The 56,902-nt window shown below is 51.1% G+C and carries 59 protein-coding genes and 1 riboswitch (2 of these 60 cut by a window edge); of the genes, 38 read left to right on the top strand and 21 right to left on the bottom strand.

Going from position 1 to position 56,902, the window contains the following annotated elements; genetic code table 11:
- The 3 genes from DX130_RS05120 to DX130_RS05130 all read left to right on the top strand — a co-directional run.
- Window positions 1–663, top strand: the 3' portion of a protein-coding gene (locus DX130_RS05120) for a hypothetical protein (RefSeq protein WP_116043359.1). Its footprint begins 162 nt before the window's first position; only the last 663 of its 825 coding nucleotides appear in the window; its start codon lies beyond the left edge, outside the window; its stop codon occupies window positions 661–663.
- Between the two features lie 221 nt (window positions 664–884).
- A complete protein-coding gene (locus DX130_RS05125) occupies window positions 885–1,511 on the top strand; it encodes a TetR/AcrR family transcriptional regulator (RefSeq protein ID WP_116043360.1) in 627 nt (208 codons plus the stop codon).
- Window positions 1,512–1,584: 73 nt separating this feature from the next.
- Window positions 1,585–2,928 carry an alpha/beta hydrolase family protein gene (locus DX130_RS05130; RefSeq protein WP_165861168.1) on the top strand — a complete coding sequence of 448 codons (1,344 nt, stop codon included), beginning with the start codon at window positions 1,585–1,587 and terminating at the stop codon, window positions 2,926–2,928.
- 83 nt (window positions 2,929–3,011) lie between these two features.
- Here DX130_RS05130 and DX130_RS05135 read toward each other — a convergent pair whose 3' ends face one another.
- The 6 genes from DX130_RS05135 to DX130_RS05160 form a co-directional block, all read right to left on the bottom strand.
- Entirely contained in the window at window positions 3,012–4,460 is a 1,449-nt protein-coding gene (locus DX130_RS05135) for an epoxide hydrolase family protein (RefSeq protein WP_206098762.1), read from the bottom strand.
- Window positions 4,461–4,623: 163 nt separating this feature from the next.
- Window positions 4,624–5,739 carry a GerAB/ArcD/ProY family transporter gene (locus DX130_RS05140; RefSeq protein ID WP_116043364.1) on the bottom strand — a complete coding sequence of 372 codons (1,116 nt, stop codon included), beginning with the start codon at window positions 5,737–5,739 and terminating at the stop codon, window positions 4,624–4,626.
- A gap of 16 nt (window positions 5,740–5,755) precedes the next feature.
- Complete coding sequence (locus DX130_RS05145; protein WP_116043365.1) at window positions 5,756–5,998, bottom strand: hypothetical protein; 243 nt, start codon at window positions 5,996–5,998, stop codon at window positions 5,756–5,758.
- Between the two features lie 2 nt (window positions 5,999–6,000).
- A complete protein-coding gene (locus DX130_RS05150) occupies window positions 6,001–7,170 on the bottom strand; it encodes a Ger(x)C family spore germination protein (RefSeq protein WP_116043367.1) in 1,170 nt (389 codons plus the stop codon).
- Window positions 7,167–8,735, bottom strand: a complete 1,569-nt coding sequence (locus DX130_RS05155) for a spore germination protein (RefSeq protein WP_116043369.1) — start codon at window positions 8,733–8,735, stop codon at window positions 7,167–7,169. Before DX130_RS05155 ends, DX130_RS05150 begins: the two co-directional genes overlap by 4 nt.
- Window positions 8,736–8,849: 114 nt before the next feature.
- Complete coding sequence (locus tag DX130_RS05160) at window positions 8,850–9,545, bottom strand: SOS response-associated peptidase (protein ID WP_116043370.1); 696 nt, start codon at window positions 9,543–9,545, stop codon at window positions 8,850–8,852.
- A gap of 180 nt (window positions 9,546–9,725) precedes the next feature.
- Here DX130_RS05160 and DX130_RS05165 point away from each other — a divergent pair, with 180 nt between their 5' ends.
- The gene (locus DX130_RS05165) at window positions 9,726–11,105 is read left to right on the top strand and encodes a DUF2515 domain-containing protein (RefSeq protein WP_116043372.1); all 1,380 of its coding nucleotides are present in this window, start codon (window positions 9,726–9,728) and stop codon (window positions 11,103–11,105) included.
- A gap of 151 nt (window positions 11,106–11,256) precedes the next feature.
- Here the strand turns inward: DX130_RS05165 and DX130_RS05170 are convergent, their stop codons facing one another.
- The 3 genes from DX130_RS05170 to DX130_RS05180 all read right to left on the bottom strand — a co-directional run bounded on the left by DX130_RS05170 (window position 11,257) and on the right by DX130_RS05180 (window position 13,674).
- A complete protein-coding gene (locus DX130_RS05170) occupies window positions 11,257–11,703 on the bottom strand; it encodes a hypothetical protein (RefSeq protein WP_116043373.1) in 447 nt (148 codons plus the stop codon).
- A gap of 379 nt (window positions 11,704–12,082) precedes the next feature.
- A complete protein-coding gene (locus DX130_RS05175; RefSeq protein ID WP_116043375.1) occupies window positions 12,083–12,412 on the bottom strand; it encodes a YolD-like family protein in 330 nt (109 codons plus the stop codon).
- Window positions 12,409–13,674, bottom strand: a complete 1,266-nt coding sequence (locus tag DX130_RS05180; RefSeq protein ID WP_116043377.1) for a DNA polymerase IV — start codon at window positions 13,672–13,674, stop codon at window positions 12,409–12,411. Before DX130_RS05180 ends, DX130_RS05175 begins: the two co-directional genes overlap by 4 nt.
- Before the next feature lie 257 nt (window positions 13,675–13,931).
- Here DX130_RS05180 and DX130_RS05185 point away from each other — a divergent pair, with 257 nt between their 5' ends.
- Window positions 13,932–14,405 carry a hypothetical protein gene (locus DX130_RS05185; RefSeq protein ID WP_116043378.1) on the top strand — a complete coding sequence of 158 codons (474 nt, stop codon included), beginning with the start codon at window positions 13,932–13,934 and terminating at the stop codon, window positions 14,403–14,405.
- A gap of 70 nt (window positions 14,406–14,475) precedes the next feature.
- Here the strand turns inward: DX130_RS05185 and DX130_RS05190 are convergent, their stop codons facing one another.
- Window positions 14,476–15,546, bottom strand: a complete 1,071-nt coding sequence (locus DX130_RS05190) for a tetratricopeptide repeat-containing glycosyltransferase family 2 protein (protein ID WP_206098763.1) — start codon at window positions 15,544–15,546, stop codon at window positions 14,476–14,478.
- 135 nt (window positions 15,547–15,681) lie between these two features.
- On the opposite strand from DX130_RS05190, the gene DX130_RS05195 reads away from it, so the two are divergent.
- From DX130_RS05195 to DX130_RS05260, 13 genes are all read left to right on the top strand, one after another.
- Window positions 15,682–17,217, top strand: a complete 1,536-nt coding sequence (locus DX130_RS05195; RefSeq protein WP_116043380.1) for a spore germination protein — start codon at window positions 15,682–15,684, stop codon at window positions 17,215–17,217.
- Window positions 17,218–17,245: 28 nt separating this feature from the next.
- Window positions 17,246–18,454: a Ger(x)C family spore germination protein gene (locus DX130_RS05200; RefSeq protein ID WP_116043382.1), complete on the top strand. Its 1,209-nt coding sequence runs from the start codon at window positions 17,246–17,248 to the stop codon at window positions 18,452–18,454.
- A gap of 38 nt (window positions 18,455–18,492) precedes the next feature.
- A complete protein-coding gene (locus tag DX130_RS05205) occupies window positions 18,493–19,599 on the top strand; it encodes a GerAB/ArcD/ProY family transporter (RefSeq protein ID WP_116043383.1) in 1,107 nt (368 codons plus the stop codon).
- Window positions 19,600–19,660: 61 nt separating this feature from the next.
- A riboswitch (TPP riboswitch) is annotated at window positions 19,661–19,768 on the top strand.
- A 186-nt stretch (window positions 19,769–19,954) separates the two neighbouring features.
- Window positions 19,955–20,992, top strand: a complete 1,038-nt coding sequence (locus tag DX130_RS05210; protein ID WP_116043385.1) for an ABC transporter substrate-binding protein — start codon at window positions 19,955–19,957, stop codon at window positions 20,990–20,992.
- A gap of 120 nt (window positions 20,993–21,112) precedes the next feature.
- A complete protein-coding gene (locus DX130_RS05215; protein ID WP_116043386.1) occupies window positions 21,113–21,415 on the top strand; it encodes a thiamine-binding protein in 303 nt (100 codons plus the stop codon).
- A complete protein-coding gene (locus DX130_RS05220) occupies window positions 21,405–22,202 on the top strand; it encodes an ABC transporter permease (protein WP_116043388.1) in 798 nt (265 codons plus the stop codon). The genes DX130_RS05215 and DX130_RS05220 overlap by 11 nt, the downstream gene beginning before the upstream one ends.
- Entirely contained in the window at window positions 22,189–22,965 is a 777-nt protein-coding gene (locus DX130_RS05225) for an ABC transporter ATP-binding protein (protein WP_116043389.1), read from the top strand. Before DX130_RS05220 ends, DX130_RS05225 begins: the two co-directional genes overlap by 14 nt.
- Window positions 22,955–23,785, top strand: coding sequence for a TatD family hydrolase (locus tag DX130_RS05230; RefSeq protein WP_116043391.1), 831 nt, complete (start codon window positions 22,955–22,957; stop codon window positions 23,783–23,785). Before DX130_RS05225 ends, DX130_RS05230 begins: the two co-directional genes overlap by 11 nt.
- Window positions 23,786–23,904: 119 nt before the next feature.
- Window positions 23,905–24,675, top strand: a complete 771-nt coding sequence (locus tag DX130_RS05235) for a glucosaminidase domain-containing protein (protein ID WP_116043393.1) — start codon at window positions 23,905–23,907, stop codon at window positions 24,673–24,675.
- A gap of 63 nt (window positions 24,676–24,738) precedes the next feature.
- Window positions 24,739–25,404, top strand: a complete 666-nt coding sequence (locus DX130_RS05240; RefSeq protein WP_116043394.1) for a peptidoglycan recognition protein family protein — start codon at window positions 24,739–24,741, stop codon at window positions 25,402–25,404.
- 303 nt (window positions 25,405–25,707) lie between these two features.
- Complete coding sequence (locus tag DX130_RS27405) at window positions 25,708–26,100, top strand: zinc ribbon domain-containing protein (protein WP_116043396.1); 393 nt, start codon at window positions 25,708–25,710, stop codon at window positions 26,098–26,100.
- A gap of 824 nt (window positions 26,101–26,924) precedes the next feature.
- Window positions 26,925–27,395, top strand: a complete 471-nt coding sequence (locus tag DX130_RS05255; RefSeq protein WP_116043400.1) for a P-loop nucleotide/nucleoside kinase family protein — start codon at window positions 26,925–26,927, stop codon at window positions 27,393–27,395.
- A 51-nt stretch (window positions 27,396–27,446) separates the two neighbouring features.
- Window positions 27,447–27,788, top strand: coding sequence for a hypothetical protein (locus DX130_RS05260; RefSeq protein WP_240644316.1), 342 nt, complete (start codon window positions 27,447–27,449; stop codon window positions 27,786–27,788).
- Window positions 27,789–27,985: 197 nt separating this feature from the next.
- Here the strand turns inward: DX130_RS05260 and DX130_RS05265 are convergent, their stop codons facing one another.
- The 3 genes from DX130_RS05265 to DX130_RS05275 all read right to left on the bottom strand — a co-directional run bounded on the left by DX130_RS05265 (window position 27,986) and on the right by DX130_RS05275 (window position 29,116).
- Entirely contained in the window at window positions 27,986–28,555 is a 570-nt protein-coding gene (locus tag DX130_RS05265; protein WP_116043403.1) for a manganese catalase family protein, read from the bottom strand.
- A 67-nt stretch (window positions 28,556–28,622) separates the two neighbouring features.
- Window positions 28,623–28,886, bottom strand: a complete 264-nt coding sequence (locus tag DX130_RS05270) for a spore coat protein CotJB (RefSeq protein ID WP_116043405.1) — start codon at window positions 28,884–28,886, stop codon at window positions 28,623–28,625.
- On the bottom strand, window positions 28,886–29,116 hold the full coding sequence (locus DX130_RS05275) for a spore coat associated protein CotJA (RefSeq protein ID WP_116043406.1): 231 nt from the start codon (window positions 29,114–29,116) through the stop codon (window positions 28,886–28,888). The genes DX130_RS05270 and DX130_RS05275 overlap by 1 nt, the downstream gene beginning before the upstream one ends.
- 181 nt (window positions 29,117–29,297) lie before the next feature.
- On the opposite strand from DX130_RS05275, the gene DX130_RS05280 reads away from it, so the two are divergent.
- The 3 genes from DX130_RS05280 to DX130_RS05290 all read left to right on the top strand — a co-directional run bounded on the left by DX130_RS05280 (window position 29,298) and on the right by DX130_RS05290 (window position 33,276).
- Window positions 29,298–30,587, top strand: a complete 1,290-nt coding sequence (locus DX130_RS05280) for an amidohydrolase (RefSeq protein WP_116043408.1) — start codon at window positions 29,298–29,300, stop codon at window positions 30,585–30,587.
- 138 nt (window positions 30,588–30,725) lie between these two features.
- Window positions 30,726–32,459, top strand: coding sequence for a MutS-related protein (locus DX130_RS05285; RefSeq protein WP_165861169.1), 1,734 nt, complete (start codon window positions 30,726–30,728; stop codon window positions 32,457–32,459).
- An 82-nt stretch (window positions 32,460–32,541) separates the two neighbouring features.
- A complete protein-coding gene (locus DX130_RS05290; protein ID WP_116043411.1) occupies window positions 32,542–33,276 on the top strand; it encodes a suppressor of fused domain protein in 735 nt (244 codons plus the stop codon).
- Window positions 33,277–33,326: 50 nt separating this feature from the next.
- On the opposite strand, the gene DX130_RS05295 is transcribed toward DX130_RS05290, so the two are convergent.
- The 5 genes from DX130_RS05295 to DX130_RS05310 form a co-directional block, all read right to left on the bottom strand.
- Window positions 33,327–33,848: a hypothetical protein gene (locus DX130_RS05295; protein ID WP_116043412.1), complete on the bottom strand. Its 522-nt coding sequence runs from the start codon at window positions 33,846–33,848 to the stop codon at window positions 33,327–33,329.
- Window positions 33,849–33,890: 42 nt separating this feature from the next.
- Entirely contained in the window at window positions 33,891–34,796 is a 906-nt protein-coding gene (locus DX130_RS05300; protein WP_116043414.1) for an ATP-dependent DNA ligase, read from the bottom strand.
- The gene (gene ku / locus DX130_RS05305; protein ID WP_116043416.1) at window positions 34,793–35,662 is read right to left on the bottom strand and encodes a non-homologous end joining protein Ku; all 870 of its coding nucleotides are present in this window, start codon (window positions 35,660–35,662) and stop codon (window positions 34,793–34,795) included. Before ku ends, DX130_RS05300 begins: the two co-directional genes overlap by 4 nt.
- Window positions 35,663–35,759: 97 nt before the next feature.
- Window positions 35,760–35,906, bottom strand: a complete 147-nt coding sequence (locus DX130_RS26360; RefSeq protein WP_165861170.1) for a hypothetical protein — start codon at window positions 35,904–35,906, stop codon at window positions 35,760–35,762.
- Between the two features lie 1,068 nt (window positions 35,907–36,974).
- The gene (locus DX130_RS05310; protein ID WP_116043417.1) at window positions 36,975–37,223 is read right to left on the bottom strand and encodes a DUF3951 domain-containing protein; all 249 of its coding nucleotides are present in this window, start codon (window positions 37,221–37,223) and stop codon (window positions 36,975–36,977) included.
- Between the two features lie 55 nt (window positions 37,224–37,278).
- On the opposite strand from DX130_RS05310, the gene DX130_RS26835 reads away from it, so the two are divergent.
- Window positions 37,279–37,380: a group II intron maturase-specific domain-containing protein gene (locus DX130_RS26835; RefSeq protein ID WP_240644317.1), complete on the top strand. Its 102-nt coding sequence runs from the start codon at window positions 37,279–37,281 to the stop codon at window positions 37,378–37,380.
- Window positions 37,381–37,820: 440 nt separating this feature from the next.
- On the top strand, window positions 37,821–38,714 hold the full coding sequence (locus DX130_RS05320) for a hypothetical protein (protein ID WP_116043419.1): 894 nt from the start codon (window positions 37,821–37,823) through the stop codon (window positions 38,712–38,714).
- Between the two features lie 75 nt (window positions 38,715–38,789).
- On the opposite strand, the gene DX130_RS05325 is transcribed toward DX130_RS05320, so the two are convergent.
- Window positions 38,790–39,128, bottom strand: a complete 339-nt coding sequence (locus DX130_RS05325; protein WP_116043421.1) for a L,D-transpeptidase — start codon at window positions 39,126–39,128, stop codon at window positions 38,790–38,792.
- A gap of 163 nt (window positions 39,129–39,291) precedes the next feature.
- Between DX130_RS05325 and rsmD the strand changes: the two genes are divergently transcribed.
- Together rsmD and coaD are read left to right on the top strand one after the other, a co-directional pair.
- Window positions 39,292–39,894 carry a 16S rRNA (guanine(966)-N(2))-methyltransferase RsmD gene (rsmD, locus tag DX130_RS05330; protein WP_116043422.1) on the top strand — a complete coding sequence of 201 codons (603 nt, stop codon included), beginning with the start codon at window positions 39,292–39,294 and terminating at the stop codon, window positions 39,892–39,894.
- Window positions 39,881–40,411, top strand: coding sequence for a pantetheine-phosphate adenylyltransferase (gene coaD, locus DX130_RS05335; RefSeq protein ID WP_116043424.1), 531 nt, complete (start codon window positions 39,881–39,883; stop codon window positions 40,409–40,411). The genes rsmD and coaD overlap by 14 nt, the downstream gene beginning before the upstream one ends.
- Before the next feature lie 43 nt (window positions 40,412–40,454).
- Here the strand turns inward: coaD and DX130_RS05340 are convergent, their stop codons facing one another.
- Complete coding sequence (locus DX130_RS05340) at window positions 40,455–41,678, bottom strand: nucleoside recognition domain-containing protein (RefSeq protein WP_165861171.1); 1,224 nt, start codon at window positions 41,676–41,678, stop codon at window positions 40,455–40,457.
- Window positions 41,679–41,781: 103 nt separating this feature from the next.
- Between DX130_RS05340 and DX130_RS05345 the strand changes: the two genes are divergently transcribed.
- A complete protein-coding gene (locus tag DX130_RS05345) occupies window positions 41,782–42,861 on the top strand; it encodes a S16 family serine protease (RefSeq protein ID WP_165861172.1) in 1,080 nt (359 codons plus the stop codon).
- Between the two features lie 671 nt (window positions 42,862–43,532).
- On the opposite strand, the gene DX130_RS05355 is transcribed toward DX130_RS05345, so the two are convergent.
- Window positions 43,533–44,777 (bottom strand): nucleotidyltransferase, encoded by a 1,245-nt coding sequence (locus tag DX130_RS05355; protein WP_116043430.1) that lies wholly within the window; start codon window positions 44,775–44,777, stop codon window positions 43,533–43,535.
- A gap of 166 nt (window positions 44,778–44,943) precedes the next feature.
- On the opposite strand from DX130_RS05355, the gene DX130_RS05360 reads away from it, so the two are divergent.
- From DX130_RS05360 to smc, 12 genes are all read left to right on the top strand, one after another.
- Window positions 44,944–45,459, top strand: coding sequence for a YceD family protein (locus DX130_RS05360; protein ID WP_116043431.1), 516 nt, complete (start codon window positions 44,944–44,946; stop codon window positions 45,457–45,459).
- A 34-nt stretch (window positions 45,460–45,493) separates the two neighbouring features.
- Window positions 45,494–45,667, top strand: coding sequence for a 50S ribosomal protein L32 (gene rpmF / locus DX130_RS05365; RefSeq protein WP_116043433.1), 174 nt, complete (start codon window positions 45,494–45,496; stop codon window positions 45,665–45,667).
- A 225-nt stretch (window positions 45,668–45,892) separates the two neighbouring features.
- Window positions 45,893–46,489, top strand: coding sequence for a transcription factor FapR (gene fapR / locus DX130_RS05370; RefSeq protein WP_116045756.1), 597 nt, complete (start codon window positions 45,893–45,895; stop codon window positions 46,487–46,489).
- The gene (gene plsX, locus DX130_RS05375) at window positions 46,473–47,462 is read left to right on the top strand and encodes a phosphate acyltransferase PlsX (protein ID WP_116043434.1); all 990 of its coding nucleotides are present in this window, start codon (window positions 46,473–46,475) and stop codon (window positions 47,460–47,462) included. Before fapR ends, plsX begins: the two co-directional genes overlap by 17 nt.
- Before the next feature lie 9 nt (window positions 47,463–47,471).
- Window positions 47,472–48,458, top strand: a complete 987-nt coding sequence (locus tag DX130_RS05380; protein ID WP_116043436.1) for a beta-ketoacyl-ACP synthase III — start codon at window positions 47,472–47,474, stop codon at window positions 48,456–48,458.
- A 72-nt stretch (window positions 48,459–48,530) separates the two neighbouring features.
- Window positions 48,531–49,460 (top strand): ACP S-malonyltransferase, encoded by a 930-nt coding sequence (gene fabD, locus DX130_RS05385; protein WP_116043437.1) that lies wholly within the window; start codon window positions 48,531–48,533, stop codon window positions 49,458–49,460.
- A gap of 22 nt (window positions 49,461–49,482) precedes the next feature.
- On the top strand, window positions 49,483–50,232 hold the full coding sequence (gene fabG, locus DX130_RS05390; protein ID WP_116043439.1) for a 3-oxoacyl-[acyl-carrier-protein] reductase: 750 nt from the start codon (window positions 49,483–49,485) through the stop codon (window positions 50,230–50,232).
- Between the two features lie 94 nt (window positions 50,233–50,326).
- Window positions 50,327–50,560 carry an acyl carrier protein gene (acpP, locus tag DX130_RS05395; protein WP_087572610.1) on the top strand — a complete coding sequence of 78 codons (234 nt, stop codon included), beginning with the start codon at window positions 50,327–50,329 and terminating at the stop codon, window positions 50,558–50,560.
- 161 nt (window positions 50,561–50,721) lie between these two features.
- Window positions 50,722–51,963 (top strand): beta-ketoacyl-ACP synthase II, encoded by a 1,242-nt coding sequence (gene fabF, locus DX130_RS05400; protein WP_116043440.1) that lies wholly within the window; start codon window positions 50,722–50,724, stop codon window positions 51,961–51,963.
- The gene (gene rnc / locus DX130_RS05405) at window positions 51,953–52,657 is read left to right on the top strand and encodes a ribonuclease III (RefSeq protein WP_116043442.1); all 705 of its coding nucleotides are present in this window, start codon (window positions 51,953–51,955) and stop codon (window positions 52,655–52,657) included. The genes fabF and rnc overlap by 11 nt, the downstream gene beginning before the upstream one ends.
- Before the next feature lie 189 nt (window positions 52,658–52,846).
- Entirely contained in the window at window positions 52,847–53,218 is a 372-nt protein-coding gene (locus DX130_RS26675) for a hypothetical protein (RefSeq protein WP_206098764.1), read from the top strand.
- A 177-nt stretch (window positions 53,219–53,395) separates the two neighbouring features.
- On the top strand, window positions 53,396–56,902 hold the 5' portion of the coding sequence (smc, locus tag DX130_RS05415) for a chromosome segregation protein SMC (RefSeq protein ID WP_116043443.1). The gene runs 72 nt beyond the window's last position; 3,507 of the gene's 3,579 nt are visible here — the first part of the coding sequence; the start codon lies at window positions 53,396–53,398; its stop codon lies beyond the right edge, outside the window.

The raw sequence follows: 56,902 nt of genomic DNA on the forward strand, positions 1-56,902 counted from the left end.
GACAGTTCAGCAGAGTTCACGACTTATTTTGCCCAATTGCAGAAAGCGGTTAAGGATAATAAGCCGCAACAAGTAGCAGACCTGATTTCCTATCCGATGAACCTAAACAAAGATGGAAAAAGAACGGTGATTGCCAATAAGGATGAGTTTATTAAAAATTACGATCATATCTTCACTTCTCGTGTACAAGAACAGCTATTGGCTCAAAAAGCAGATAAGGTGTTTGTGAACTGGAAAGGCATAATGGTGGGAGAAGGAGACTTGTGGATCGGTAAGCTGAACGATAAACTTGGAGTTATTGCGGTCAATATCATCAACAATCCATATGAAATCGCAGGGGTCAAACATGCAGCGGAATTTGAGCATTTCCTGACCAAGCTACAAAATGACGTTCGCAAAGGCAATAAAGCCGAAGTGGCGAATAGCATGACATATCCGTTGAAAGTGAACAGCAAGGGAAGTACTGTACAAATCAAATCTCAAAAAGATTTTATTGCCAAGTACGATAAAATCATGACCGCTGACGTTAAGAAGAAGTTGTTAGCCCAGAAAGTCGAAGCTGATCAACTCCTCGTCAATTGGAAAGGCGTCATGGTTGGTGACGGAGCGCTGTGGATTGGACAGACTGGAGAGAAAATCGGGGTAATAGCTATAAATCGGTAATGGATGTTACCCATAAGATCATTCACAATCGTTGTCTAACAAGTCGCCTTCAATAGGCGGCTTTTTTGTACATTTTTATGTATAGACGATTTGGATAGCCATTTCGAAGTTTCATATATTTCTGAAGGTTGTTAATCGGACTGAGTTATAGGTCCAGACTTGATATATGTGTTAAAAACAACCATACTATAAACAGACCAAGGTTTGTTTATGGAGGGCATATGAGTAGAACCAAGAAAAACTTTGCTAATAGAAGACGGGAAATTGCAGCTATCGCCGAACAATTATTTCTGGAGAAAGGGTATGAGGATACCAGTATAACGGACATTTTGGAGGCTGCCGGACTTTCCAAGGGAGGTTTTTATCATTATTTTGGGACGAAGGAAGAAATTATCTTGGAATGTATTCAGCATATTGCTGAGGAATTGTCGGCGTTAGCGGAAGAGATTCTAAGCGGGGAGCAGCTTGATGCTATTGATAAGTGCTTTACTTTTATGAGTATTAGAGATGATATTTTACAGGGGAAGCAGGAGATCATTGGCATTATGAAGGTCGTAAGCATGCATGAGGTGTATCAAAATAAATTGATTGAACTTTTAGTTGATACCTTTTCGGGTCCATACGCGCATTTAATTGAGCAGGGCAACAGGGAAGGTTTGTTTCAGTCGGCGTTTCCTATGGAAACAGCAAGACTCATCATGAGATTAATCATACCCGGAGCGTTGAAGGAACCGAGCAGCAATCGGGATATGGTGCAAAACGAGGAAAAGGCACTGAACCATTTAATCATTCGCACATTAGGCATCACACAGTTGGATCGTTTGAGACACGGAGGAGTTCATGTATAACCTACTTTGCATAATCATACTGCTATTATCTTGTGTGAGTTTGTTTGGTTACTTAAAGAGAACCACGAGAAAAATGATGGTAAGTCTAAACGTACTACTTGTATTTTTATCTGTCCTATCGCTTGTTATGTATGGAGTTCGTCTAACGCTAGCTCCTTTATACGGCTTAATCGTATTATCACTATTTCTGTTTGTGGTCTCATTAGTAAATAAACAATCAACGCGCAGAAAAAATAAGCTTTTGGCCGTTTTAACAGTTGGACTGACGGTTGTATTCTCTTTGGGTACAGGGGTATCCTTGTATATCTTCCCCCAGTTCTCGCTAGCAAACCCTTCCGGCCCACATGGAATAGGCGAGCTTTCGCTAAGTTTGGAAGATACATTACGGGAAGAACCCTATACGAGTGTTACAGGTGATAGTCGTAAAATGATGCTGCAAATCTGGTATCCTACCGCAAAGGACACATCCAGCAAGAAAGAGCATTATCCCTATGAGGTAGGAGATGCTCTTAATTCTGTACTGCAATTACCACAATCGCTTTTCTCTTATTTCAAAAAAATCCCGACTCATATCGTGCATGCAGCTTCTGTTATGACGGCCAAACATAAATATCCAGTCATTCTTTTTTCACCGGGAAATGGTTCTACACGATTCCAAAATCTGAGCTTGGTAGAAGAGCTCGTTAGCAATGGGTATGTCGTAATGGGAATGGATCACCCTTATACATCCAGTGACTTGACCTATCCGGACGGAACAGTTGCAGTTAGATCTGAGGGAAAGTTAGAGTCCATACCAGAGGAGTATTTGTTTGAAACAGAGGTTGATATCCGAGCGAAGGATATGGCGTTTGTTATTGGCCAACTAAGAAGCAAGGCGGACTCACTGGCTGGTATCCAGAGTATTTTGCAGGAGATGGATATGGACAACATCGGTGTAGTTGGACATTCTTATGGCGGAGCCACGATAGCTCAGGTTATGGCAGAAGATCGGAATATTAAGGCAGGAATTAGCTATGACGGGGGATTATGGGGGAGTCCGGCGTCAGAGGGTATCCAGCAACCTTTCCTATATATGAGCGCATCCAAGACGTTGGATTACATGAATTCAACCAAAGCCTCTGATGAACTTCAGAAACAATTTGTGAAAAGTGTTCTGCAAAATCTGTATAGCACGGAGCAGGCTTCGGGAAAAGATTTTCATTTCGCCTTATTTGAGGACTACAATCACTATAGCTTTACGGATATCCCGTTTATCGTTCCTGTCTTTTCTAGTGGCAGCGACACAACTCAAATGACGAACGAGGTGAGTCTCGCATTTTTTGACCAGTACCTAAAAGGGGAAAGTGTGGATTTTAGAGACTTACTGATAGCGGATCATAATGTGAAGCTAATGAGTGTGGATGATGTATTGAAATGATAGGCAAACGTCAGGGCCGCAGGTGGACGCCGGAGCTATACCAGCGAATCATCTGCGGCCCTGTTGGGTTAGGTTTGGAAATTTCAGACGCGGAACTGGCGGAATGCCTCGACCATCTCGCGGGTGAATATCTCCGGTTCCTCGAACGCGGCGAAGTGACCGCCTGCTTCGACGTGATTCCAGTAGAAGAGATTCTCCCACGCCTGCTCTGCCCACTCGCGCGGCGGGATGTAAGTCTCAGCCGGGAACAGGCTTGCACCCATCGGCACGGTGATGCGCCCGCCGCCGGAGCGGGCCGACGAGAAGAACTCCGGACCTTGGATGGTAGCGCCCACGCCCTCCCAATACAGGCGAGAAGTGGATGCGCCAGTGCCTGTGAACCAGTACAGCGAGATGTCATTCAGCATCTGATCGCGGGTCAGCGCGTCCTCGGGGAGACCTTCATTGTCGGTCCACTCGTGGAACTTCTCATACATCCAGGTCGCGAGCGCAACTGGCGAGTCGTTGAGCGCATAACCGATGGTTTGCGGACGGGTGTTCATCTCATCTGCGTAGCCGGTCTTGTTCGTGACGAACAGGTTGATGCGGGCAAGGGCGTGTGCCTCCTCCTCGTTCGGGTTCGCCGGGATCTCAGCAGGCACGACCATCGGCAGGTTCACATGCGCCGCCAGCAGCCCTTTCGGTGCTTGTGAAGCGAGGGCTGTGGTGACAGCCGATCCCCAGTCGCCTCCCTGCGCGACGTAACGATCGTAGCCTAGGCGTTCCATCAGTTGAGCCCATGCGGCTGCGATCCGGGCGGGGTTCCAACCGAGGTCGCGTGGCTTGTCGGAGAAGCCGTAGCCAGGCATAGATGGAATGACCACGTGGAAGGCGTCCTCTGGGCTGCCGCCGAAACGCTCGGGGTCAGTAAGCCGCTCTGCCGCATCGAGGAACTCAATGATTGAGCCCGGCCAACCGTGGCTGAGCAGAAGCGGCATAGCGTTTTCGTACTTCGAACGGAGGTGGATGAAGTAGATACCAACACCGTCGATTCTCGTGCGGAACTGCGGAAACGTGTTCAAACGCTCCTCGAATAGGCGCCAGTCGTACATGTCCCTCCAGTATGCGACGAGTTCCTGAGCTGCGGCCAACGGGACGCCTTGCGTCCAGTCGTCTACCAATTCACGGTCCGGCCAGCGCACCATGCTCAGTCGCAGCTTCAAATCGTCGATCGCCTCCTGCGGGACATGAACCTCGAACGGCGTGACCTCCTCAGTGGCATCGTTGTAGTGCGTGTCTTCCTTGTGCTCAAGGTCCTTTAGCGTCTTCTCCATTGTGGCGATAATTTGAGACTTCACCGTATCATAGAACACCGTCTCCTCAGAGCCAGTGGCTTTGACGTCATCGCTGGTTGCCTGCTGTATCGATTGCAAACGACGATGCTCTTCAGCAAGGTCTTCAATTGCCCTCAAGGCATGCTTTGCTTGAAGGAGTAAATCTTTATGATGTTGTTCTTCTAATTTTTGTTCCAGCTTCTCAAGTTTTTCAATCATGATGCAGCCATTCCTTTCGCTATTCATTAACCTATTCGGTCGTTATTGGCAAGCACGTCAGGGCACAAAAAAACTCTACAACTTAGAGTAAGGTCTAAGTCAAGCATTTTGCAGGATACATTCACGATTCTTTTTCTATAACAAGAGTAGAAGCAGCAGTCTCTTAAATCTCCTGTTTCTTGCCCTTCCCAAACTGCGACCGAATAACAGTCACAATCAAAATAAGCAGCACCGGAAGGACATAGGTGATGTTGTTGATCAGCGGCCAAGAGGTATTCACAAGCTCTTCCAGCTCGGCTTCCTTGGTGTACGTCGTGACCGATAGCAGCAGGCAGATAAAGGAGACGGGGAAAACCAGGTAGCGCTCGTCGTCAAGCTTGAGCAGTTCCTTCAGCAGCTTCATCAGGATCACCAGCAGGATAGACGCCTTGAAATAAAAGCCGATGATAAGCGAAAAGCCGATAACGGATTCGATGCGCTCAATCAGCTCTTGAAAATAGATCAATCTGGCCAACTGGTACAGCGAGTACTTCAGATCGCCAGACAGAGGCCCCAGCACCATAATGCTGCTGAACACGGATAGGATCAATGTCAGCGTATTGACGATAAGAGCGGCGTACATATGCTTGCCTAATTTGGTCTTATCCTTCTTCCGTACGAACGGCAAGATGACGGCGAAGACGACCAGCTCGGAATAGGGAAAGCCATAAACGACATAAGCGGCATTGAGGATGGGTCCAATTCCATCAGGCATGATGGGAAGTATATATTCAGGATGATACAGGCTTCCTACCAGAATCCAGATCAAGATGATGAAAGCAAACATCAACGCCAATAACACGGCTGCCATGCGAGCGATGACTTCAATACCGGCCAGGGCTGTAAGCGCAATGGTCACAAAAAACATCGTGTTGACGGCATACGTGGGCGTTTCTTTTAACATCGTATTTTTGAAAAAGGTGCCAATCTCAATGACAATGCCTGCGACGTTCCAGAACATCACGCAAGTGAGGGGCAAGAGCAGGATGAGTGTCAGCGTGTTACCCATTAGAGCGCGGCTTTGCCCGATTAGAGAAAGCTCCGGATTCTTCCGGTACAGGTACAGAATGCTCGCAAGCAGCAGCGTGCCCATAGCCGCGGCAATGAGCAGGGAAATCCATGCGCCGTTGCCGCCCAGATTGGTCAAGGGGGCAGGGACTATGACGATGGAGGAGCCTGTCATGAAGAAGAGGAGCAGCATGGACATCTGAATCGAGCTGATCTGTTCTTGTTTGTTCATGCGTTCCTCTCCTTCCTTAGGATTGCTGCGGGTTCAGCCAATGTACAATCTGTTCTGCCGGCTTGCTGAGTAAGTTGAAGATGCTGTCCAGATTCGGCCATGACTTGGCTGCGATGAAGACGAAAGCCAGATACAGCAGAGGCAGCATCATAATGCCGTATACTATTCGGTCATGAGAACTGGACTTCTTCAGTCTGGGGATGTCATAGATCAGCATACCGGCACTTAAGAGAAGAACGCAGATTAGTTTCCCCAGCATCGCTATTTCTCCTTTGTTCCGAATAAGGTGCCGGCATTCATGCCGGTGCTGAGCACGCTCACATCTACATGAAGCTCGAATTTGCTTTCGGCGAGCAGATCATCCCATGTCGGCTCGAGCTGTCTCCATAGCTTCGGATTTCTCCGGTAAATTTGATTGCCGATGCCTAGCATGTCGAGTTTTTTCTTCTGCAACAGGGTCAGGAGATGCTGGATTTGCTTCTCAACCTGCTGCGTGATCGCCTCCTCGAAGTGCTCCACGTCCTTGCTGGTCTTCAGGTGCGAGCATCGCAGCTCTCCGATAGTGCCCTCTATCGCAACGTCCGCGCTAATGTGAACGGCATCCCCCTGTATGCTTGGTCTGAGCCTGCTGTTGAAGCTCAGCACCTCTAGCGATTCTTTGTCTTGAATACGATGATGGACATTGTTTATGCAAGGAAACTCCAGCACCCCGGATTTGTATTTATCCGTCAGCATCATGAACGCTTCCGTATCCTGCTCTTTGAGGATGCCGACCATCTTTCCGTCACGGATCAAGGCAACGCCGGAGATGATGGCTTTGGGCTCTGTGCCGTCGATATGCAGATACGGAATGGTAGACGTCTTGGAGGGGCTGCTTAGCTGGATTGCCAATTGATAGAGCGGAATGCTGGAGGTTTCCGCAGAATATTGCGTTCCGCTCAGCTCCATTCTTTTGAACTGTTGACCGATGGTTTGCTCGATGAATGGCTTGATGTCCAAATAACTTCCGGCGGAATTCTGTGTAATAATTGGCAGGATGGTGCCTCGCGGCTCATGGTCTCTGGAGAAGAAGTCAAGCACTTCCCGTATGTTCAGTGATTTAGCAAGCTTCTCCCCTAGCAGAATGACGCGCATGTGATCCCACTTGGCTTTTCGCCCGAACTTCGCCGGAATCTCCCTCATCGCATCGAAAAAGGTTTCGCCGCTCGTGACGATATTGATCCCTTTGGGCGCGGTGCCTCCGACATTGCCCATCTCCATTTTGCTGGACGGATTGTAGAAGTGGGTCGTAATTTCAATTTGAGTATCATTAATCATATCGATCGCAATCGCTTGGACATAGCCGTATTCGTCCAGTTCTTTATTATCCCAGCATCCGCAGAGCAGACTGAGGGCAAGCAGTAAGGCAAGCAAGCGGAGGCGGCGCTTCATGATGTTTTTTTCCTTCCTGGCGATTTGCGGTACATGTGCCGGCTCCGGGGGGAATGGAGCAAAAGTCTCGGCAGTACGATAACAACATCCCGCAATCTTCCGATATCCAGCGGCGCAAGGGAAGAGAGATAAGGTACCCCAAGCGAACGCAAGGTGGCCAGATGAAGATAGATCAGAATAATGCCGACCATGATGCCGAGTCCTCCGAATGTCGCTGCGAGGAACATAAGCGGAAAGCGCAAGATTCGCAGTGCAATGGCCAAATTGTAATGAGGCAGAGCAAAGGATGCGATGCCTGTCAAAGCGACGACGATGACCATAACTGGCGATGCGATCTGCGATTGAATGGCAGCTTGACCGATGACAAGCGCTCCAACAATGCTGACGGCGGAGCCGATGGGCCTTGGCAGCCTAATACCGGCCTCCCTTAGCAACTCGAAGAAAAATTCCATAATCAAAGCTTCGACAAGTGCCGGGAATGGGATGCCCTCCCGCGTATTCAGGATCGCCAGCAGAAGAACCGTCGGAATCAATTCGGAATGAAAGGTAGACAGTGCAATATAGGTGCTCGGCAGCATCAGCGCGATGACGAAAGCGGACATCCGTAAAATCCGAATCAGGGATGCGAAGATCGAGCGATAATAATAATCCTCGCTGTTGGTGAAAAACTCGATGAAGCTGCCGGGGCATATAAGCACGGACGGACTTCCGTTGACTATGGCGATAATTTTGCCCTCCAGCAGGGCCGCGATGACCGTGTCAGGGCGCTCTGTATACCGAACCTGTGGGAAAGGGGAATAAAGCGATTCGCCGATCCATTCTTCCAAATAGGATACTTCCACGATTTCTTCTTTGCCGATTCCATTCATTCTTTTTTTGAATTCATTCAGTACATCTTGCTGTACGACACCTTCCAAATAACCGTAGGACACTGTCCGCTGAACATGCTCGCCGGAGATGAAGCGTTCGAATTTGAGATGGGGCGATTTCAGCAGACTGCGAATGACGCCGATGTTGCGTTCCAGGCTTTCAATAAAGCTGACATGCGGGCCTTGAACAGTAGGTTCGGTAATGGGCTCTGAAGCTTGGCGTTGCTCGACGTCGAAGGCGGAATAAGCCAGCGCTTTTGACCATCCATCAAAAAACAAAACGACCTTGCCGTCCAGAACGGCTGCGACGGCCGCGGAGATATCTGCCAGCAGTTCAGCATTGGGTGAAGCGATGCCGTTCTGCTCGAAAAAACGGCTTACGTCCTGAACCGTCAACTCGGAAACGGGTCCCAGCTCATGTGAAACCAGATTCTGAAGCGTATCCTTCACATAGTAGGCAGGTGAAGATTTGGTCAGCGTATCGAAATAAACGGAAAAGGCAGAATACGCCAGGTCAGGTCCATAGGTCCAAGTCATGACTCTGAGATCCGTGCATTGGGCAAATACGGTTTCCATGACCCCCCGGTTATTGGCGAGTGTTGTGGAAATAGACTGTTCTGTCCTCGGCTGCCCGGTATCTTCTGACGGATCGGTCGGCTCCGGCGGGAGGTCCTTGTTATTTGGCGGTTTCCTCATGTGGTTCTCCTTACGGGATCGGATGTCGAAAGTACTTACATCTTTTCCCTGATGGGGGAATTGTATGCGGAATTCGGGGAGAAACGGGGATGAACGGATGATGAACAAGCCTTACTACCATAGCTCAAGCTGTCCGCCTGGTTGATGCGGCTCGATCAACGTGGGATCGTCGTTGCGTACGTTGCCCACGGCGGGACTGACGGGATAGGCTTCAAGCAAATCAGAAGGATAGGGCCTTAGGAGAGAGGATAATAGGGCGAGGTTCTGCTGCTCGCGATCGAGCCATACGGCCTCTTGCTCCGGATGCAGAATAACGGGCATACGGTCATGGATGGGCGCAACGATTTCATTGGGCGCGGTGGTCAGAATGGTACAGGTGTTGATCCTCTCGCCGCTAGGCGATATCCATGTCTCGTACAGTCCGGCCAGGCTGAATACGGAGCCGGATTTGAGCCGAATGCGCATAGGCTGCTTGCCGCGTGCGGTCGCTTGCCATTCGTAGAAGCTGTCTGCGGGGAGAAGGCATCTTTTTTTCTGAAAAGCGTTCTTGTACGCCGGCTTCGAAGCGGCTGTCTCGGAACGCGCATTAATCATCGTGTAGCCGATCTTCGGATCGTCGGCCCATGATGGGACGAAGCCCCACTTCAGCTCGCCCAGCCGGTTGCGGCTGCCGTCGTTAATGATTGCCAGCACACGCTGTCCTGGAGCAACATTGTATTTGGGCCGATGAAAGGGGATGTTCGTCTCCTCGATCATGTACCTCACCATCAATTCCTCCAGTGTAATGGTTACCGTATAGCGTCCGCACATACCTGCCTCCTCCTTGAAAAGAAACTTGTCCTCTTCATTATAACTTTCTCATTCGGGCCTTGCGAGAAGCAAGCTGTCGCTCCCGCGCATACGGTACGTTATGTGCATTCCGCTCGGTATGATGAGCCATTCATTCGCGGATAATGGTAAGAGCGGTTTTTTTGGAAGGAGGGACAGTAGATGGAGGAGGAGAAGAAGCCCGGGAGCGAGGAGCGGGATGAGCGAGCCAGTCTCGGCGGATGGCTCGGACATCTGCTGGCGCTGCCCGGCGAAGCGCTCGCTTATGCGACGGGCAAGTGGAAGGCGATGAGCGCATCCAGCGACATGCTGGAATCGGCGGAGCCGCTGGCGCTCGCGCCTGCTGCCGTGGCTCGGCTGAAGGAGCCATGGACGAAGCTGCTTGCATCCGGCCATGCTAGCGGGGAGAAGGGGCATGGTGCAGCCGAAGGCTCGCCTTGGACGGCGGATGAGGGGATGCTGATTCAGCGAATTCGGTCAGAGACGGCGGAGGCGAATCGCAACAATGTGACGAGGACGGAAGCTTACCGTAATATGTACTTCCGTACTCCGGAGCTGCATTGGGCGCTGCTGGCGCATCTCGTATCCCGCAATGGCGGGTGGAATATGACCGATCTTCAAGGGGAATGGCTGCCCCGGCTGCTTACGGAGGAGCAGCGGCGCGACGTCTTTCTCTTCCTGGAGCGCGCGAACGCGCTGATCTTCCAGGATGCCTATCCGCAGCTTCTTCTGTATCAGTGGAGCCGGGCGCTAGGACGGAGCCTGTTCCATCTGCTGCCTGCCTTCGGTGTATCGAAGTTTATGCTTCCGGTATGGAAGCTGTTCTGGCGCGATAAGGATTCTGCCCTGCTGACAACAGCCCTCATTGTGAATGAGCAGCACTATATTGAGAGCCGCGTCGTACGGAACGAGTATTATGAGAAGCGCGTGCTGCATACGTTGTTTTTCGGCTTGCAGTCGCTGCTGCAACTGAACGGTGTCCTCTTTCCTTATGGGAGCGGTGGCGGGAAGGAGGCTTGCGACGGGGAGAATGGCGATGGTCTCCAGCTTGCGGGACTTATTCTGGAGGACTTCCGCGATATTCATGAGCGGATTGAATTCGGGAAGCGTCTTTATGCGATGCTTTTCGGTGTTCCGCGCGTCTTCGACGGAGCACGCTGCTTCGCGGCTGCGGTGAAGCATACCGGCTCGCGCAGCGATTATGCCGCCTTGCTATATGAGGATGTGCGGCATGAGCCGCCGCGCCGCGTCTACGAGGAGAAGCTGCTGGGCGGACGGCTGAAGAAGGGAGCTTCGCGCATTTATAGCCCTGCGCTGCAGGCAGCCTGGAAGGATCATCCCGTCGAGCCTGCGGAGCAGGGAGACTGGTTCCATAGCGTGGATGCGATCCTTCCTTACTTCCGCGAGCTTCCGCTGCCACGCAACTTCGAGCTTACGAATGAATACGGGCTGATGCTAAGTAAGCTGGAGCTTGCCGTTCTGGCAGTCCAGCGGGGCGAATCGCCCGTATCAGATGAAGGGAATAGCAAGAGCGGCGCGTAGCTGTCGTCGCAACGTGTAATAGCCGCGGTCCGGTTGGATCGCGGCTGTTTTTCGGTTTATTTGCATGTAGGTGGATAAGTATGTGAGACCATCAGGGTTTTATTTACTAGTCATCTTACATTGGCCGAGAAGGCGCTATGTGTTTTGACACTTAAGTGTGGATGTGGGCCATCACATGCCAACTGCCGGGTGCGGACAGCGTATAAAAATATTGACCTGCGGCTGCTCCTGTAACGATAGGGATAAGAGGCGCGCCTGATACGCCAGGATACATGGCTTGCTGTGAGGACAGGGAAATGTTTTTTGAACCGACCCATACGTTTGTGCAGGATGGGGTGGGTGTTGTGGTACATACCTGTTGGTACACGTTAACGGTAAGGGTGTCGTAATATGGGCCGGTGTTGACGATTACGCCATTGCCGAAATAGATGGTACCGCCGCTGAAGTTGTGGATGGTGCTTGTATAAGAATAAGCAGCGGATGCCGACGGCACGAATGAAACCAACAGGGCGACCGTCAGCAGGATGGAGATAAAAGCTCTTTTCATCATGGTACCTCTTATCATTTGATCAGTCATAATTTGCTGTTGCATCATCATTAACGATTCCTCCTTAGAATGGACTGTCGGTCAATCGGATGGATTCACATTCGAGTCATTTTGCAAATTCATGTTCATTCAATAAGTTTCATCTTCTCCTTTCCAAAGAGTTTGAAGTTCATGGTCCAACCCACAATGGATAGGGAGGCGTGTTATCAACGCTAAGAGAATGAAAGTATAGCGCTTACACATACTATATTTTATGTATTTATTATACTCAATAGGAAAGAAGACATATCTTTACTTTTCGACAAACGAGAAGCGGTTTGGGGCACATTCGGATGAAAATGAAGGAATAAAAACCTGATAGGATATATATTAAATATGCTAGTTTTCATTTGGTAGTTTCAACTTACTTCCGGGTTTCGAACGGCGATGGTTACTCTGCTTCCAGCGCCGCCCCTTCGATATCTCCGATCGGGAACCACTCGCCGTCGACCATGAAGCGGCCCTTCAACTCGTCGACGCGGTCGACGATGCCGATGACGGTCAGCAGCTCGACGGGGTGGAACAGCCGCACGGAGATAGGCTGCCGTCTAAGCAGCGATTCCGAGACGACTCGCGATACCTGCTCCCACTCTTGTTCGTCCAGCTCAATTCGTACGCGCCGTCTGAGCGATTCCGAGTAGGCGTTGATCGCCGCCTTATGCTCCGGCAGCATCATGCGGCTAGATTCCCATAGTCCGTTGCCTTCAAGCTTTTTTCTCATTTGTAATGCCCTCCGATCTTTCTAGCGCGGTCCTCCGCTTGCCCTGCCTTAGTAGCCGAGACCGCCCTTACGATACTGGTATCGCCATACTTGCGCTTAATAGCGTCCGTCGCTTTCTCCAGCGCCATCCACTTTTCCTGATTCGGCTCGAACAGCGAGAGCTGGTATTCATCGTCTGCGGCGAACTGAGATAGACTAACGCCTACCTTGCGGACGGGGAGTCCGTCCCAGTGCCGCTTCAGCAACTGGACAGCATATCGGTATACCTGGTTGGTTACACTGGTCGGATCGTCCATTTTCATCTGGCGGCTGAAGCCGCTTGGCTTGCTATAGTCGGCGCCCATACAGGCGACCGATACGACATGCCCCATGTAGCCCTTGCTGCGGCAGCGCTGGCAGACAAGCTCGGTCAACTCCAGCAGGACGACCTTGATCTCTTCCAAGCTTTCGTAGTCGCGTGGGAGAGTCATCATATGGCCGATCGTCGTGGGGGCCGTCTCGTGCGTGCCAGGTGTAACGGGACTGTCGTCGAGGCCGTTCGCGATCCGCCAGTACAACTCCGCGTTAATATCGGAGTTGCGTCCCAATTTGCGTCGCATAAGGGTCTTCAGCTTCTCCAGCGGCGTCGCGGCAAGCTGGCCGATCGTCTCCAGTCCCATTGCGTTGAAGTGCCGAGTCATACGGCTTCCCGTCATGAACATCTTCGCTATAGGCAGCGTCCACAGCTTCGTGGCAAGTTTATCCGATGCTAGCGTGTAGATGCCCGAGTCGTTCTTCTTGGCGTAATTGTCGCAAGCCATCTTCGCCAAAATCTTGTTCGGCCCGATACCGAAGCGGGTATAGATGCCCGTCTCCTCCTGAATGCGCTTCTGGATGAGCGCGGCCAATTCTTCGGCAGAGCCGTACAGGTGAAGAGAGCCGGTCACGTCTAGAAACTGCTCGTCGACGGAATAAGACTCGACGAGGTCTGTGTACGATTGATAAATGTGTGTAATCATGAGCGAGATGTCAATGTACAGCGCCATGCGCGGCTGTACGATGATCAGGTCCGGGCACTTGGCGAGTGAATCGCCAAGCCTCTCGGCCGTTATCACGCCGTACTCCTTGGCAATGGGGCAGGCTGCCAGAATAATGCCGGATCGCCGCTCCGGGTCGCCCGCTACAACGAGCGGCCGGCCGGCGTATTCCGGATGCTCCGCCTTTTCGACGGAAGCGTAGAATGATTGGCAGTCGGCCAGCATGATTACTCTGTCGCGAGCCATGCTTGTTGCCTCCCTATCCCTTAATAACGCGAATGTATGTTCTCTATATGATATGCTTATTATATACAGAACATACGATCGTGTGCTATCTTTTTTTAAGTGGTTATTATTGACAAAGCGAAGAAGCGTCGTACCTTTGGCTCCATCTTGCAGGTGTGTAAGCGGAAGCTGGAGAACTATAATAAAGAACAAGAAACCAAGATGGGGATTAGCCCAATTTTTGCTGGTTGACGGCTCGGTTTAAGGGAGGTTACTGCATGAAGGTTTTAAAGGGCTCGCTTATTGGAGGCGTAATCGTATGCTGCATTATGGTGTTTGGATTAAATCATTGGGATGTACTGTATGGCCGGTATATAGCGCAGTCTTTTTTCAGCCATCTGACAACGGGCAATCTTACGGCGGCCTCAGAGGACATATACTTTCATAGAGAAGATGGCACGTATACTCGGGAGGGCAACGGGGCGAATGCAACTTGGATTGAAAGAGTTCAGAACTTGCAAGAGCAAGGGATTCACGCTGTGTCTTTTAAAAGTCTGAAGGTGCAGAATGATGATGGTGAGCCTGTCGGAAGCGTCATCCTGACACTTGAGGAGAAAGGGGAATTGAAGGACTATCGTCTTGTATTTTTCTTTAAAGGAAACCTGAGCGATTTTGGGATCATAAGGTTTCAGCAAATAGAAGCGCCCGATCAGTATCCGAAGTGGCAAGAAGCACTTTCTGGAGCGCTATAATATCCCAAAAAAGCGGCGTACCCTGCGGAAGGGGGACGCCGCTTTTTACATGGATCGTTTATGCCGGATTTTAGCCCTTCGAACCGCTGAAAAACTTCTCGTTATAGACAACGCTGGGATGCTTCGGATTGTAGCCTTGTGCGATGCGATGATGCTCAATCGCTTTGTCGCGTTCGCCCAGCCGGTCGTAGCAGACGGTTAGCTGCAGATGGGGCAGCCAGGTCCATGTGGCATTGTCCGTGGAGCCCATCAAATCCTTCGGCTTCTCCAGCTTTGTCGCCTGCGTGAACCAATGGATCGCTTGCTGATATCGCTTCTGCTCCAGAAATACGCTGCCGAGCTGGCAGCAAAATTCGGCGCGTGGGAGATCATAATTCAGCGTACGCAGCAGCGACGCGATCTGTCGATCCGCTTGCCCCAGGCGTCCGTAGCAATCCGCTTGCTTCATGCACGCCCCGATATCATCCTCCACCCAGCCAAGTCCCGATACTAGAAACTTCTCGTACCAGTCGGCAGCCTCTTGAAGGCGGGCATGATCGCGAAGCTCATTGGCGAAATAATACTGGTCACGCGGAGAAAATTCTTCGCCGCCCTCCAGACGTTTTAAGTAGATGCGAAGATTGCGGTCAGTATGGTGTCGTTCCTTGCGGTGCGTCACTGCGATATCGCTATGATAGGTATAGCCCGATACGGCCAGATATTCATGTACGGGACCGATCCAGCGGAAGTCGCGGCTGCGGCGGACCAGACGGTTTCTTTTCAGGCTGAAGACGGGATTGCCGTTGTGGTCAAAAGTCAGATTGTAATTCATCGTGACACTGTCGTATGGAAGCTCTTGCTTCTCCTTCAGCGCCTTCAAGCGGGTCAGATCCTCCGGCTCAAGCACATCGTCGGCATCCAGCCAAAGGATGAACGTCTGGGTCGCCTGCTCGAAGCTGTAGTTGCGGGCCGCCGCAAAATTGTCGATCCATTCAAAATCATAAATAACGGCTCCGAACGAAGCTGCGATCTCCTTGGTCTTGTCTGTCGAGCCGGTATCTACGATGACGATCTCGTCCACCGCATCCTTGACGGATGACAGACAGCGCCCCAGGCTGTCTTCTTCGTTGCGGACGATCATGCACAAGCTAATGCTGTTCAAGCTGTCACAACCTTTCCTTCTCGGTTCTTGCTTTTTCGTCAGTACATTGTATTAGCTCGCGCTGGAGTTGGTTACATACATATTCCAAGGGGAATCGAGCCAAAATAGAGGCAACTTGGAAACAGAGGGTGCGATATGACACAAACCAAAAAAACGGCATTGACACCGCTCAGCCCTTCGCTGCGGGCGAACGTTCAAGCCGTGAATGCCCGGTTCGGCGGAAGCAGCGATCTCGTCGTGCGTTTGTTCCGCAGTGATGCCGCGCCGGAGCGGGAGCTGGGACTGCTGTATATCGAGGGGCTCGTGAATACGGACGTCATTAACGAAAGCCTGCTGGCTCCTCTGATGTCGATGAAGCTGCCTCCCCATATGGAGGGCAAAAGCGACCGATTGATGGAGGCGCTGCGCACAAGCGTTGTGTCGATAGGGAGCGTGAAGGAAGCCGCAGCGCTGGAGGAAGGGATCCAGCAGATGACAGACGGCTGGTGCTTGATCTTCGTAGACGGAAATGCGGTTGCGCTGATGGCTGCGGTAGGCGGGGCCAAGGAGAGGGCAATCGGCATCCCGCAGACGCAGACGGTCATTCGGGGGCCGCAGCGCGCTTTCGTGGAGGAGCTGGGTACCAATATCAGTCTGATTAGACGGATTATCCGCTCGCCTGACTTGCATGTGCAGACTCATAAGATCGGTACGCAGACGCATTCAAGCGTCGCCGTGCTTCATCTTCATGGCGTGGCGGATCAAGGCATTGTGAAGGAAGTATACCGAAGGCTTGCAGCGATCGATCTCGACGGCATTCTGGAGAGCGGCTACATCGAAGAGTTCATTCAGGACGAGACGTTCACGATGTTCCCGACGCTGCTGAACTCGGAGAGACCGGATTCCGTCGCGGCGGGATTGCTGGAGGGCAGGGTGGCCGTTCTCGTCGACGGCACGCCGATCGCGCTTATAGCTCCGACGACGTTTTTCAGCTTCTTCCAGTCTGCTGAAGATTATTATCAGAGGTATGATATCGCCTCATTCGTCCGTACCATTCGCTACGCAGCTTACGTCATGTCCATGTTGTTGCCGGCCTTGTATATCGCAGTAACCACGTTCCATCAAGAGATGTTGCCGACGACGCTGTTGATTAGCCTCGCTGCGCAGCGGGAGGGCGTGCCCTTCCCCGGTTTGGTTGAAGCTCTGCTTATGGAGATGACCTTCGAGGTGCTGCGGGAAGCGGGGCTTCGTATGCCGCGGGCAATCGGACCGGCGATCTCAATTGTCGGAGCGCTCGTTCTCGGACAGTCCGCAGTACAAGCGGGCATCGTCTCTGCGGGGATGGTCATCGTCGTATCGTTCACGGCGATCTCCAACTTCGTCATGCCGGAGAACAATATGGCGGCCACCTCCCGTATTATCCGCTTCGGGATTATGATTATGGCGGGCATGCTCGGCTTCTTCGGCATCTTTATCTCCGTGCTGTTCGTACTAATCCATCTGGCGTCGCTGCGTTCCTTCGGCGTTCCCTATATGTCGCCGGTTGCCCCGGGGGGGAAGAGCGGCGGGCTGTGGCGAGACGTATTCGTGCGCGTACCGTGGTGGGCCATCGTACTGCGTCCGCTGGATATGAAGCTGCGCAATCCGAAGCGGCAGAGGAGCGGGAGAAAACCTCCCGCCCAGCGCCATTGAAGGAAAACCTTGAGGGGAGGCGGACGGGATGAAAGCGATTCGGCTTCTGCTGTTAGGCTCGCTGCTTCTGCTCCAGACGGGCTGCTGGAACAGAGTCGAGTTGAATGATATTGCCATCATATCCGCGACGGGAGTGGATTGGGAGAACGGGAAATGGGTGCTCACCAATCAAATTGTCATTCCTAAGGCAATTTCCGGCCAAGCGGGGGGCGGGCGGACGGCTGCGGTGAACGTGTTCTCCTCGACAGGAGACAACTTCCGCATTGCGATCAGCAAGGCGAGTCAGGAGTCGTCGAGACGGCTCTATTTCTCGCATAATCAGATTGTTATTATCGGTCAGGAAGCGGCGCGCAAGGGAGTTGGACCGCTCCTGGAGGCGTACCTGCGCAATCATGATTCCCGGGAGACGGTTGATGTGTTCCTCTCCAAAGGAACGGCCAGGCTGATGCTGGAGCAGCTAATTCCACTGGAGCAGATTCCGGGGGCGGCCATTCAGCGGATGATCGTCAATGAAGAGATGAGCAGCTCATCCTACAGGCAGATGACCATTCATCATGTGCTCATGGACTTGCTCGGACATACGAAGGCGACCAGCATACCAGGGCTTGCGCTGGCTGGCTCTGGAGAGAGTACAGACAGGGTCGATATGCTGAGCCAGACATCCACGCCATCCAAAGTGCGGCTCAGCGAGCTTGGCCTTGTCTATGGAGACAAGCTTGTAGGGTGGATTGGCGAAGAACAGAGCAAAGGCGTGATGTGGCTGACCAACCATGTAGACAAAACAACGGTGGCGTTCGCCTGCACTGCCGGGGGAAAGGGCAGACAGGGCTCCTCAGCGCGAGTCCTCCATTCTGTGACGAAGGTGAAGCCGCAGCAGCAGGACGGCAAATGGGTGATGAAAGTGAATATTGAGGCGCAGGGCACTCTGCTGGAATACGATTGCGGCGGCGACTTGATGAAGCCGGAGGAAATATGGGAGGTGGAACGGCTCGTCGAGGAGCGAATCGCATCGATTGTGACGGATGGCTGGGAGGTGGTCCGCAAGCACAAGGTGGACGTACTCGGTTTCGGCACGCTGATTTATAAACACCACCCCAAAACATGGAAGGTCATAGAGAGAAACTGGAAGGAAGAGTTTCCACAGACGGAAATTGAGCTGAACGTGAATATGAAGCTAAGCTCTACGGGTATGAGCGGCAAAAGCTTCAAGGAAGCGCAGAAGAAACCGGGACTGTAGCCCGCGTCATACATCTTGATAGCGAAGGAGGGGAAGATATGCAGCAGCAGTTCGGCAAATTTCAGCTGGCGATTCTCATCATCGTATTTCTGATCGGCAGCACGCCGCTCTTCGAGCTGGGCATTCCGGCGAAGCAGGATGCCTGGATCGCGATGCTGGTCGCGGCCGCCGCCGGGCTGCTGCTGACGGTTGTATATCTCACCCTCCATAAGCGTGCCCCGAACGCTGGGCTCGGGGAGCTGTACAAATACCATTTTGGCCGCTATATCGGCGGTTTTATTGCGATTGTCCATGCGCTCTGGTTCGCCTACGAATCGATGCGGAATGTCCGTGATGTAGGAGAACTGACGACGATGGCGTTGTTATCCTTTACGCCCAAATGGATCATCATGTTTCTTATTCTGGCGGTGGCCGCCTATACGGCAAGCAAAGGGGTTGAGGTGCTTGCCCGCATTATTCAACTGCTTTTCCCCATCGTCATACTTAGCTACTTCATCGTCATTCTGCTTGTTTTTTTCAGCGGACTGGTCAAAGTCAACCAACTGCTGCCGATCATGGAGAATGGTCCGATGCCGATTCTAAAGGCGGCGTTCCCGAATTTGCTTTCGTTTCCCTTTGCGCAGATGGTTGTCTTTCTAGTGCTGTTCGGCCATGTGAGCGAGAAGAAATCAATCAGCAAAGTAACGTACTGGTCTCAAATTGGCGTCTCTATCTTTCTTGTATTTATGAATGCACTCATCCTATGTGTGCTGGGGCCGGAGCTGGCAGAGCTGACCGCACTGCCCTTGCTTCATGTGCTGCAGCTCGTCAGGCTGGCCAATTTCCTGGAACGGCTGGATGTGGTGGTGACGCTCCTGCTGTTCATCGGACTATTTGTGAAAATCGCAACGCTTTACATTGCTTCTGTTCTGACGGCCAGCATGGCAACGGGATGGTCCTACCGCGCGCTTGTATTCCCCATTGGCATTCTCATCTATGCGGCCTCATTCCTGGAGCCGAACAACACGTATCATATCTGGATTGGGCTGGATGTGACGCTGAAGATTGCGCCGCTGTTCCAGATCGCGCTGCCGCTTGTCATGCTGGTGGTGGGCATCAGGAAGAAGTATCGCAGCGCGGCGCTTGACGGGGCACAGGGCACATAGGCAAAAAAAGTCTGGCATTCTGATCGGAGTTTGCTATAATGAATACGTAATTGACGTAACCGAATATGCTCTGGGGAGCTGGATTGGCCGGCTGAGAGGGAATGATCGTATTCCGACCCATATACCTGATCCGGATAATGCCGGCGTAGGAATTGAAGCTATGCTTCTTTCACGAGATTTTCGCTATACTGCCCTGTGGTTTTTTAGCGAAGAAATGTGGGGGAGAAGTGAAGAAATTAGCCGACAACACGACGTCTTCCGTTTCTGGAAGGCGTCTTTCTTTTATTTACGCGCAGGGACCGGACAAGGCCAACGTCAATGGACAAAAAGAGAGCAAGAGGAGAGGGGAAACACCATGTACAGCAGCAAAAAGAAACGTTGGAGCCTTGCGCTCGCCATCCTCGCGATGACGGTGGCGCTTGCCGCATGCGGAGGCGGCAACGGGGGAACGAAGAACAGAAATGCTGAAGAAGGCGGAAGCGAAGGAGACAAGCAGCTTCAGAAGGTGCAGGTTGTACTGGACTGGTCGCCGAATACGAATCATACAGGCTTGTACGTAGCCAGAGATAAAGGCTTCTTCAAGGAGCAGGGACTTGATGTCGAGATCATTCAGCCAGGTCAGGACGGCGCGGACAAAATGGTCGCTTCCGGCAATGTGCAATTCGGCGTGAGCTATCAGGAGTCCATTACGATGGCCCGTATTGCGGGCGTGCCGCTGGTATCCTTGGCCGCGGTTATTCAACATAATACATCAGGCTTTGCATCTCCGAAGGAGAAGGGCATCGATTCGCCGAAGAAGTTCGAAGGCATGCGCTACGGCGGCTGGGGCGCTCCGGTCGAGGAAGCGGTCATCGACTCCATCATGCGCGAAGAGGGTGCGGACGTGAGCAAAGTCGATATTATGAGCATTGGCGACAGCGACTTCTTCACGGCCGTCAAACGCGACATTGACTTTGCATGGATCTATTATGCCTGGACGGGCGTAGAGTCGGAGCTGCGTGGCGAGGAGATCAACATGGTTTATTTGACCGACTATAGCGACAAGCTGGATTACTACACACCGGTACTCGTGACGAGCGAAGAGCTGGTATCGAAGCAGCCGGAGCTGGTCAAGGCGTTCACAGCTGGCGCGGCGGCGGGTTATCAATATGCGATCGACCATCCTGAGGATGCAGCGGATATTCTCATTACGGCGGAACCGGATCTTAATCCTGAGCTGGTTAAGGCGAGCCAGAAGTGGCTGAGTCCGCGCTATCAGGATGACGCTCCGCGCTGGGGCGAGCAGAAGCTGAGCGTGTGGAAGAACTATGCTGACTGGATGTTCGAGCACGGCTTGCTGGAGTCGGAGCTGGAAGCGGAGAAGGCGTTCACGAACGAATTTTTGCCGGAGTAAGAGGGGATTGTAGGCCGATCGGTCAGGAAAGCTTGATCGCACTGTCGACGAAGCGGCAGCGGTTTGAAAGAGACATGTTGCTAGAGGAAGATTATTGACTACCAGGGGAAGAGGGATCGTATGGCTAACGCACTTGTAAGCATTCAAATTTTGCCGACCACACCTGGAGGAGCCAGCGTGCTCCCTTATGTGGACCGTGCTATTGATATTATTAAGGAATCGGGTGTACCGTACCGCGTCGCACCGCTGGAGACGACGATGGAAGGGGAACTGAGCGACTTGCTTGCTATCGTACAGCGCATGAGCGAGGCGATGGCGGAGATGGGCTGCGCTTCGGTTATTTCTCAAGTGAAGATTTATTATAATCCGGAGAACGGCGCCTCGATGGGCCGCCTGCTGGAGAAATACCCAGATGGACAATAAGCGAAATCTGTGGTCGCGTGTATGGCCGCCGGCACTTGTGCTGGGGATCTTACTCGCCTGCTGGCAGGCTGCGGTTTCCTTTGCACTTGTGAAGGATTGGATGATTCCGTCTCCGGTCAATGTGGTCAAAGCGGCGTTCGCAAGCAACGTCTGGCCGAGACTGATGGAGCATACGGGCGCGACGCTCGGCCTTACGGCCATCGGATTCGCAGGGGGAACGGCGGCGGGCTTCGTGCTCGCCGCTTTGCTGCATCTGTTGCCGGGGGTGCGCCGAGGCATCTACCCGCTCCTTATTCTGTCCCAAAATGTGCCAATCATCATCTTGGGACCGATCATGACGATGCTATTCGGTTATGGCCTGTTGCCCAAGGCGCTGCTGGTTATGCTCGTCTGTTTCTTCCCGGTCTGCATTGCTATGCTGGGCGGGCTTACGGGTACAGATGAAAGCTTGCGAAATTATATGCGTATGATCGGCAGCGGCAAGTGGACGCTATTCTGGCGGCTGGAGCTTCCGAGTGCGCTGCAAAGCCTATTCTCGGGGCTGAAGATCGCCGCATCCTATAGTGTGCTGAGCGCGACCTTTGCGGAGATGCTCTCGCCCAAGATGGGACTGGGCGGATATATGGTGCTGTCGACGCGGGGCTACATGCCGGAGCGGGCGTTTGCTTCCGCTATTCTGATCATTATGATCAGCTTGACCTTGTTCGGGCTGATTGCGCTTCTGGAGCGTGCGGTCATTCGCTGGCGGCCGGGAAAGGGGGAGACAGGGCGTCATGTTGGAAGTTAAAAAGGTGAGCAAAAGCTTTGCAGATGCGCGCGGAGTGAAGGAAGTGCTTCGGGAGTTGTCTCTTCAAGTGGCCGAGGGCGAGTTCGTCTCCATCGTAGGTCCGTCCGGCAGCGGCAAGACAACGTTGTTCGGCGTGATCGGAGGCTTGCAGCAGCCAACAGCAGGAGAAGTACACATTGGCGGGCAAGACACGACAGGCGAGACGGGGCATGTCGCCTACATGCCGCAGCAGGCTTCGCTTCTGCCTTGGCGGACGGTTGCCGGCAATATCGAGCTGTCGCTGACCATTGCAGGCGTAGAGAAGAGGAAGGCGAGGTCGGAAGCGCTGGTCTGGCTGGAACGAGTCGGTCTTGCAGAATATGCGGGGGCCTACCCGCATGTGCTGTCCGGGGGCATGCAGCAGCGAGTGTCGTTCCTGAGAGCGCTGCTGTCGCCGCAGCGTCTCATGTTGCTTGATGAGCCATTCGGCGCGCTGGATGCCTTGACGCGAGAACATATGCAGAAGTGGCTTCTGTCCATCTGGGAACAGAATCGCCGCTCGGTGCTTCTAGTTACGCATAGCATTGAGGAAGCCCTGTATTTGTCCGACCGAATAATTGTACTGTCGGCTTCTCCTGCTGTAATCTTGGATGAAATGATCGTCCCGTTCGAACGCCCTCGCAAGGAAGAGCTGCGTGAGGATGCTCGATTTATGGAGCTGAGAAATCGCATCTACCGCCATCTGGCTGAAGGAGCTAAGGAGGCGGGCGGGGATGGAAACTAGGCTGAGTGAGGAGAACGGGCGGGAGGGCACGGTTATCGACGCGCATATTCATCTGGATCTCTATGAGCAGCATGAGCTGCAACCGATGCTGGAGGAAGCCTTCCGCAGCGGCGTAGAAGCGGTCGTGGCCGTCTCCATGCATCTGGCATCTTGCAAGGTGAATGAGGGGCTGGCGAACCGATATCCGGGGCGCGTGCATCCGGCGTATGGCTTCCATCCGGAGCAGGAGCTGCCGGGAGATGAAGAGCGGGAGCGGCTGCTGGAGTGGATACGTGCTCGGCATATTCGCGGTGAAGCATTCGCGATTGGAGAGGTAGGCTTGCCCTATTATATGCGCACCGAGAGAGAGGCAGCGGGCCAGAGCTTCGATGAGACGCCATATCTGGTCTGGCTGGAGTCGTTCGTGAAGCTGGCTGCCGAGCTGGACAGACCCATTGTACTGCATACTGTCTACGAGGATGCCGACAAGGCTTGCGATCTGTTGCAGCGCTACGGTGTGCGAAGGGCACATTTCCACTGGTTCAAGGGGAGTGCGGAGACGATCACCCGTATGATCGAATCCGGTTATTACGTTTCGATTACGCCTGATGTAGCTTACGAGCCGGAGATCATCGAGCTGGTGGAGCGTTATCCGATCGATCTGCTGATGGCTGAGACGGATGGACCGTGGCCGTTCGAAGGGCCATACAACGGACGCAGAACAACACCGGATATGGCGAAATATGCCGCAGCGGATATTGCCCGCATCAAGGGAATGGCGGTAGAAGAGGCAGCGCATATACTGCTGCGTAATACCAAAAATTTTTACGGGATACTATAAATGAAACAGAACGGCCCTTTGTCCATGGCGGACAAAGGGCCGTTTCCTTATGCCAAGCTGTCGCATACAACGTAAGTAGAGATGCGTGCGCAGAAGCTGCGGCGAGGGGAGTGACACGTATGGCAAAACTGACGAGAGATCAATTTTTTGCGGCCATCGCGCCGGCTGTAATGTTCGTTCATCAAGAAGGTTCATTCATGTTCCCGTCGTTGAGACTGGCTCAGAGCTTGCTTGAATCCGGAGGGGAAATTCATGCTTGGAACAATCTGGGCGGCATTAAAGTAGGCAGCGGCCGAACGAACGCTTATTGGCAGGGAGAAGCTGTTGTGAAGGGCACATGGGAGTATATAGACGGGCGTTCCGTTGTATCGAAGGCGGCATTCCGTGCCTACAAAAGTATCTATCATTTCTATAAAGACCTTGATCTGCTGCTGAACACAGCGCGTTATGATCGAGTGAGGCAGGCAGGAACGCCGGAGCGGCAAGCTCAGATGCTGTATGCATGCGGGTACGCGACAGATCCTGCTTATCCGTCGAAGCTGACGGCTATCATTCGCCAGTATGGCTTACTTCGTTATGACGAAATAGCTAAGCCAGTCCTATTGCCGAAGGGATTCGAAGCGGCCTCTGTCGTGCCTGTCATCTATCAGGGGCAAGTGCTGGGCGGCGGGTATTTGCAAGGAGGGACGACCTGGATACCGGCAAGGCGGGTTGGCGAGGCGCTGGGGGCGAAGATTGGCTGGACTGGCAGTCAGGTGACCGTCAACGGATTGCCGCAGGAGTCGATACTGTCTTCGGCAACGGGTTATGTGAGAGTAAGGGATCTGGCGGGTGTTTTGGGGTTTGGGGTCACTTGGGACGACCGGGCGAGGGCGGTTTTGTTAGAATAGCCCTGCCGCGCATCCCGAAGGAGAATAAACTGGATTATCAAGCTCATGAGGGGAGCAGTTGGAATGTATGCGTATGTGGTAGATCATATCCCGAAGTCGACGCCGCATAACAGGCGGCCCGGTTACGCATTGAACGCTACGTCCATCACGATACACAATACGGCCAACCCAACCAGCACGGCACGAAACGAACGAAATTGGCTGACGAATCCGTCCAATACAGTAACGGCTTCTTTCCATATCGTGATTGACGAGAAAGAGGCTATCGAATGTCTCCCGCTGCAAGAGGTGGCATGGCATGCAGGCGACGGCGGCAGTTCGAGCAGCGGCAACCGGACCTCGATTGGCATCGAAATTACGGAGAGCGGGAATTATGCTCAGACGCTGGATCATGCAGCGACACTGGTAGCCTCCATGCTTAGGGAGAGGGGCTGGGGAACGAACCGTCTGCGAAGGCATTACGATTGGAGCGGCAAAAACTGTCCCCGTCTCATGAATGATGAAGGCGATTGGGGCGGCTGGAGAACATTCGTCGCAAGCGTTGACGCCAAGCTGAAGGACGATGGCGGGGAGGTAGAAGAGCCGATGCTTAAACCGGAAGATGCCAATGCTATTATCTTGTTTCTGAGCGCAGCCTATATGTCCACAGGAGTGCCAGAAGCCCGTAAGGAATTCAATCGGTTGGCGAATGAGCTGCGCAGAGTTAGCGGGCAAGACCCGAAGCCGTAGGAAGTAGGTTGAGCGACTGTAAGGGAGTTATTCTAAAAATAATTCAATAACTTTGGACGCTATAAAAGAGAACAATGGGTACGACTTTTACAGATTGATTTTTTTAACGGACCGACGGATATCATTGCCCGCAAGCCGAGCGCTTGCGGGATTTTTTTGCTCAAAGGTAGTCATTGCAGCGGAAGAGAGAGGCAGAACGTCACAGAATAAAAGGATTATAAGAGAATATAGCGAATACAGTAAATAACATGTAAGTGCTGTTATTGTGAATGAAATCGACAAAAATGGATGGGAGGGCTGCGGATGGAGAAAGTCAATTGTCCATGGTGCGGTGAGCAGGTCATCTTGGACGATACGATTTGTCCTCTATGCAAACACGAGGTGCTGCCGGAACATTTGAGCGGAAAGGAAAGCTCGGAGTCTGAAGAGGAAGTCGTAGAAGACCAACTGGAGGGAGAAAGTGTAGAGTTGCAATTACAGAACAACTACACATGCGCTCATTGCGGTCATAGGGAGTGCCGTATTCAAGAAGTGGCGATGACGGGCACGGGAATCAGCAAGCTGCTGGATATCCAGCATAATCATTATTTCTTCGTTTCTTGCCTGCAATGCGGCAAGGTGGAGGTGTATGATCCCAATGTGCTGGAAGCGCGTAAGAGAGGGCTATTTGGTTCTGGACTGGATTTGTTTTTATAGAGGGCAAGTAAGTGTCAAAGGATAAGGAATGGAATGAGTATTTCATTAAGAGATGGCATACGCTGTCTGGAACGAAAAAACAGGCTACTCACTTCATGTGATTAGCCTGTTACTCATTTGCCCTATATAATGGCTTGCTTCTAACCGGATCAACGGTTATTGGGACTTTCTTTGTGCATGCTCGTCCGCATTTGGGTAGAGGGCTCTGAATGCACGAAGGAGCAGGTGACTTATTAAAGCCCATAAGGCGATTGAGCCTACAACGGCGAAAAGAATAGCAAATCCTCCATATTTCTCGGTGAGATGAGTAATCGATAATAATAGGACTGTTATCATAATCACTATCAATGAGAGGCTATAAGTCCCTATACTAGCTTGATATAGCCTAAAAATAATTAGAAACACGTACTCCCAGAATGCAGGTGGCTCTTTGCCTTGAAACATATTTCTACAGTTTTTGCGGTCTTTCAACACTCCTATAACAGAAGCGATTAATGAATAAATCGAAAACACGACAAAATGAAAAAATAACGCTCCGAGGAAGGAACCGAACAGATCTGATGATGGCAAGTAACACCATAGCCATATCAGGATAAAAATCGCAAGCCACATCCGCCATCTCATTAGGAGTCACACCTTTTGTAAAATATGTACATTCGTCGTTGTTCTTGATTTCCTAATTATACTTTATCTATGAGATAAGAAAAGAAATATTTGTATAAAGATGTGCGTTTACTATATTAAGAGACGAGTAGAAGCTAAACGTGTATGACCGAATACGCTAAATATTGGAGTGAGGGTAACGTGGCGGTAATATATATGCTGTGCGGCAAAGTAGGGAGTGGAAAAAGCACCTACGCCAAAATGTAAGGGAACTCCATCGGGCTATGATATTATCCTGCGACGATTTAATGCTCTCTATTTTTGATGAACAATTGGGCGATAAACATCAACTCATTCATCAAAAAGCGGTTGCTTATTTATTTAATCAAGCAGTGGAGTTAGTATCCATAGACGTTAATGTAGTTCTGGATTTTGGTTTTTGGAGTAAAACAGAAAGAAGAGAGGCGCAAAAATATTTTTCGGATCGAGGAATTGTTGCTGAACTTCATTATATGAACGCACCAGATGTACAGATTAAGCAACAATTGCAGATGCGAAAACTAGAAATAAAACGTGGTGACTCGAAGGCATATTATATCGAGGATGAGATGCAAAACTATTTGGATTCTAAATTTGAAGAGCCAACGGATGATGAAGGTTCCGCATGGGTTAACTTTGTCAGAGTGTTCTAGCTAACTACAGGAATGAACTTGATAGATATGTACAGATGTGAGGTGCAGATTATGTACGATTATATAAGTATACATTCCATAGATTATAAGAATAAAGTAAAAAGCAAAGATTTGGAGCAATATTTAACTTGTGATTTAGGACTTATAAAAGAAAGTCATCTCAAATTTTATAAAATCATTAATCAAGTGTTTGTTAGAGTAAATGGTATTCTAGCCCGCAAAGATGGGAGCTATGCCTATGACTCACTTGATGGTATTGAGGAAATAAATCTAATTGAGATTGATGTGCCTTCAGAAATTGATCATATACTTGAACAAGAATTGGCTGACATGGCAAATGCGATTGCTAAAAATTGTTCATGGATCATTGATGATGACCATGGATTGGAGTAATGAGAGTAGTAAAGCAAGGTAATAGAAAATGTAGGTGCTGTAAAATAATTTTCCTGAATCGGGGTTTGTGGATTTTGAATATTCTCAAGAGGCGGGTTGAAGATGAATCCTTTTCTACAAAAATAATCTAGACCATGTTAATAACCCAGCCGCGTTGTATCCAGACGACTGGGTTAGTTTTATTTTAAATAGTAAAACTAAAAATAAATTCGCTGATCCTGCTTATCCTTTAATATTTCTACTGCTTCGCGGAAGCGGAGGGAATGCACGATTTCCCGCTCCCGAAGATACTTCAAGCTGTCTTGCAGGTCCACATCATCGGTCATATCGATGAGCCATTGATAGGTTGCCCTCGCTTTTTCCTCGGCAGCAATATCCTCATACAAATCCGCGATGGGATCGCCTTTCGCAGCAATATAAGAAGCTGTCCACGGTACACCTGCTGCATTTGTGTAGAACAATGCGCTGTCATGCGCCGCGTAATGATCCCCAAGCCCTGCTGCTTTCATCTGCGCCGGCGTCGCATCTTTGGTCAGCTTGTAGACCATCGTGGCGATCATCTCCAAGTGCGCAAATTCCTCCGTCCCAATATCCGTTAACAGCCCAACAACTTTATCCGGAATGGTATATCGCTGATTCAGATAACGCAGTGCAGCAGCCAATTCCCCATCGGCTCCGCCATATTGTTCCATTAGAAACTTGGCCATCAACGGATCACACTTGCTTACCCTTACGGGATACTGAAGCTTCTTCTCATAGGCCCACATCGGCGCGCATTCCCCGCTTTCCTCGTCATTTTGCTCAGCTTTGCATGCTGTCTGACTGATTGCTAGATTACACTTGCCATGGCCAAGGTGCTTCTTTCCACTGCCAAGGCGCTCGGGATAGGCTATGTCCGAAGTTCATAAGCGGGCCATATTGCGATTCGAACTGCTCGGCAATGCGCTTGCGAAGCTCAGCGAATTGATTGTACTGCGCAATTGCAGCTTCGTCACCCGGGTGAGTATCGAGGTATAAATTCAATTCCACTAGCACAAAATCAACGGCCTGCAAGTCGTGAAGCTGCTTGTAGTATGCTTCGTCCAGCACGTGAGACATTAATCACCACCTGCTTCCTTGCGTGATGGGTCCGGATAGGGACCATATAGGGCAGGCCAGAGCGTTCCATATTTTAAAGCTTCGTAGGGGGAGAATTGCGGCAGATTAGGAGGTTGAAATGAAATGAACAGCTGCGGCGGCACGTTATAGCTTTTTTCCTGAATGGGCGGGCAAGGGTCGAACGGCCCGAGAAAAGGCCGGTACGTTCGGAATTGATCGCTTGCACTCATGGGGGAGGCACTCCTTTCCATATCATTCCTTGCCCAACTATATGTGTGACGGGTTGGACGATATGCGGGACAGGAAATATAGAGGGCGCGCCCTATTTCATAGAAACTCATCTTTGTCTTGACCTTCTCCTTACGGAAACGTTTATCCTCTATTCATGACTAGAAGCAGGAGGGATTAAGGATGAAAACATTAATTGAAAATGTCGTTATTGTTACGATGAAAGAAGAGGATCGTCCGTATAGAGGGGATATTTTAATTGAAGGCGATGTGATCAAGGCACTGAGTCCTCATCTTACCGATGAGGCGGATGAGAGGATAGACGGCGATGGTATGGTTGCGATGCCGGGACTGGTTAATGCGCATCAGCATACGCCAATGAGCCTGCTGAAGGGTTTTTCGGATGATCTCAAGCTGATGGACTGGCTTAATGAAAAAATGCTGCCCGCTGAAGCCAATATGACCCCGGAAGATATTTATTGGGGAGCCAAGCTGTCGATGGCGGAGATGATTAGATCGGGCACGACTTCCTTTGCCGATATGTATATCCATATGAATGAAATTGCAACGGCAGTGGCAGAAACGGGGATGCGGGCCTCTTTGACGAGAGGACTTGTATTTCTAGAGAATGATGGCGGCAGGCGAATGGAGGAAGCGCTGGATTTAGTAGAACGTTGGAACGGACGCGCAGATGGACGCATTACAACGATGTTGGGTCCGCATGCCCCGTATACTTGTCCGCCTGATCCGCTTAGACGAGTGATCAAGCTGGCGGAGGAGATGAATTTGCCTGTTCATATCCATCTAGCGGAGACAAAGGAAGAAGTCATGGTTATTCGGGAGAAGTATAACGAGACGCCTGCGGAATATCTCTATCATGCCGGACTTTTTGAAAGGCTGCATGTTCTCTTGGCGCATAGCGTGCATCTGAATCGGCGGGATATCGGATATTTGAAGGGAATGCGGGGCGGCGTATCGCATAATCCGGTTAGTAATTTGAAGCTGGGCTGCGGCATTGCGCCAGTTGTTGATATGATCAATCAAGGGATCATTGTCGGTCTGGGTACGGACGGATCGGGAAGCGCAACGACGATTGACATGTTCGAAGAAATAAAGGCAGCGACGTGGCTGCAAAAGCTGGATTACGGCGATCCGTCCGTTCTCCCCGCACGGCAAGTTCTGCGGATGGCAACGATTGAAGGCGCAAAACTATTGAATATTGATCATCAAGCAGGCACACTCGAGGTCGGGAAGAAGGCGGATCTTATTCTGATTGATATGAAAAAACCGCATTTACAGCCGATCCATCAAGTAGAATCCCTACTTGTCTATGGCGTGAACGGAGCGGATGTTGATACTACGATAGTCAATGGCAAGGTGCTGATGAGAAATAGAAAGCTTCTTACAATTAATGAAGAGGAACTCTTCAAACAAGTGTCTGTTCGAGCGCAAAGGATTGTAGAGAACATATAGGATTCTTAAGTACGTCAGTTGGCGAGTTGACAAACCCTTTATTTTACAAAAATGATAGAGTTCATTATGATAGAGAGGAACTTACTTCCAGTTTCCGGCATCGTGTTCACTGATTTTAATCGCGAAAGGATGAACCACGTGGCTGTATCTATGACGGACTCTATTCATCTACTATTTCCTCCCGGTATGCAAGAACCTGTCGAGCGGCTTTCGGACCAGGAATTGAACGAGCTTGAATGTATGCCTATCATCTATGCGATAGCCGGAGAGCGCAAGCATGATAGAAGAGTGAAGAGCATCGTACAACAATTCAGTCATGATCCGAACGTTATTGCTTACAGGCTCGATATATTAGAAGATTTTATAGATCATCCAGAACTGCTGCATCATGTGGAAAAAGGCAATGTGATCATCGATGAAATGCGGTTTGCCACCAGCAAAAGTCACTCTCATGATCATGAATTGCTTCAGACGGTTTCTCGTCTAAGAGAATTATCCATCTATGTGGATTTCATCACGCAAATGGAGAAAGCTTTTGCAGGCCGAGAGTTGCTTAAGTCCGCTGGCTTACGCCAATTGCGAGATAGAATAGTGCAGGTTTCTGAGAGTGCAGATTTCAAAAATCTGGCGACACAGTTGCCCAAGCTGCAGAAGGGGTTGGACTCTCTCTCAAGCGTAACCATTGGCATTAATTTGGACGCTCAATTGAATCCTGTGCAAGCTACGTTACTATCTATTAATGATGAACGCTACACAGGAGCATCGTTATTTGGGAAGCTGTTTGCCGGAGGCAACGAGTATCAGGGGATTTCAGAGCTGCATAAGGACCCGGATGTTGTGGAGTCGATTGTTCATAACACGGAGAAAATGCACATTAGTATCGCTTCAGAAGAAGAGGCCACGCTGAGAAGAGTGTTATTCCGAGATTTAAGGAAGCTGCTGAAAAATATGCTGAAGCCCGTACATCCTATCATTGAACAATATTTGCACCTGCGCTGTCAGTGGATACTCTCCTTGGAAGCGGAGTTCGCTTTTTATATCGGCGCCGTTGCATTTATTGAGCGTATGCGCAGTCTTGGGCTGCCAATGTGCAGGCCCACCCTTCTTCCCATGGAACAGCAGGAATGTCGGATGTACGACAACTACAATGTCAATCTTGCATTGCGGATGTCCGGGCAATCTCAATCTGCCGACTACAAGCTGAACGATCGTATCGTGTCCAACGATGTATGCTTTGATGATGAGGGACGGATCTTTATATTGACTGGCCCTAATTCAGGCGGTAAAACGACGTATGCGCAAGCTATCGGATTAACACAGATCCTATTGCAATGCGGCTTGTATGTGCCATGCAGTCGAGCGGAGATCAGTCCCGTGGATGCGCTCCACGTTTATTTCAACGTTGAAGAGCAGGCAGCCTTGGAAACGGGGCGTCTGGGTGTCGAATCCAAGCGGATAAGCGAGATATTTCATGCTGCAACGCCGAATAGCATGGTATTGCTCAATGAATCCTTTTCTTCTACCAGTCCGGGGGAAAGTTATTATCTGATGAAAGATATCGTTAGCGCACTGAGGCTGTTAGGCTTGAGGGCGGTAGTCGCTACGCATCTTCACGATCTGGCGGACCGTGTCGATTCCATTAATTCCGAGGTCGAAGGGAGCAGCAAGCTGATCAGCATGGTTGCCGGTATAAGAGAGGGGACGGAGCACGACAGCATCTTGTCGAATCGTTCCTACAAAGTCCAGCCTGGACGCCCGCAGGGAAGAAGCTTTGCCATGGATATTGCCAGACAATACGGCATCAGCTTCGATCAGCTCTCAAAGACCATTCGTGAACGCAATACCGATTTATTGGCGGAATATGACAAATAAAGTCGAATACAGGCAGGAATAGTGAACGTGCGGGTGGAATGATTATAGCAGACATTATTCCCCAATGAGGAGACGAACAAATATGAGCCAAACGGAATATTCTGCATCAGGACATCCTATACATAGGCACAAGGAACGAGATGACTCTTTTCAACCTGCATCTGGCGACGAGGAAACGATTGAGAAGGTAACCGCCCATGTCGAGAAGCATATTGGCGAAGTTGATTTTGTCTTTCATGAAATTGTATCCGATGGGATTCATATCGATATCCTGCGCGTACCGCCAGCACAGGGAAGAAATTATTATACATTAGTCACATGCGGCATGAGTTCATTATCCATGACGGTACCGGAAGGAGCAGAGCGATTCCGCTTTGCGGAACTGATGCTTTGTCTGCCTGCTGAGTGGCCTCTTACGGAAGAAGCTATGCAGGATGAGAAGAACTATTGGCCCATTCGCTGGTTGAAGACGTTGGCTAGATTGCCGCATGATTATAACAGCTGGTTATATGCAGGCCATACGATCCCGAATGGCGATCCTGCAGAGCCTTATGCAGCGAACACTAAGTTGACCGGCATGCTGCTTTCCCTACCCACAATTGCAGAAGATCCGAATGGCTTTTTTACGCTCCAGATGTCAGAGGAGAAGGAAGTACATTTCTTCTCTCTGCTGCCTGTTTACAATGAAGAAATGAATTTCAAGCTTAAACAAGGCGCAGAGGAATTGTTCCAGAAGCTGGGCCAAGCAGGAATTAACGAGGTTCTAAACATTCAGCGCAAAAATGTATGCAAAAAATCATGGTTTAGTTTTCGATAAATCATACATACAAAACCCGCTAATCTCTATTAGATCAGCGGGTTTTATCATTAGTTCTTGAAGTTAGCTCTCATCTTCTCATAGTTTTCTTGCATCTCTTCGTTGTTATTTTCATTGAAGAAGGCAAAGGTAACTTTGGCATCCATAACAAGTACGATAATTTCTCGATCGCCTTCCGCCTTGATTAGCGTAAGAGTGCCTTTAGCTCCGTTATCGCCTGTGAAATCTACTGTTTCGGCAACGAACGGGTTTTTGAATTTTTCTTCTTCTTTTCGAATGGAAGCTGCGCCAAGCAAAAAGAGGGATGCTACTTCCGGATTGACGCTCTTTTCCACATACTTTTGCTTCTCAGCTACATCGTCGCCATTTATGTAAATGTTGACGTGATCGAGGGCCAGGTTCTGTGCTTCTTCCCATTTCTTATTGGGCTTCTTGGTTGGCTTCGGCGTTGCAGAAGCTTCAGGTTGTCCGTTAGCTGAGCTGGACGGGTTCGTTGTGCCGGTGTTTTGACTGCATCCCGCTACTAATAAGGATAATGCGAGCGCTGCCGCAGCCAGTGCTTTTTTGTTCATTGTAAAATAACCTCCTGCAAATATCTTGCTGACTATAAGGCATTATGTATGGCCTTTATCGCCAAACCCAAGCAGTTTCGGCTGACGGAGAAGTCCGCTATCAGTAAATTCCAGTGCGGAAATGCGGCAAGGAAATGGCACACTGAGCCAGGCCACATCTGATTTTTTCATGCCTGGTGTTAGCTTGGGGAACGGACATTCTCCAGGATAGTCCTGCATAAACTTCTCCAATATGCGCTTCGACGCATAATCTAGACCCGATACATGCCCGACGTATTGACCTTCATATCGTAGCACAAGACTGGATAGTTGTCCCTCCCTTAATTTGATGCCGACCACTTCGGCCTGAAGGAGCAACTCCTTTCGTTTTTTGTACCAGGACTGGTGATGTTTGCCCTCCGTATAAGGACTGTCGAGCCTTTTGGAGACTAGTCCTTCCCACCCGCGTTCATGCAGCCATTCCCATAGAGCATCCCCGTCATAAAATAAATCTGATACCATGACATGCGGCGTTTTGTCCGGAAATCTGGACGTCAATCGTTGGAATCGCTCCAGGAAAGGGAGCGAACGCAAATCCTCGCTCCCATCATGCAGCAGATCGAACAGCACAAATAATAGCTCGTCCCGTCCGCTGCCGCTGCGAATGCCGAGCCGTCCCCGCTGGAAATTTGGCCGGACTCCATCAAAGTACACGATCTCTCCGTCCAACAGACATGCGCCAACGTGCATGGTTTTAAGATGGGCGACAATTTCTGGGAACGTCTTGTTCCGTCGCTCCATACGCTTCGAGAACAGCTCAACGCCGCCTGCTCCGTCCAGTCTGGCAAGGGTGCGGACACCATCCCATTTGATTTGATAGCACCACTCCGGTCCCTTTGGAATATCAGGCGACAGGATCGGGGACATGGGAACCGACGGCAGGCGCATTCTAGTGCTTGGCTCCGTCATGAAGCTGTGCCTTTGGTCGTTTTCTTCGGTTTTTTCTCTTTTGTGGCAGCGGGCTTGCGTTTCGTCCCGGTTTTTCCGGAATCGGTCGGGATTTGTGCTGCAGCGTCAAGACTAGCCTGCAGGGCAGCCATCAAATCAATGACCTTTGTAGAGTCAGTGGCAGGTGCGGCTACAATATCGACCCCCTCGCCAGCCATTTTCGATTCGATCGCTTGAAGCAGCGAAGTCCGATAGTCGTCCGTATATTTTTCCGGATCAAACGCCGCCGACAGCTGGTCGATCAGCAGCTTGGCAATTTCGAGTTCCTTCTCGTTGATCGACACCCCCTCCGGCAAGTTCGGAACTTGCGTTATAGAGCGAATCTCGTCCGGGAAGTGCATCGTCTCCAGGCACAGACAATTATCAACGACACGGATGGCGGCGAGACGGCTTTTGCTGCGGATGGATATTTTGGCGATGCCGATTTTTCCTGTTTGCCGGATAGCTTCCAGCAGCAAACCGTACGCGCCAGATCCCGACATATCGGGGGAGAGGTAATAAGCTTTTTCGAAATAGATGGGATCGATATCGGTCAAATTGACGAAATCAAGGATTTGAATCGTCCTAGCGGACTCCGGCCGCAGCGCATCCAGCTCTTCTTCGCTGAACAGGACAAACTTGCCTCGCTCGTATTCGAAGCCTTTGGCGATTTCGTCATTATCAATTTCACGTTCGCAATGGGCGCAGACGCGCTTCTGGGAGATCGGGGTGCCGCATTCCTTGTGAATGCTGCGGAAGCGCACATCCTTATCCTCGGTAGCGGTGAACATTTTGATGGGAACATGAACAAGTCCGAAGCTGATGGCGCCTTTCCAAACCGTATGCATGAGCGGAATCCCTCCATAGATGTTTGTATGATATATCATTTTAAAATGGTGATCGCAGACGAGTTGCTTCCTGCCTAGTTATAATCAGCATTCCCAATCAGCGGGGCAATAATTTTTGATGGCGATGTATAATCATGGTGAATCCGGACAAGATAAAGTCATCGGCGTCGGAAGATGCCGTAGACAACCGCGGAGAAGACTTACGTTTCCCCATAAGTTCTTCGTCCGGTTTCTCCTCTCCCATGAAAGAGGCCCCCGAAAGGGGGCCTCGATTAATTTTGTAAAGATGCTTGTTTATCAGGGAATTTGTGATCTGGGAATTTTGTGGTCAGATAAAGTTGATGAACCTATTGTTGATCAATTTTTTGCAAAACGTTCCCTTATTGATCTCGATTATCTTCAAAACAGCGGCTGCTGCCTCAACTGCCCATCCCTTGTACTCCACTCCTCCATAAAGCTCCTTGTGCCCGACAACTGGCATCCTGATTCGCTGACGTCGGGGATTATATTTATTCCAACTATCACAACGTCTTGAGCTTTCTTCCCGAATGGTTTTATTCAACGCGTAATGGATACATTAAAGCTCTTCTTATCTGCACCGGTTACAGCGAAAAACTGTTCAACCGAAAATGAGTGTACTTTTCCTATAGGAACGGGATTACTCCTGGTGCCAGCATCTTTTTCTACGGATGATCTCCTCACGCTTTGACTCAAAGCGGTACGCGTATTCTTGCTTGTACTACTTAGTGGAGGTGAATACTACAACTAGGAGAGTTCCAAAAATAACGATGCCGCCAAAACAAATAGCGACTATCCCAATAATTTTTGCTGCAGAAGATTTCTTTTTTACTATGATTGGCGGATAGGTTGTGCTTAGCATCGAGTGCTCGCATCTAATACAATGGTTTGCTGATTGATCGTTATGAGTCCTGCACACAGGGCATATGTAGATATAATCGCTCATCGTGATACCCCTTTCAGAAGTAGGTGAACCCTATACAGTCTACTACATACTTCCATCGATGCCTATTGGTTTCATGCTAGCTAGCAAATGCGCATCAGAGCTTAAGGTCACGAAGTGATATATCTATTGGTTAACTATGCCTACTGCAATGCGGCGTTTGGCCAGTTGAAAATACCCAGAACGGTGAGTAACCGCTGTGTGAATTAATGAATGAAGAGGAAAGCAGAACAATGAGCCTATACAGGGGTAAACGGAAGGGTAACAGTGAATGAGAGAGGATTTTATACGTCTCCCGTTGACGCTGGGATGATTTATGGCGGCAGAGTCGCAGAAGAACCCTATTGCGCGTTAGGGAAGAGAAGTTCGTTTTGATAACGAAATCATGTTTTTGTTCTTATCATCACCATGATCCACATTTTCTTCTTTCTCTTGTTTCTCATCGTGAAACTCAACATTAGAATGGGCTGTAATGTAGTCAAATGGAGTGTAATTATTACTTGGTAGTCCTCTTTTAAGGAGTATTTTGATCATGATGATCGCTAATGAGAGAAAGAAAATGCCGCATATTCCAACCGATATGAATAGCAGAAAGTTCATTATAAACACCGCCTTTGTTCCATTCTATACTTAAATGTTAACGCGATCAATGCCCATGGATCCCCGTACTTCGCAACTCAACCGTTACCTGCTTGGCTGGATGGCATACTTCCGATTTGCGTCTGCAAAGGGCCACCGCGAGAAATTTGACCAGTAGATTCGCCGTAGGCTAAGCATGTGTCTGTGGAATCAGTGGAAACGAGTATGTATCCGAATCCGGGAACTCCGGACACTTCACTTCGTGTCTCGAAGTGGACCTGCCGTGTGATGGCTAATGCCAGATGAGGAGTGTGGGAAATGTCTCGAAACACAAACACGCCCTTCCGACTTCCTATTGGGAAGGGAAAGGGCTGAAGAGTTTGCTTACTCGTTATTTGGAGTCTTGTTAACCTTTTGGAACCGCCGTATGCGGACGCGCATGTACGGTGGTGTGAGAGGACGAGGGCTAGCCGCCGCCTCCTCCTGATCGACAATAATTTACATTACGAAGTTTTTTTGTCGTTTTAACAAAAATAATGCTTCACATTGGAAGAATATAGCTGTAATCTAGTTCTAAAGACATATTTAAGAACTGATTAGATATCAATGGGGGTCACGATGTTGAAAGAGTCGCTATTCCGTATTATGATTGCTGCCATTATCATTTTTTCCTTAGGTGCATGCAGCTCTGGAGGCACGGCAGAATTATCTGCGGATTTGAAAAACGAAAAAGAAAATGTATCCGTGCTCAAGACGGAGAACGGTAATTTGAAAAACGAGATCGAGCAATTAAAAAAGGAAATCGATGAACTTAAAAACGGACCGGACAAGTTGTTGGCGGCAGGAAAACTTCAATTCGAAAATGAAGATTTGAACGGATTGAATACTACCTTGTCTTCACTGCAAAGCAAACATCCCGATTCAGAGCATATCGCAACGTTAGCCGATTTAAGCGCACAGATGACAAAGGAAATTGAAGAAAAGAATAAACGCATCGCTGCTGAAGCCAAAGCAAAGGAAGAGGAAGAGAAGGCGCGCCTTGCGGCAGCAACGGGCAAGATGCGAAAGGAATACGATGAGATAACGGAGAGAACGTTCTATAACGATAAAACGTCTGCAAAATTTGTGAACTCCAACTCCTTCCATATTTATTTCGGCACTAAAGACGGATCTTCTCCATGGCTTCGTCTTGCGATTCGTTATACCGGCGATGATTGGGTATTCATGGACGGCTATACGATTAAAGCGGATGATGAGACATACACCGTCTCCCCGTCCTATGGTGAGATTCAACGGGATAACGGATACAGCGGCGTATGGGAATACTACGATGGGAACGTGGCAAAATATGAAATGGATATGATTAAAGCGATTATTTCTTCTAAAAAAACGATCATCAGGCATCAAGGTGATCAGTTTCACTATGATCGTACCGTTACAGCGGCAGAGAAGAAGGCGCTGCAAAATGTTCTGGACGCGTACAAGGCGATGGGCGGAGTCGAGCCAAGCTAAACACTACAATATAGTAGGAATCGTTTAACAAGAGCGCTATTCGAGGATGACCCTCCAATAGCGCTCTTTGCGCAGTTAAGGCCGAATTGTCACTCTTGTCCCGATAGGCACTAGCGATTGCAATTCCAGGACATCATGATTATACATGCGGATGCAGCCGTGCGAGACTTCTCCTCCGATGGAGGAAGGGTCGTTTGTGCCGTGTATGCCATAGGAAGGTTTGGAGAGGCCCATCCAGAAAGCGCCGAACGGACCGCCCGGATTCGGCTGTTTGTTCACAATTGTAAATTCTCCGTGAGGGGTCTGAGTTACCATCCTCCCTATGCCGACCGGATAAGCGCGTACAACAATATTGTTGTCCAGAAGATAAAGGCGACGGTCGGACAAGTCTATGATGATACGATAGTCTGGCATTTGCTTCCTCCTTTTTTTTATCATATGGTGCTGCGGGCTGGAATGGCTGGGTGTTGATAAAAAGAGAAGTTGAAGCTGATGGAGGATTCAATTAACCATCTTTATTCTCCGAGGGAATGTATGGTACGATAGGCGGGAATGATTGCGAAAGGGGCAAAAAGCAGTGAGAATCATCGCAGGCGCTGCAAAAGGGCGCGCGCTGAAGGCTGTGCCCGGCAAGAACACCAGACCGACAACGGACAAGGTGAAGGAAGCGATTTTCAGCATGATCGGTCCTTTCTTCGACGGAGGTATTGCGCTGGATTTGTTTGCCGGTACGGGCGGACTTGGCCTTGAGGCTTGGAGCCGGGGTGCGGAGAAAGTAATATTTGTCGATAGGGAAAAGATAAGTGTAGATATCATCCGTCAAAATGTACAGACAGCGGGGGCAGATCGCGATGCCGAGATTTATCGGAACGATGCCGATCGCGCCTTGAAAGCGTTGGCAAAGCGAGATATAAGGTTTTCGATCGTTTTTCTGGATCCGCCTTATAAGATGACGGCAATGGATGAAGTAATGGGTGAATTGGCGGCCAAAAGCATGCTTGAACCGGATGCAGTTATTGTTGTGGAGCATGACGCATCTGTCGCGTACCCGGAGGAAATGCGGGGCTTCCGCCAGACTAGAACGGCAAAATACGGCGATATTGCCGTTACGATATATCAATACATAGAAGAAACTACGGAAGAAGATACGAATAGGAGCGAGTCGGATGTCAACGAATGAGAAGCAAACAACAGGACAATTCCTCAAAAAGGAACGCATCGCGGTGTACCCGGGCAGTTTTGATCCGGTGACCTATGGCCATCTGGACATTATTCGGCGCTCGGCAAAACAATTTGACCGACTAATCGTGGCGGTTCTGAACAACACAAGTAAAAACCCGCTTTTTTCAGTCGAGGAGCGCAAGGAGCTGCTTCGCGAGGTGACAAAGGATTTGCCGAATGTGGAAATTGACAGCTTCCGTGATTTGTTGGTGCGTTTCATGCGCAGCAGAGAGGCGGATGTCATTATTCGCGGTATTCGTTCAGTAACTGATTTCGAATATGAGCTTCAATTGGCCTCGACGAACCATCTGCTTGACGGCGATATCGACACAATGTTTATGATGACTAATCCGAAATATTCCTATTTGAGCTCCAGCATCGTCAAAGAAATTGCCCAGTTCAAGGGTGAAGTGAAGGAATTGGTGCCGCCTGTCGTAGAGGGGCGTCTCAAGGAGAAATACGGCTCCAACTCCTAATGATTTACGCATAAAGGGGAGCGACCAATGCGACTCCGGACTCTTATCGGTGTATGCGGGCGGGTCTGGATTTGCGGGGAATACATGCATACAGAATAAGCATAATGGCCAATAAAATGGTCATAGAGACGATAGAGTATAACCATAGGAAGGGCATGTCATGAGCGCTCATGGCAGTCATGGGCATGCTGACATTTAACGAGGATCTATAATATTCACCGAACATCATCACTGGGAAACCGCCCTCCGGCGCGAGCCTTTCCGCCAGCCAGCTAAGAGGGCGCCAGAGTAACAAAGTTAGCACAAAAGCATGCAGCGCATGGTTCAGGCGATGGACGACGAAAGGCAGCAATTTCAAATCGGTGCCGGCTATGGCATAACCGGTCTGCAAGATGCCGGCGATGCCGCTCCAGGCCAGGATGGCTGCAATGACGGCGCAGCCGAACATGGCGCTTCCGCCTGGAGCATTCCAGATGGCGGCAGCATATGATCCGAGGTGGCTCTCGAAGAAGGCAGCGCCAACAAAGGCATATCCGAGTTTCTGCAACGGAGCGAAGAGCGGTTCAGAAAGCTTGGACAGAACAGCGGCGAAGATCATGAAACCGCCGATTACCATAAGCTTCTGAACGCTGCCGGAGACGGCATCGCCGAGTACTTGGCCGAAGCTTCGGCCATCTTGTTCCCTGCCGGCTTGGAGACCCTGCGCGAATGAAGATAGCGGGCGAGTAGGGGGAGTTTGTCCATCAGCCGCCGGAATAGGTTTTCGCTGTCGGAATATCGACGTTATTAGCAGCAGCCATAGGGCGGATACCCAGACGGCTGCTGCTATCATCATGCCCGCAATTGGTTTATGGAGGAAGCCTGCTCCAATCACAACAAGCATAAAGAGCGGGTTCGGCATATGAGCGAAGGACAGCAGCCGTTGCCCCTGCGACCGGTCAAGCTTCTCACGCTTGCGGAGCGACGCGACGGCTTCCGAGCCTGCCGGATAGCCGCCTGCCCATCCGAATACGAGGGCCAGGGCGGCTTCGCCAGGCAAGCCCAGCGTTCGTTGCATAAGGGGCTGGAGCATCGATCCGATGGCATGGGCCAGTCCGAATGCCAGCATGATTTCATATAAAACGAGAAACGGAAGCAATCCCGGAAATACGATATTCCACCACACGGTTAGACCTTGCAGCGAAGCCTGGAACGAAGCATCCGGCTGTATAATAATAGAGCCGACCAGCAGGATGGATAAGACGGCTAAAAGGATCGTTTTGGGCATGCTGATCAACTCCTCTTTGGACAAACTATTACGCTTATAATTACGTTGTAATAAGAGAAGATAGACCACGAATCGAAAAGCTGGCATGGATGGGAGGGAGCCTATGAGAAGAGGACTATCTGCCGTGCGGCGCATTTTATTAACTGCAGCGATTACCGCGCTTGTCATGTGGGGGCTTCTGTATGCGCCCACGCCCTATTTGGTATATGAGCCTGGCATTGCCGTGCCCGTGGAGCCTATGATTACACTGGAGTCTGGGGTTCCTGTGGATGGTGGACAGTTTTTGCTGACGGCAGTCAAGCTGATCGAGCCGAATTTTTTGGGTGTGCTAAAAGCTACGGTTGACAGGGACCGTAATGTGTATCAGAAAAGTGCTGTGTTCGGCCATTATACAAAAGAACAGTATGCGGAACGATTGACGGTTATTATGGAAGGCTCGCAGAATGATGCAGTTGAAGCTGCATATCGGTATTTGAAGGTTCCCTATGAAGTGAAGACGCAAGCAATCGTGATTACCGATATTATACGAGTTGCGGAGCAACCTGTCGGGAAGCTTCGGGCAGGCGATAAGCTGTTGCGGCTTCAGGGGGGAGAGTCATTCCGGAGCGTCGAGGATGCTGCGGATCAGGTAATTGAAGCGATGGAGAATAAGGGGAGCGGAGCATCCGATTCAGTCTTCATTGAGATCGAGCGTGGTGGCAAGCAAATGATTGTGGAGTTGGAGCCTTCAGCGACCTATACAGGCGGTGCGGCTGACTCAGATGAGAAGCGTTTGGCGCTGCTGCTGAGTGCCAAGAGCTTTGTGGAGCTGCGCACGGTTGAAGCGACACATAAGGAGCAGCGGCTGACGATATCTGCCGGCGAGATCGGCGGCCCATCCGCTGGGCTTGTTTTTACGCTTGGCGCAATCGACTTGCTGACAGAGGGCGACCTGACTCAGGGTGCCCGAATTGCGGCAACCGGGACGATCAGCCCGGAAGGCAAGGTGGGCGCGATAGGCGGCATCAAGCAGAAGGTGGTATCGACCTCGGAGGAAGGCGCCAAGCTCTTCCTTGTGCCCAAGTCGAACGAAAGAGACGCGCTGAGCAAGGCGAAATCTATTAAGACAGATATGAAAATAGTCGGTGTGGATACGCTTCAAGAGGCGCTGGACGCCATAGCTGCATTTGCGTCGAATCGGTAATATGTGAGTTTTGCAGGTCATCGATATTTGGGGATACGGTGAACCGATTTGTAAATTGTGGATTCATGAGCTCACTAGCTTAGTTTAGCGGCAGTACGATGTTTTGGTGGCGAATGGTGAGTGTCTTTATGTTCAAATTCAAATAGGCCGGTGATGAGGAGTCCATACGAGCGAAAAAGGTCGATGTGAGCGCCTTAAAAGTGTCTGAGGAGTCCATACGAGCGAAATAGGTCGGTGAGAGCGTCCTAAAAGAGTCTGAGGAGTCCATACGAACGAAATAGATCGGTGAGAGCGTCCTAAAAGTGTCCGAGGAATCCAAACGAGCGAAAAAGGTCGATGTGAGCGCCTTAAAAGTGTCTGAGGAGTCCATACGAGCGAAAAAGGTCGGTGAGAGCGTCCTAAAAGTGTCCGAGGAATCCAAACGAGCGAAAAAGGTCGATGTGAGCGCCTTAAAAGTGTCTGAGGAGCCCATACGAGCGAAATAGATCGGTGAGAGCGTCCTAAAAGTGTCCGAGGAATCCAAACGAGCGAAAAAGGTCGATGTGAGCGTCTTAAAAGTGTCAGAGGAGCCCATACGAGCGAAATAGATCGGTGAGACCGACGTAAAGCAGCTGTCTGAGGACATCTCACCTATCGGATAACCCGGTCAACGCTTCCTAGCGAAAAGCCCGTCAAATCATGACGGGCTTTTCGCGGTAGTCGCGGTACAGCGACGCTGATAGCTCGCTGCCGCCTGCGCCGATCATGTAGGCGTTGCTCGCCCTGACGTCGAGGTCGAGGTAGCGATACGACTCTGGAGGCCTTGCGGCGCTGAGGAGGATGGGCAGAGAGGATGTCTGCCGCATTCGTTTCAACAGCGCTCGGCCCTTCTCGGTGAAGCCGAGAACGCGGATATAGTTCACGCCGCCTGCCAGCTTCTCCGGCGTGAACTCGTCCCGCACATGTCCCAGCAGGACGGACAGAAGCGCCCGCTGCAGCCGCGTCCGTGTATATCGCTTCGTCTTAACCAGCGACATCAATTCCTCGAAGCTGCCCTTGCGCAGCTCGGGCAAAGCATTCAAGAATCGATGCTCCAGTCCCTCACTAACATCCCTACAAGCTGCTAGCGACGCCGCATCGCTCGTCAACAGCTTGTGCATAAGCACAGGCATATAGCGCTCCCAGCTTACAGGAGCGCCGCCGAATGAGGCGCATTCCTGAATACCTTCGAAGGTGGAGGCAGGGACGAACGGATGCGCGGATGCCAGCGATTCGCTCTCCAGCAACAGCTTGCGAATAGCGGTCGCACTGGCGATAGAGCCGTCAGTAATCGTCTCTTGGTGATACTGCGCTTTCTCGCGGGCAATCGTATACGGCTGCATCGCGCCCTTAATCCGCCTTAACGCGATCAGATAATGCAAGCCGAGCGTATGGTTCGGCGTATCAAATGGAAACGAAGCGGCATCCCCGTGGCCCTGCTGGGTCAAATAGGCCTGTAGGGCGCTGCTATAGGCGAAGGGATAGCTCATCCCCGTATCCAGGCGCTCTCTCAGCAGCGCCTGGAAGCTTGCCGGCTCGTCCGCAGCAATCTCCGCTGCATGAAGGAGAGGAGCCAACTCGCCGCTTTCTGTTCCGAAGCAGACAGCGTCTACGACGCCTGTGGCTTCCAGCAGCGACACGGCGCCGTAGGCGAACCATTCCGCGGCATGCGTGGCGTAGGCCACTGGCAGCTCGATAACAAGGTCGCAGCCCCCTTGCAGCGCCATGCGGGTACGCGTCCACTTGTCCCACATCGCAGGCTCGCCGCGCTGCAGGAAGTTGCCGCTCATGACGGCGACGACGGCCTCGGCCTCTGTTATTTTGACTGATTGACGCAAATGATAAAGATGTCCGTTATGGAATGGATTGTATTCTACGATCAAGCCTACAGCGCGCATTGGATCGATGTCTCTCCCATCTTCTTGATTTATAGGTGATTTCACTATAGCATAGAGAGGATGTTGCATCACAGTGGAAGATGCTCATTACGATTTGCAACGTGAAATTGTTGACAAAAGATCGTTTGAATCGCTATAATAATCTTTGTTTGTTTGGAGTGATGATATGCAGTTTCATATGCAAGAGATGATGGCCAGGGGCCTGAAGGCAACCGTACAAGAAGCGCTCGATATGAGCGAATTGTTCAAGGGACGGGCGGATGTAATTGCGGCTGGTCCGCTCCATGTTTCGCTTGAGGTTGCTGGTCACGACGGTTTCGTAACGGTCGACGGTACACTAACCATCGATTTGGAGCTTGCATGCTCACGTTGTCTTGAACCGACTAAGGAACATACGGTCATTCCCTTCTTCGAGCAGTTCAAGCCTCCTTCCGATGAGGAAGCTGACGGCGAAACGAACGAAAACGAAGAATTTGTGGAATTGAAATCGGACAGACTCGACCTGAAGCCGTTTCTTAACGAAGCGCTTCTGGTGTTCATGCCTTTTGCGCCGCTGTGCGGCAAGGATTGCAAGGGACTCTGTCAGACCTGCGGAAAAAACTTAAATGAGCGAACCTGCGAATGCAAAAACGAGCGGATTGACCCTCGCTTTGAATCGTTGAAGGATTTGTTTAAGGAGTAGTAACGGTATTGATTTTGTGAAGGAGGTGGGAAAGATGGCAGTACCTCAACGTAGAACATCCAAAACTCGCCGCGACAAGCGTCGCACGCATTTCAAGCTTGCGATACCTGGTATGGTAAAATGCGAGCAATGCGGAGAGCTGAAATTGGCTCACCACGTGTGCAAAGTGTGTGGATATTACAAAACAAAAGAGATCATTTCCCAATAATAATGATTTCCATGATAGCACTTCATCTCGCGGTGAGGTGCTATTTTTTGGTTTCATTGCGCAGAATGGTTTTTTTTTATATACTAATTTAGTACCAGGTGATAAAACGTGACGTTTAACATATATCTAGTAGGGAATGCGATCGGCGATATCGGTTTGCTAGAATAGGCACTCAGTCATTCCCATACTCATGAACGACGAAGGGGTGAGCCGAGCATGGAACGAATGCCCAAGCGCCAACGGCATCAGCTGCTGGCCCAGCATATCGAAGATAATCCTTTTATGACGGACCGGGAGCTTACCCGCTTGTTGAAGGTGAGCATACAGACGATCCGGCTTGACCGGATGGAGCTCGGCATACCAGAGCTTAGGGAACGCTTGAAGCTGATGGCAGAGCGCTCCTATGATTCCGTACGTTCTTTGCCGCTTCATGAGGTGATCGGGGACATCGTGGATCTCGAACTGGACAAGAGCGGCATCTCGATTTTTGAAATCAGGGAAGAACATGTATTCTCCCGTACTTCTATCGCTAGGGGCCATCATGTATTCGCGCAAGCGAATTCTCTTGCGGTAGCTGTAATCGACGATGCCATCGCACTGACCGTTACCGCCGACATCCGGTTTATACGTCCGGTGAGGCTGGGCGAGAAATGCATTGCGAAGGCGTACGTCCGTTCGATCTCGGGCGAGCGAAGCAAATCGAAGGTTGAATTATTCACATACGTAGGTGACGAAATGGTATTCCAAGGCAATTTCGTCATCTTCAGATCCGCCGGCGACAGGGACAATCGAGGAGGAGAACAACATGCGGATCGCCATTGACGTAATGGGGGGAGACCATGCCCCTGAACAAATTGTAAAAGGCGCGCTGGATGCCGCAGCCGAATGGCCGGATACTGAACTGTTGCTTGTTGGCGACAAAGCGGCTATCGAGCCTTTTCTCAAGGATGGTATTCCGTCCAATGTGCAACTGGTTCAAGCGGACGATGTTATCGGTCCGGAAGATGAGCCGGTCAAAGCTGTTAGACGGAAAAAAGGCGCATCGATGGTCGTTGCCGGTCAACTGGTGAAGGACAAGCAAGCTGATGCCATGCTGTCTGCCGGCAATACGGGAGCGCTGATGACGACAGGCTTGCTTGTGGTCGGAAGAATGGAAGGCATTGAGCGTCCTGCGCTGGCCTTCGTCCTGCCGACGATGGATGATGTCGGTATTCTCGCCATGGATCTTGGTGCCAATATGGACGCCAAGCCAGAGCATCTCGCGCAATACGCCGTTATGGGCAGCATCTATCGCGAGAAGGTGCATGGCATCAAGCAGCCGAGAGTAGGACTGCTTAATGTTGGCACAGAAGCGAAGAAAGGCAACGAAATGACCAAAGCAGCCTATGATCTATTGGAACAGGCGCCCATTCATTTCATTGGCAACGTAGAATCCCGCGATGTGCTGAACCGGAATTGCGACGTGATCATAAGCGACGGATTCGCAGGCAACATTATGCTGAAATCGCTGGAGGGGACAGCTGGCACGATCTTCACTATGTTGAAGAGTGCGTTCGGAAGTTCCTTCCTGACCAAGATAGCAGCAGCAATTATGCTGCCGCAGCTGAAGAAGTTGAAGAAAAAGATGGACTATAAGGAACATGGCGGAGCTCCGCTGCTAGGTCTCAACGGCCTTGTTGTGAAGTGTCACGGTTCATCGGATGCGGTTGCGGTGAAAAACGCGGTTCGCCAAGCAAGAATAGCATTGCAAGGCAATATGATCGAATCGATCTCTTCTGAAATTAACGGGAAGTGAGTGTGAAGCATGGGTTTGCATCCTGTCGGCATTATTGGAACGGGCAAATATGTGCCCGAACGCATTCTTACGAATCAAGAATTGGAGCAAATGGTAGAAACGAACGATGAATGGATCGTAACACGTACCGGAATCAAGGAACGTCGCATAGCCGCGGAAGCGGAAGCAACCTCCGATCTGGCTTATGAAGCGTCGAAGCAAGCCATTGCTGCGGCTGGCCTGACAGCAGAAGACATCGATCTGATCATTGTATCGACGATTACGCCGGACATGTTTTTCCCGTCTACCGCTTGTCTCCTTCAAACAAAACTAGGGGCCACGAAGGCGGCGGCGTTCGATCTGTCCGCAGCATGCTCAGGCTTTATCTACGGTCTGGCGACGGCTTCAAATATGATTGCTACCGGCATGTACAAGCATGTGCTTGTTGTTGGCGCGGAAACATTGTCCCGCATTACGGATTATACCGATCGCAACACATGCATTCTGTTCGGCGACGGCGCTGGCGCTGTCGTGCTCGGTCAAGTCGAAGAGGGCAAGGGTTTTCGTTCCTTCGAGCTGGGAGCGGACGGGAGCGGAGGCGAGCTGCTGAAGGTTAGCGGCGGCGGTTCGCGCATACCGTCCTCGGAGCAGAGCATCTCGACGAAACAGCATTATATCCATATGGCGGGCAATGACGTCTTTAAGTTTGCCGTGCGCATTATGGGCAGTGCAGCGGAGGATGCGCTTGCGAAAGCGGGATTCGCGAAGGAAGACGTTGATCTTCTGATCCCTCATCAAGCGAACATACGGATCATTCAATCTGCGCTGAACCGGCTTCATCTGTCGGAAGAGAAGGCTATGATTAATCTGGACAAATACGGTAATATGTCGGCCGCATCCATTCCGGTTGCGCTGGCAGAAGCTGTAGAGCAGAACCGTATAAAAGAAGGCGACAAATTGGTGTTTGTCGGATTCGGCGGCGGCTTGACATGGGGAGCTTCCGTATTGATTTGGTAATAAAGCGCGGTGACAGATCCGCTCTCTGGAGCGGATGAACCGTATTGGAATTGGTTTAGGAGGGGAAACGCGTTGGCGAAGACAGCATTTGTATTTCCCGGTCAGGGGGCTCAGGCCGTAGGCATGGGCAAGGACGCTTACGATGCATTCGAGAGCGTACGGGACATATTCCAGAGTGCTGATGGGGCTCTGGGTTTGGAATTGACAAATCTAATATTTGAAGGACCGGAAGAGGCACTCAAGCAGACGGCGAATACGCAGCCGGCACTTCTTACCGTAAGCGTTGCGTACTTGAAGCTGCTGGAAGAGAGCGGTCTTAAGGCTGATTATGTAGCAGGTCACAGCTTGGGCGAGTATAGTGCGCTAGTTGCGGCGGGCGTGCTGTCCTTCGAGGATGCGGTGCGGACTGTTCGTGCACGCGGCTTGTTCATGGAGCAGGCAGTGCCTAGCGGACAAGGAGCTATGGCGGCTGTGCTTGGCGCCGAGCGTGATGCGCTTGCGAGTCTGTGCGCGACCATCACAGCTGAAGGAAGCGCGGTGGAGCTGGCGAATGTGAACTGCCCGGCTCAGATTGTCGTCTCCGGTACGGCGCAAGGCGTACAAGCTGTCGTGGAGCGCGGCAAGGATGCGGGAGCGAAGCGGGTCATTCCGCTTGAAGTGAGTGGTCCGTTCCACTCCTCTCTGATGAAGCCTGCGGCCCAGCAGCTTGCGGCTGCACTTGCCGACGTTGCTTTCGCGGATGCGGCAATTCCAGTTATTGCAAACGTAACGGCGCGCGAGGTGACGGATGCCGCTTCTATTCGTGAGCTGCTTGTGGAGCAGGTCTATTCTCCTGTATTGTGGGAGGACAGCGTACGCTACCTGATTGATCAGGGCGTAGATACATTTGTAGAAATCGGTTCGGGTACGGTGCTTGCCGGTTTGATCAAAAAAATCGACCGGAGCGTCCGCGTCATATCGGTGAACAACATCTCGGCGCTGGATGCGCTGCAGGTGAACTAATTCAAGACGGAGGGGATCAAGAATGTTTGCGAGTCTGGAAGGGAAGAAAGCTCTCGTAACAGGCGCATCCCGCGGTATCGGCCGCGCTATCGCTATTGCGCTGGCAGAGGCGGGCGCGGACGTAGCGATTAATTATTCCGGCAGCGAAGCCGCTGCTGCGGAGACGGCATCCGCTGTCGAAGCGCTGGGACGCCGCGCGATTATCGTGAAAGCAAATGTCGGCAAAGCCGATGAATTCGACGCGATGGTGAAAGATGTCATCGAGCAGCTCGGCGCATTGGATATTCTTGTGAATAACGCCGGCATTACAAGAGATAATTTAATTATGCGCATGAAGGAAGAAGAGTTCGACCAAGTGATCGAGACCAATCTGAAAGGCGTGTTCAACGGAATCAAAGCCGTCACTCGCCCAATGATGAAGCAGCGCTCTGGCCGGATCATCAACATTTCTTCCGTTGTCGGCGTGCTCGGCAATCCTGGACAAGCTAACTATGTCGCAGCGAAGGCGGGTGTCATTGGTCTGACTAAGGCCAGCGCAAGGGAGCTCGCATCGCGTGGCATTACCGTCAACTGTGTCGCGCCTGGATTCATCCAGACCGACATGACGGACAAGCTGCCGGACGATATGAAGGAATCGCTGTCTGCGCAAATCCCGCTGTCTCGCCTTGGCGACGCGGCAGATATTGCGAATGCAGTCAGGTTCCTTGCGTCCGATGCTGCGGCCTATATGACTGGCCAGACGGTCCACGTCGACGGCGGCATGTACATGTAGCAACAGTCACGGGAGTGAAAGCATCTAGCCTCTTAAGGTAAAGATGGCATTTTACATTTAATTCTCGTATAATACGGTGGAGGAGGTGAATCGGATGTCCGAAGTAGTAGATCGCGTAAAACGTATTGTCATCGACCGCCTTGGCGTAGACGAAGCAGAAGTAACGCTTGAAGCTTCCTTTAAAGATGACCTCGGAGCTGACTCTCTTGACGTCGTTGAATTGGTCATGGAGCTGGAAGACGAGTTTGATATGGAAATCTCTGATGAAGATGCAGAGAAAATCACTACGGTGGGAGAAGTTGTGACTTACATACAATCTCATACCTAATGATGGACAAGTCCCGTTGCGATATACGGGACTTCTCTCCATGTAGTGGCTTTCCGTCGTTTTATCATTTTAACGTTTATAATAAAGCCTAACCGCTTTTCATATAGAAGGAAGATTCATTACTATGGTCTTCTAAATCGCTGTCTGCAGAGGTGAATGCAATGAAACAGAGAGTTGTCGTTACAGGCATGGGGGTCATTACATCGCTGGGTTCCGATTTGGAGCAATTTTGGGGGAACCTGCTTGAAGGGAAATCTGGTGTATCCGTTGTGGAAGCATTCGATTTCTCCGAATATCCGACGCGCATTGCGGCGGAGGTCAAAAACTTCAATCCCGAAGAGTACGGGTTGGATAAAAAAGAAGCGCGTCGTATGGACCGCTTTGTACAATTCGCAGCAGTTGCAAGCAAGCTGGCTGTGGAGGACGCTGCACTTAAGATCGGTGAGAATGCCGATGCTGAGCGCGTAGGCGTTATGATCGGTTCCGGTATCGGCGGCCTTGGCACTTGGGAAGATCAGCATAACGTATTGCTGGAGAAAGGTCCGAAGCGCGTGAGCCCGTTCTTCATTCCGATGATGATCGCGAACATGGCATCCGGCCAAGTATCCATGATGACAGGTGCGAAAGGCCCTAACAGCACAGCGGTTACCGCTTGTGCGACAGGAACCCATTCTATTGGGGATTCGTACAAAATGATTCAGCGCGGCGACGCTGATGTCATGCTCGCCGGCGGTGCCGAAGCAACGATTCGCCCGACAGGCATGGCTGGCTTCTGCTCCATGCGCGCGATGTCGACGCGCAATGATGAGCCGGAGAAGGCAAGTCGTCCGTTCGATGTGGATCGTGATGGATTCGTAATGGGCGAAGGTGCGGGTGTGCTCGTACTGGAGTCGCTCGATCATGCAATCGCTCGCGGAGCTAAGATTTATGCCGAAGTGGTTGGTTATGGCATGAGCGGCGACGCTCATCACATGACAGAGCCAGATCCGGACGGAGCTGCACGCTGCATGGTGAAGGCGATCCGTGATGCGGGCATCGACCCGTCGGAGATCGATTATATCAATGCGCACGGCACATCCACTCCGGTAGGGGACAAGTCCGAGACGACGGCTATTAAAAAGACGTTTGGTGATCACGCTTACAAGGTGGCGGTCAGCTCCACGAAGTCGATGACGGGCCATTTGCTCGGCGCGGCGGGCGGCGTTGAAGCCGTTATTCTTGGCCTGACGCTGAAGAGCGGCATTATTGCTCCAACGATTAACCTGGATAATCAGGATCCTGAGCTTGACCTGGATTACGTGCCGAATACGCCTCGCGAAGCGAACGTGAAGTACGCACTGTCCAACTCGTTTGGCTTCGGGGGACATAATGCAACGATCGTGATGAAAGCATATGAAGCATGAACATTTTGACGAGCTGCAGCAGAAGCTGCAGCTCGCTTTCAAACGTGCTAAGCTTCTAAGGCAAGCCTTCACTCATACATCCTATGTGAACGAGCATAAGCGCGGCTCCGTGCAGGACAACGAGCGCCTGGAATTTCTGGGCGATGCGGTGCTTCAATTGCTTGTCTCCGAATACTTGTTCACCACCTATCCGAAGCGGCCGGAAGGCGAATTGACCCGGATGCGGGCTTCTGTCGTCTGCGAGCCTTCGCTTGCCTACTTTGCCGAACGAATGGAGCTGGGCAAGTACGTACTGTTAGGACGGGGCGAGGAGCAGCTTGGCGGCAGACATCGTCAAGCGCTGCTAGCTGATTTGTTCGAGTCGTTTATTGGCGCCATATTTCTGGATGCTGGCATTGAGCGTACACGCGTATTTTTGGAAGAGCATATGTTTCCGTTTATCGAATCCAACGACTTTGGTCTGCTGATGAAGGATGCCAAGTCCAAGCTGCAGGAGAAAGCGCAGCATAATGGCCTGGGACCGGTAGAATATCGAATTGTGGAAGAGCGCGGCCCTGCGCATGACCGCGAGTTTATCGTTGAGGTGTGTTTGGGGGAAGAGCGGTATGGTCTTGGCGCCGGCCGCACGAAGAAGGAAGCCGAGCAGCGGGCAGCCGCAGAAGCATGGAACACGCTTGCTGCGCAAGACTCGTGAGGCGTTCCGTAAGAGAAAAACGGACACGGGCGGGATCAGGGACTCCGTTTGTCATTGCAATATGGGATGAGTAAAGACCTCTTTTGGCCGGGTAACGGTTCATGGAGGTCTTTTTGCGATATAGCGTACGATAACTTTTCATATTCGGGGACAGAATCTTGGGCTATTAGCAGAGGGGAGAGGTTGATCATGGTATATGTGGTGTTAATCGTGTTCATTGTGGCATCCATGCGTGCGTTCCGTTATTATGGCATCTCTGAGCCGTATTCTAAAGGGATTGCATTGGCTGCCGCTTTTTCTTTGCTGGGGCTTGGTTGCCTCGCCCATAACCATGCGATCAGCCTGGTGGCGGAAGCAAATGACGGAATCGGCATATCCAATCCTATTGTGTATATGATTATTGGTGAAGACCGATGGTCAGTGCAATTGTTCGAGTCTTATTTCAATGGTGCGATAGTGCTCAACTTTCTGATGATCGTAGCCTATCCGGTTGTTTTGACGATGGAGAAGAAGCGGAGCGGGAAACGGAAAAAAACAATAAATGATACGGTATTGGAGTAAGCAACAAAAAAAGATAGAGGCGCCGAGCCTCTTTGAATAATGAGGTCAGCCAGAATGTTTGGGTTGGCCTTTTTTTGCAGGAAATAAGTCATAAGAATGCGGTGTGCCCAGCACCTGAAATGATTCACGCAAACCATGATTATGTGGTACAATGGTGGGTGAGGTGAAAGCCAAACTATGTTTTTGAAGCGGATCGAATTAGCGGGTTTCAAATCCTTCGCCGACAAGACCGAGCTTGAATTTGTAACCGGTATTACGGCGGTGGTCGGGCCTAACGGCTCAGGGAAAAGCAATATCTCCGACGGCATTCGCTGGGTGCTTGGCGAGCAAAGCGCCAAGAGTCTGCGCGGAGGCAAAATGGAGGATATTATATTCGCCGGCAGTGACGCGCGCAAAGCGGTCAATTACGGCGAAGTTTCGCTGACCCTCGACAATGCGGACGGAGCTTTGCCGCTGGAGTACAACGAGGTGACGGTGACCAGAAGGGTTCACCGGAGCGGCGATAGCGAATATATGATTAACAAGCAGCCATGCCGGCTTAAGGATATAACGGAGCTGTTCATGGATACGGGCATTGGCAAGGAAGCCTATTCCATTATCGGACAAGGCCGTATTGAAGAGATATTGAGTACGCGCTCCGAGGATCGCAGGGGCATCTTCGAAGAAGCTTCCGGCATTGTGAAATACAAGTCCCGCAAGCGCGAGGCGCAGAAGAAGCTGGACGAGACGGAGCAGAACCTGCTGCGTATTCACGATTTGGTGTCGGAGCTGGAGGATCAAGTCGAACCGCTGCGCAAGCAGTCGGAGAAGGCTATTCACTTCAAGGCGCTTAAGGAAACGCTGAAAACCAAAGAAATTTCGATGTACGTACATAATATAGAGACGGTGCATCAGGCCTGGTCCCAAGCGACGGATAAGCTGGAGAAGCTTCAAGAGGAGCAGCTTCAGCTATCTACAGTTGTGAGCAAGCACGATGCGCATCTGGAGCAGGATCGGCTTCAATTGCGTGAAATCGAGCAAGAGCTGGACGTTCTGCACGCAGCCATGCTGCAAATTAGCGAGGATGCGGAGAAGTGCGAAGGTTACGGTGAAGTGTTGAAGGAACGCGGTCGCAACCTGGAGCAGAACAAACGCCAGCTGGATGAATCCATTACGACGCAGGATGAGCGAATCGTCGGTCTTGTGAAGGAAGAAGCGGAGTTCAGAAGCCGCGCGGCAGCGCTTGAGCTGGAGCTTGCTGATCTTCGTGCGAAGCTGGCTTCTGAGGAAGTGAATCTGATCGGCGTAGCCGGCGGAGCGGTTGTTGATGCGGAGGAGAAGCTGAAGAGCGAATTGCTTGACGTGCTTAGCGCGATGGCACAGCATCGCAATGAAATTCGGTATGCGACGCAGCAGAGAGAGACGCTTCAACGCCGTATGGAGCGGCTAAGCGATGATGAGTCGAAGTGGGCCGAGCAAAAGGCTCGTTTGGACGAGAGACGCAGCTCGCTTGAGCAAGCGCTGGCGGAGACGCTGGAAACGTTGGGGTTCACTAGAAACCGTATGCTGGAGCAATCGGAAGCGACGAAGTCGCTGGCCGTACAACTGGAAGAGGTTATGTCGGCTATTCGCAAGTGGGAGCAACGGCTGGATAGTCATATTTCACGGCGAGATACGATGAAAGAAATGCAGGATGCTCTTGACGGGTTTATGCAAGGGGTTAAGGAAGTGCTGAAGTCGGCACGCCGCGGCTCGGGGGCAATCGAAGGGGTGCATGGCGCAGTAGCCGAGCTCATTCGCGTACCGCAGCGCATCGAGGTGGCAGTGGAGACAGCGCTTGGCGGAGCTCTCCAGCACATCGTAATGGAAGATGAACGTACGGCAAGGGCTGCGATTACTTTCCTAAAGCAGCGCCAGCTCGGCCGGGCTACATTCCTGCCGCTTGACGTCATTAGAGGGCGTATGGTTCCGGAGAATGACAAGCGGACGATATCTTCAGTAGAAGGTTTTGTTGGTGTTGCGGCAGATTTGGTAAGCTGTGATGAGCGTTATCAAGCGATCGTTAATAACTTGCTGGGCAATGTGCTGCTGGCGGAGACGCTGGAGCAGGCGAACCGTATCGCCTCCAGATGCCAATACCGCTATCGTGTTGTGACCTTGGAAGGCGACGTCGTGAACGCCGGCGGATCAATGACGGGCGGCAGCTTGCAGAAGAGGGGCGCAAGCCTGCTTGGAAGAGGCCGTCAGATCGAAGCTCTCAATCAAGAAATCAAGGACGCGAAAGCGACGGTTGACCAGCTTAAAAACCGTCTGAGCGACTTGCGGAAGGAGCAATCCATCCGCTCGCAGGATATGGAGGAGCTGCGAGAGCGGGCTGAGCAAACCCGGATCCGGGAGCAAGGCATCCGTGCGGAGCTGCAGCAGATGGGCTCGGAGACGAAGCTATTGTCGGAGCAAAGCGCATTGTCTAATTCGGAGAGAAGCTCCCAGACAGAAGAGCGGGAGCAGATTGAAGAGATGGCGGCAGCGGCTGAACAGCGGTTGGAGCAATTGACGCTGGACGAAGCAAGGCTGCAGGAAGCGATCCGCATGGCCGAGGAGCGGCGCAAGGCAAGCGAGTCGGCTAAGGAAGAGCTGCAAGGACAATTAACCGATATTAAAATCGCGGTGGCCAAAACCGATCAAGAGAAACATAACTTCGAGGATCAGGCGAACCGCGTACGAAGCGATATTGGGCGTGCCAAGAGCGAGCTGGCCGGGTTGCGTGCGATGTCGGAGCAGCAGGATGGAGAGATTGCGCGACATGGCGAGGAGAGCATCGCCCAGATCGAGCAGCTTAATGGTTTGCGCATCAAGAAAGCGAATTGCGCCGAGCAGACCGATTTGAAACGGGCGGCCAGAGCGCAGCGCATATCGGAGCTTGAGCAAGGCGAGAGCGAGACGAAGGATCAGCGTGCTCAGCTTCGAGCGGTTGAGGATCAAATGAGGAGCACCGAGATTGCCGTTAACCGGCAAGATGTGGAGCTGGACAATTTGCTTCGCAAGCTGAGTGAGGAGTATGAGCTTAGCTTCGAACTGGCGAAGGAGCACTATCCGGTTCCGGAGGATGTGCTTGGCACGCAGAACGAAGTTCGCGATCTGAAACGACAGATTGCGTCGTTAGGTGAAGTCAATCTAGGTGCAATCGAGGAATACGATCGCGTCAAGGAGCGCTATGAGTTCCTCTCCGAGCAGAAGGACGATCTTATTGAAGCGAAGACTGCGCTGTATCAGGTTATTAAGGAGATGGACGATGAGATGTCGAAGCGATTCCGCACGACATTCGAAGCGATTCGCGGACATTTCGTTGTGGTCTTCTCCAAGCTGTTCGGCGGCGGACGAGCGGATCTGATTATGGTCGATCCGGACAAGGTGCTCGATACGGGCATTGATATCGTGGCCCAGCCACCGGGCAAGAAACTGCAAAACTTGCAGCTCCTCTCCGGCGGTGAGCGGGCGCTAACGGCTATTGCGTTGCTGTTCGCCATCTTGCAGGTCAAGCCGGTGCCATTCTGTGTTCTCGATGAGGTTGAGGCTGCATTGGACGAGGCGAATGTATCCCGTTTCGCGCAATATTTGCGTGAATTCTCAGAGCTGACTCAATTTATTGTCGTGACTCACCGCAAAGGCACCATGGAGGAAGCGGATGTGCTTTACGGAGTTACG

The organism is Paenibacillus paeoniae (assembly GCF_003388735.1).
Taxonomy (GTDB): Bacteria; Bacillota; Bacilli; order Paenibacillales; family Paenibacillaceae; genus Pristimantibacillus; species Pristimantibacillus paeoniae.

Bases quoted from the DNA above. Each gene is read 5' to 3' on its own strand.
- DX130_RS05125 (WP_116043360.1), top strand. From the start codon at position 885: ATGAGTAGAACCAAGAAAAACTTTGCTAATAGAAGACGGGAAATTGCA.
- DX130_RS05130 (WP_165861168.1), top strand. From the start codon at position 1,585: ATGATGGTAAGTCTAAACGTACTACTTGTATTTTTATCTGTCCTATCG.
- DX130_RS05135 (WP_206098762.1), bottom strand. From the start codon at position 4,460: ATGATTGAAAAACTTGAGAAGCTGGAACAAAAATTAGAAGAACAACAT.
- DX130_RS05140 (WP_116043364.1), bottom strand. From the start codon at position 5,739: ATGAACAAACAAGAACAGATCAGCTCGATTCAGATGTCCATGCTGCTC.
- DX130_RS05145 (WP_116043365.1), bottom strand. From the start codon at position 5,998: ATGCTGGGGAAACTAATCTGCGTTCTTCTCTTAAGTGCCGGTATGCTG.
- DX130_RS05150 (WP_116043367.1), bottom strand. From the start codon at position 7,170: ATGAAGCGCCGCCTCCGCTTGCTTGCCTTACTGCTTGCCCTCAGTCTG.
- DX130_RS05155 (WP_116043369.1), bottom strand. From the start codon at position 8,735: ATGAGGAAACCGCCAAATAACAAGGACCTCCCGCCGGAGCCGACCGAT.
- DX130_RS05160 (WP_116043370.1), bottom strand. From the start codon at position 9,545: ATGTGCGGACGCTATACGGTAACCATTACACTGGAGGAATTGATGGTG.
- DX130_RS05165 (WP_116043372.1), top strand. From the start codon at position 9,726: ATGGAGGAGGAGAAGAAGCCCGGGAGCGAGGAGCGGGATGAGCGAGCC.
- DX130_RS05170 (WP_116043373.1), bottom strand. From the start codon at position 11,703: ATGATGATGCAACAGCAAATTATGACTGATCAAATGATAAGAGGTACC.
- DX130_RS05175 (WP_116043375.1), bottom strand. From the start codon at position 12,412: ATGAGAAAAAAGCTTGAAGGCAACGGACTATGGGAATCTAGCCGCATG.
- DX130_RS05180 (WP_116043377.1), bottom strand. From the start codon at position 13,674: ATGGCTCGCGACAGAGTAATCATGCTGGCCGACTGCCAATCATTCTAC.
- DX130_RS05185 (WP_116043378.1), top strand. From the start codon at position 13,932: ATGAAGGTTTTAAAGGGCTCGCTTATTGGAGGCGTAATCGTATGCTGC.
- DX130_RS05195 (WP_116043380.1), top strand. From the start codon at position 15,682: ATGACACAAACCAAAAAAACGGCATTGACACCGCTCAGCCCTTCGCTG.
- DX130_RS05200 (WP_116043382.1), top strand. From the start codon at position 17,246: ATGAAAGCGATTCGGCTTCTGCTGTTAGGCTCGCTGCTTCTGCTCCAG.
- DX130_RS05205 (WP_116043383.1), top strand. From the start codon at position 18,493: ATGCAGCAGCAGTTCGGCAAATTTCAGCTGGCGATTCTCATCATCGTA.
- DX130_RS05210 (WP_116043385.1), top strand. From the start codon at position 19,955: ATGTACAGCAGCAAAAAGAAACGTTGGAGCCTTGCGCTCGCCATCCTC.
- DX130_RS05215 (WP_116043386.1), top strand. From the start codon at position 21,113: ATGGCTAACGCACTTGTAAGCATTCAAATTTTGCCGACCACACCTGGA.
- DX130_RS05220 (WP_116043388.1), top strand. From the start codon at position 21,405: ATGGACAATAAGCGAAATCTGTGGTCGCGTGTATGGCCGCCGGCACTT.
- DX130_RS05225 (WP_116043389.1), top strand. From the start codon at position 22,189: ATGTTGGAAGTTAAAAAGGTGAGCAAAAGCTTTGCAGATGCGCGCGGA.
- DX130_RS05230 (WP_116043391.1), top strand. From the start codon at position 22,955: ATGGAAACTAGGCTGAGTGAGGAGAACGGGCGGGAGGGCACGGTTATC.
- DX130_RS05235 (WP_116043393.1), top strand. From the start codon at position 23,905: ATGGCAAAACTGACGAGAGATCAATTTTTTGCGGCCATCGCGCCGGCT.
- DX130_RS05240 (WP_116043394.1), top strand. From the start codon at position 24,739: ATGTATGCGTATGTGGTAGATCATATCCCGAAGTCGACGCCGCATAAC.
- DX130_RS27405 (WP_116043396.1), top strand. From the start codon at position 25,708: ATGGAGAAAGTCAATTGTCCATGGTGCGGTGAGCAGGTCATCTTGGAC.
- DX130_RS05260 (WP_240644316.1), top strand. From the start codon at position 27,447: ATGTACGATTATATAAGTATACATTCCATAGATTATAAGAATAAAGTA.
- DX130_RS05265 (WP_116043403.1), bottom strand. From the start codon at position 28,555: ATGTGGGCCTATGAGAAGAAGCTTCAGTATCCCGTAAGGGTAAGCAAG.
- DX130_RS05270 (WP_116043405.1), bottom strand. From the start codon at position 28,886: ATGTCTCACGTGCTGGACGAAGCATACTACAAGCAGCTTCACGACTTG.
- DX130_RS05275 (WP_116043406.1), bottom strand. From the start codon at position 29,116: ATGAGTGCAAGCGATCAATTCCGAACGTACCGGCCTTTTCTCGGGCCG.
- DX130_RS05280 (WP_116043408.1), top strand. From the start codon at position 29,298: ATGAAAACATTAATTGAAAATGTCGTTATTGTTACGATGAAAGAAGAG.
- DX130_RS05290 (WP_116043411.1), top strand. From the start codon at position 32,542: ATGAGCCAAACGGAATATTCTGCATCAGGACATCCTATACATAGGCAC.
- DX130_RS05295 (WP_116043412.1), bottom strand. From the start codon at position 33,848: ATGAACAAAAAAGCACTGGCTGCGGCAGCGCTCGCATTATCCTTATTA.
- DX130_RS05300 (WP_116043414.1), bottom strand. From the start codon at position 34,796: ATGACGGAGCCAAGCACTAGAATGCGCCTGCCGTCGGTTCCCATGTCC.
- ku (WP_116043416.1), bottom strand. From the start codon at position 35,662: ATGCATACGGTTTGGAAAGGCGCCATCAGCTTCGGACTTGTTCATGTT.
- DX130_RS26360 (WP_165861170.1), bottom strand. From the start codon at position 35,906: ATGGGAGAGGAGAAACCGGACGAAGAACTTATGGGGAAACGTAAGTCT.
- DX130_RS05310 (WP_116043417.1), bottom strand. From the start codon at position 37,223: ATGAACTTTCTGCTATTCATATCGGTTGGAATATGCGGCATTTTCTTT.
- DX130_RS26835 (WP_240644317.1), top strand. From the start codon at position 37,279: ATGGATCCCCGTACTTCGCAACTCAACCGTTACCTGCTTGGCTGGATG.
- DX130_RS05320 (WP_116043419.1), top strand. From the start codon at position 37,821: ATGTTGAAAGAGTCGCTATTCCGTATTATGATTGCTGCCATTATCATT.
- DX130_RS05325 (WP_116043421.1), bottom strand. From the start codon at position 39,128: ATGCCAGACTATCGTATCATCATAGACTTGTCCGACCGTCGCCTTTAT.
- coaD (WP_116043424.1), top strand. From the start codon at position 39,881: ATGTCAACGAATGAGAAGCAAACAACAGGACAATTCCTCAAAAAGGAA.
- DX130_RS05340 (WP_165861171.1), bottom strand. From the start codon at position 41,678: ATGCCCAAAACGATCCTTTTAGCCGTCTTATCCATCCTGCTGGTCGGC.
- DX130_RS05345 (WP_165861172.1), top strand. From the start codon at position 41,782: ATGAGAAGAGGACTATCTGCCGTGCGGCGCATTTTATTAACTGCAGCG.
- DX130_RS05355 (WP_116043430.1), bottom strand. From the start codon at position 44,777: ATGCGCGCTGTAGGCTTGATCGTAGAATACAATCCATTCCATAACGGA.
- DX130_RS05360 (WP_116043431.1), top strand. From the start codon at position 44,944: ATGCAGTTTCATATGCAAGAGATGATGGCCAGGGGCCTGAAGGCAACC.
- rpmF (WP_116043433.1), top strand. From the start codon at position 45,494: ATGGCAGTACCTCAACGTAGAACATCCAAAACTCGCCGCGACAAGCGT.
- fapR (WP_116045756.1), top strand. From the start codon at position 45,893: ATGCCCAAGCGCCAACGGCATCAGCTGCTGGCCCAGCATATCGAAGAT.
- plsX (WP_116043434.1), top strand. From the start codon at position 46,473: ATGCGGATCGCCATTGACGTAATGGGGGGAGACCATGCCCCTGAACAA.
- DX130_RS05380 (WP_116043436.1), top strand. From the start codon at position 47,472: ATGGGTTTGCATCCTGTCGGCATTATTGGAACGGGCAAATATGTGCCC.
- fabG (WP_116043439.1), top strand. From the start codon at position 49,483: ATGTTTGCGAGTCTGGAAGGGAAGAAAGCTCTCGTAACAGGCGCATCC.
- acpP (WP_087572610.1), top strand. From the start codon at position 50,327: ATGTCCGAAGTAGTAGATCGCGTAAAACGTATTGTCATCGACCGCCTT.
- fabF (WP_116043440.1), top strand. From the start codon at position 50,722: ATGAAACAGAGAGTTGTCGTTACAGGCATGGGGGTCATTACATCGCTG.
- rnc (WP_116043442.1), top strand. From the start codon at position 51,953: ATGAAGCATGAACATTTTGACGAGCTGCAGCAGAAGCTGCAGCTCGCT.
- DX130_RS26675 (WP_206098764.1), top strand. From the start codon at position 52,847: ATGGTATATGTGGTGTTAATCGTGTTCATTGTGGCATCCATGCGTGCG.